The sequence below is a fragment of the Brevundimonas sp. AVps5 genome (assembly GCF_058681515.1).
Genome location: NZ_CM178740.1, coordinates 1,398,888 through 1,454,700 on the forward strand (window position 1 = coordinate 1,398,888; position 55,813 = coordinate 1,454,700).

A 55,813-nucleotide genomic window follows, 5' to 3' on the forward strand; every position below is an offset into this window, starting at 1 on the left:
TCCGCTGGAAGCAAAGGCCCTGGCCGAAGAACTGGATGCCCTCAACATCGCCCGCCGCGAGGTCGAGCGCGAAGTCACCGAAACCGCCACCCGCCGCGTCGAGGCGACCGGCCAACATGCGGATGGGTCCGCCGTCGTGGTCGTCTCCGGCGAGGACTGGCACCCCGGTGTTGTGGGCATCGTCGCCGGCCGGTTACGCGAGCGCTGGAGAAAGCCCGTCATCGTCATCGGCGTGGATGCCGTCGGCAAGGTCGGCAAGGGCTCGGGCCGATCACAGCCCGGCATGAACCTGGGCCGGGCGGTCCAGACAGCCTGGCGCGAAGGTCTGCTGCTGGCCGGGGGAGGGCACGCCATGGCGGCCGGCCTGACCGTGCGCCCCGACGGCATCGACGCCCTGAGGGATTTCCTCAACGCGGCCATGGCCGGTGAGCAGGGCGATGCGGAAGCCCTGGACCGGGTCGAGGTCGACGCCCTGATCGAGCCCGGCGCGGCGTCTCGCGCCCTGTTCGAGGATTTCGAACGGCTCGCCCCCTTCGGTCCGGCCAACCCTGAGCCCCTGTTCGCCCTTCATGGCGTCCAGGCCCGCGAGCCGGTCCAGATGAACGGCGGCCATGTGCGTTGCCGCCTCGTCGGCGCCGACGGAGCTTCGGTGAAGGCCATCGCCTGGCGATGCGCTGACCTGCCGACCGGCCGCGCTCTGTTGGCGGGGCAGGGCGGTCTCAGCGTCGTGGGTCGTCTGAAGGCGGACGACTGGAACGGCCGCAAGGGTGTGCAGTTCGAGATCGAGGACGTCGCCGATCCGCGGATGGCCGCCCGATAGATCGGGCTCGTCCCCGGGTCGGCGTCGCTTCGCTCCTGGCCCGAGGATGACGATGTCATAAGGTGCTTGCGCCCCCCGAGAGGGTTGGCTATATCGCCGCTTCCCCGCGCAGCGGTCCCTTCGTCTATCGGTTAGGACGTCAGGTTTTCAACCTGAAAAGAGGGGTTCGACTCCCCTAGGGACTGCCACGCGGGGCTTTCCACTCATCGTAATTCGCAGACCGCAGTCGCCCCTGCGATGCCCAGGATCGTGCGTTCGGGGGCTGTCCCCGGCGCGCGCCAGCGCGCGTTCGAAGCACCGTCCCCATCCGACGCGGTTGAAACCGGCGTTTTTCGATTTTCCCGTGTTCACAGAACCGTGTTAAATGCGCTCGTTCGCAGGGAGTGTGCGGACGGGGGGCTTGAAGTGTCTGACTACGAGGAGCTGGACGCGCCGGACACGGTCCGGATCGCCGGCCGGGTAAAATGGTTCGATGCGGGCAAGGGCTACGGCTTCATCGTGCCCGATGACCCCGGTCAGACTGAGGCCAGGGATGTCCTGCTGCACATCAGCAGCCTGCGCGACGGCGGATGGGACTCCGCCGGCGAGGGCGCGGCCATCGAATGCGACTGCGCCCGACGCCCCAAGGGTTGGCAGGTTGTTCAGGTTCATGAGCTCGGCGAAGGAGAACCCGAGGTCCCCGTTCGAGGGTCTGGCTATGAGGGGCTGAGGGCCGATGCGCGGTCGATCCGCGAGCCGATCATTGCCGAGGCCTCCGGCGTGCTCGAGCCCGCGACAGTGAAATGGTTCAATCGCACCAAGGGCTACGGTTTCGTGGTGCGCGCAACCGATCCCGGGGATATCTTCGTCCACATCGAGACTCTGCGTCGCTGCGGACTGGACGATCTGGTCCCCGGCGAAACGGTCGCGGTGCGGTTCGCCGAAGGTCCCAAGGGACTGGTGGTCGCGGAAATCAGACCGGGCGACTGACTGGTCGCCCCGAAAGGGCGGTCATGCTGTCGAGACGTCTTCTCATTGTCGGGACCCTGGCCCTCGGCCTGGCCCTGTCCGCCTGCGCCCGATCCTCCGCGCCGGTCGATGAAGCAGGCAATCCGCTCGAGGAACTGAAGATCGTCACGACCTCGGGCGAGCATATGTTCTGGGTCGAGATCGCCGACGACGAGCCGGAACGGGCACGTGGCCTGATGTTCCGTCCGCCGCTCGCCGACGACCGCGGTATGCTGTTCGAATTCCCCGATTCCGCCGAACGATCCTTCTGGATGCGCAATACGCCCAGTTCGCTGGACATTCTTTACATCGACCCGACGGGGTCGATCGTTTCCATCGCTCACCACACCACGCCCTATTCGGAATCCCCGATCCCCTCGAACGGTGTTGCCAACGGGGTGCTGGAACTCCGGGCCGGCCGGGCGGAAGAGATCGGCGCCAAGGCCGGCGACAAGGTCGTTCACCCCTTCTTCCGCCCCTGAGGTCATTCTTGCGTTGCACCACGGCGCGGTTGCTGGCAGACCCCTCCGCCGGAGTGTAGCGCAGCCTGGTAGCGCATCTGGTTTGGGACCAGAGGGTCGGAGGTTCGAATCCTCTCACTCCGACCATTGTCTTGAGTGGCTACCGCTCGATACGCGGCGTCTCGCTACTTGAGCCAGGGGTATTGTTGGCGGCTACCGCTCGCGGCGCGGGCGCTCGCTGCTGGAGCCGCGGGATCTCCCGCTAGCCTGAGTTTCTGCCATGCTGGCCCGCATCTATCGCCCCGCAAAGACCGCCATGCAGTCGGGCAAGGCCAAGTCGAAGGACTGGCGGCTGGACTTCGAACCGGCGTCGGCGCGCACCATCGATCCGCTGATGGGCTGGACCAGTTCTTCCGACATGAACGGCCAGGTGCGGCTGACCTTCGAGACGAAAGAAGACGCCGTCGCCTATGCCGAGCGTCACGGCATCCCGTTCCGCCTGCAAGAGCCGCAGGAGCCGCCGGTGATTCTGAAGGCCTATGCTGACAACTTCGCCACCGCCCGCAAACAGCCCTGGACGCATTGAGCGGGCGGCTACCGCTGGCACCACGGGCGCTCGCGGCCTGAGCCGCATTCTTTTTGGCTATCGTTCAGGACGCGGTCCTTCGCTACTTGAGCCGCATTCTTTTTGGCTATCGCTCGCGGCGCGGTCGCTTGCTACTTGAGCCAGACGCGGCGCCCATAGCTCAACCGGATAGAGCACCCGCCTTCTAAGCGGGATGTTGCAGGTTCGAGTCCTGCTGGGCGCGCCATCTCCATCAGCAAGGGACATCCGCATGGCCGAAATCCGCAATCAGGTTCTCGAAGGCCGTCAGCTTCTCGACGGAAACACCTTCATCGACTGCGAATTCAGGAACGCCCAACTGGTCTTCAAGGGCGTGGAACAGCCCGGGTTCGCCAACTGCAAATTCACGCAGAGCCGGTTCGTGTTCGAGGACCATGCGGCGGTGACGGTGAACCTGTTGCGCGGCATGCTGCGGCCCGAGACCGGCATGCGATCGTTCGTCACCGGGATGATTCCCGAAATCGGCGCCTAGCCCAGGGCGGCCCGCCAGGCGGCCAGCCCGACCTCGAGATCGGCGATCAGTTCGGCCGGATCCTCCAGGCCCACATGGAGCCGCAGTAAAGGCCCCTCCAGCGTCGGGGGCATCTCCCGGAACGCCATCTGCGGCGTCTCGTATGTGATCAGGCTCTCGAACCCGCCCCAGGAATAGCCGAGGCCGAACAGGCTCAGGGAGTCGAGGAAGGCGTGGGCGGCCTCGTCGTCGCCCCCCATCATCACAACCCCGAACAGCGATGCGCCGCCGCTGAAGTCACGCGTCCACAGGACATGGCCCGGATCGTCGGGCAGGGCGGGGTGCAGCACGCGCGACACCTCCGGTCTCTGCGCCAGCCAGTCGGCCACCTGCCTCATCGACCGCGCCTGTTCCCCATAGCGAAGGGGCAGCGTCCTTAACCCACGCAGGGCCAGCCACGCGTCGTCCGGCGACACGCAGAGGCCGATGTCTTCGTGCGCCTCGGCGATGACCTTGATGATCTGGGCGTCGCTCGCGCAGACCGCGCCCAGCATCAGGTCCGAATGGCCGCCGGCGTATTTGGTCAGTGCCTGCACGCTGACATCGACGCCGTGGGCCAGAGGCTTGAACGCCAGTCCGGCGGCCCATGTGTTGTCCATGACGGTCAGGACCCGGCGCGCCCGGGCGGCGGCCGCCAGGGCGGGCACGTCGATCATCTCGAACGTCAGCGACCCCGGCGATTCGATCAGCACCACCCGGGTCCGCTCCGAAATCATCGCGGTGACCTCGTCCGCGGAGGCTTCGGGAGGGTGGAACCGGGCCGTGACGCCGCGCGCGGCCATGTGGCGGGTCAGGAAACGTCGGACGGGGCCATAGACGGCGTCCGTGGTCAGGATCTCGTCGCCCGGCCGCGTCAGGGCCATCAGCGGCAAGGTCACCGCAGCGAGCCCCGACGACGCCAGCCAGCACGCCTCCGCGCCCTCCAGATCGGCCACGGCCCGCCGCAGCGCGTCCTGCGAGGCCGTTCCGTCGATCCCGTAGAGCGGGCCCAGATGATGGTTTCGCATGTCGCCCACGGCGTCCGACAACATCGTGGAGGCGCGCTCGATCGGCGGATTGACCGGACGGCGTCCGTCGCCGCGCCGGGTCGCCGCCGCGATCAGCCGGGTGCGGTCGGAAAGCAGATCCATGGCGGCCTCGACGGGTTGCGGACGAGGCTCCAAAGGCCTCTAAAGCAGCGGGGGCGCAAGGGGTCACGACGGGAGAGTCGTGACGACAGCGAACGCGGGACAGACCATGGGCGGACCAACCACGGCTTTCTGGATGCGGATGGCGGGCCTCGCAGCCCTGACCCTGGCGGCCGCGTGCGGCGAGCGTGATCGTGAGGCCGAAGCCCCGGTCACGGAGGCGAGGACGGGCGAGATCCAGACCGCGACCGCGCCGGTCGAAAGCGCGACCCTGACTGCGATCAAGCGGCGCGGACGGCTGAACTGCGGCGTCAACCAGGGTCTGGTCGGCTTCGCCTACACCGACAATCGGGGAGAGTGGCGCGGCTTCGACGTGGACTTCTGCCGCGGACTGGCAGCGGCCATTTTCGGTAACCCCGATGCGGTCCGCTTCGTGCCCCTGACGGCCGAGAACCGGTTCCAGGCTCTCGCGGACGGTCGGATCGACGTCCTTTGGCGCAACACCTCCTGGACCATGGACCGGGACACCGGCGGCCAGCTCGCCTTCGCCGGGGTCAACTATTACGACGGCCAGGGCTTCCTGGTCCGCCGCTCCCTGGACCTGAACAGCGCGTCGGAGCTGAACGGCGCCCGGGTCTGTGTGCAGGCGGGTTCGACCAGCGCCCTCAACGCCGAGGACTATTTCCGTAGCCGGGGGATCGACTATCGCGCCGTGGTCCTGCCGACCGAAGAGGCCGCGCGTCAGGCCTACAGCCGTGAGACCTGCGACGCCTTCAGCGCCGATGTCTCCGCCCTCGCTGCCGCCCGCACCACCCTGGCCGACCCGCAGCAGCACGTCGTCCTGTCTGACGTAATCTCCAAGGAGCCGCTTGGGCCCGTCACCAGGCGCGGCGACGAGCAATGGACCGCCGTGGTCCGCTGGACCCTCAACGCCATCATCCTCGCCGAGGAATTCGGCGTGACCCAGGCCAATGTCGAGGACCGCGCCGAGAACGCCCGCGAGCCCCAGGTCCGCCGACTGCTGGGCGTGGAAGGCGACTTCGGCCCCCGTCTGGGGCTGTCGAAGACCTGGGCGGCCGATGCGGTTGAAGGCGTCGGCAACTACGGCGAGATCTTCGAGCGGAATCTCGGTTCGCAATCACCTCTCGACCTGGCCCGCGGGTTGAATGCACAATGGAGCGCTCGACCGGGCGGCCTGATCTACGGCCTTCCGGTGCGCTAGATTTCAAGGCCGTGCCCGGACTCTCGGGGCGGCGACCTTCGGGGGAAGAATGGACACGACGAAAAAGGGCGGGATTCCGCTTCACTGGCTGATGCTGATCGGCTTCGTGATCGGACTGGGCGCGGGGCTATACGTCAATCAGTACATCGGCCCGGACGTCGCCTGGGTCCAGTGGCTGACGTCAAACGTCACAGGGCCGGCGGGCCAGATCTTCCTGCGCCTGCTGTTCATGCTGGTGATCCCGCTGCTGTTCTCTGCTCTGGTCGTTGGCGTGGCCGAGATGGGCGACCTGAAGTCGCTGGGCCGGGCCGGGATCAAGACCCTGCTGCTGACGATCGTGGTTTCGACCATCGCCGTTATCATCGGTCTGGGCATGGTCAACTATTTCCGGCCCGGCGACGGCGTCGATCCGGCTCTGGCTCAGGCCTTGCTGGCCCAAGGCGCGGAAGGCGCCGCCGCCATCGTGGACAAGGCACCCGAAAGCGTCCAGTTCGGGACCTTCTTCCTGGACCTGATCCCGTCGAACGTCTTCACGGCGGCGTCGGAAAACCAGATCCTCCCGATCATGATCTTCGCCCTGCTGTTCGGCATCGGCCTGGTCATGGCCAAAAGCCCGAACACCGACAAGCTCCAGAACGTGATCGAGGGCATCCTCGAAGTCACGATGAAGCTCATCAATCTGGTCATCAAGCTGGCCCCGATCGCGATCGCCTGTCTGATGTTCAACCTGGCGGCCCTGTTCGGCTGGGACCTGCTGGTAAGGCTCGCGGCCTTCGTCGGTGTGGCTGTGGGGGCGATGGCGATCCACATGTTCGTGGTCTATCCCCTGGTCGTGCTGATCGGCGGAGGCATGAACCCGCTGAAGTTCTTCAAGGGCGTGCAGCGTCCGATGATTGTGGCCTTCTCGACCGCCTCGTCGAACGCCACCCTGCCGGTGTCGCTCAAGGCGGCAGAGGAGGAACTGAAGCTTCCGCGCAAGATCGCACGGTTCGTCCTGACCGTCGGGGCCACCGCCAACCAGAACGGCACAGCCCTGTTCGAGGGGGTCACGGTCCTGTTCCTGGCCCAGTTCTTCCAGATCGAGCTGTCGATCACCCAGCAGGTCGTGGTCATGCTGGTCTGCATCCTCGGCGGCGTTGGAACGGCGGGTGTACCTGCGGGCTCCCTGCCGGTGATCGCCATGATCCTCGTGATGGTCGGCGTGCCGGCCGAAGGCATCGGTCTTATCCTCGGCGTCGATCGCTTCCTCGACATGTGCCGGACCGTGCTGAACGTCACCGGTGACCTGGTTCTCGCGACGGTCGTGTCGCGCGGCGAGAAGGACGATCCGGTTTCGCCCGTGCCGGACGCGCCGCCGACTGTGGCGGCCGTCGCCTGATCGTCAGGGGCCGGTGACGACCTCCGTGACCACGTCGGTATCTGGCCGGCCGCCCCATTCGGCCCACGACCCGTCGTAGAGCATCCCCTGGCGTCCCAGCAGCGCCAGGGCCAGTAGCGGCACGGCGGCGGTGACGCCGGAGCCGCAGCTGGCGATGGGCCTGTCCGCCGGGCCCAGACCCCGGGCGGCGAACGCCGCTTCCAGCGCCTCGGGTTCGCGCATCAGACCCTCTGCCGTCAGCAGTTGGCCGAACGGCAGGTTCACCGCGCCCGGCATATGACCCGCGCGCAGCCCGGGACGCGGCTCCGGTGCCGCCCCCGCGAAGCGAGCGGCGGCGCGGGCGTCGAGGACCGGCCGGCCCGCAGCGAGCGCCTCACGCACCCGGTCCACGTTGGCGATCATCTCCGGGCGAGGATCCGCCTTGAAGATCGCGGCCGCAGGCGTCGCGGCTCCGGTCTCCAGCGACCCGCCCATTCGGATCCAGGCCGGCAGGCCGCCGTCCAGCACCTGAACCCGGTCGCAGCCCATCGCCCTGAACATCCACCAGGCCCGCGCGGCCGTGAACAGGCCGAAGGTGTCATAGACGACGATGCGGTCCGTCTCCGACACGCCAAGCCGACCAGCCTGTTCGCCAAATTGATCAGGCGACGGCATCATGTGCGGCAGGGGGTTCTCCTGATCGGATATCGCCTCGAGGTCGAAGAAGACCGCGCCTGGCAGATGGCCCGCCTCGAAGATGGGCCGTGCCGGTGTGCCGTCCAGATGCCAGCTGGCGTCCAGGATACGCAGGTCGGGATCGCCGAGTGCTGCAAGGAGTTCGGATGCTGAGACGAGGGGAGCGATCATGCCGTCACCCTATCACTGCCGTCGCTGATGTCAGTCGTCGTCCTCCCGGCCCCGCCCTGTGACAGCCTTCAGCGCGGCCAGGGCCCTGTCACGTGCCGCTGCGTGATCGACGATCGGCCCCGGATAGTCGTGACCGAGCCGGACCCGGGCCTCGCGCAGGACCTCGGGCGGCGCGGTCCAGGGGGCGTGGATCCACTTGTCGGGCACCCGCGCCAGCTCGGGAATCCAGCGTCGGACGTATCCACCCCGGGTGTCGAACTTCTGACCCTGGGTGACGGGATTGAAGATCCGGAAATACGGCGAGGCATCCGCACCCGACCCCGCGACCCACTGCCAGTTCTGGGCGTTGGAGCCGAGGTCGGCATCGACCAGGGTGTCCCAGAACCAGGCCTCGCCGCGCCGCCAGTCGACCAGCAGATCCTTGATGAGGAAGGAGGCGACGATCATCCGCACCCGATTGTGCATCCAGCCGGTCGCCCACAGCTGCCTCATGCCGGCGTCGACGATGGGATAGCCGGTCAGGCCGCGCGTCCAGGCGATGAAGCCCTCGTCGTCATCGAGCCAGGGGAAGGCGTCGTACTCCGGCCGGAACGCCTTGTCCGGCAGGGTCGGGAAGTGATGAAGCAGATGGGCCGAGAACTCGCGCCAGCCGATCTCGGCGACGAATTTTGCGGCCTCCGCGGCCTTGACCCGGCCTTCGTCCGCGATCTTGCGAGCCGCCGCGATGGCCCGCCACGGACTGATTTCGCCCCAGTGCAGATGGGGCGACAGGCGGCTGGTCCCGGCTTTCGAGGGGATATCCCGACCCGCACCATAGTCGGACAGCCCGCCGGCGACGAACTCAACGAGCGCCGCCAACGCGCCCGCCTCGCCCGGGGTCCAGTCGAAGCCGCCGGACCAGTCCGGACGGCTCGGATGCAGGGTCCAGTCGTCCAGTCGATCGCTCTCCAGGTTGGAGGCACCGGTCAGTTCAAGCGGCCCGGTCGTGTGCGGCGGAGCCTCAGCCCTGTCGAGAAGGGCGCGCAGGAAGGGGGTGAAGACCTTGTAGGGCCCGCCCGATCCGTTCAGCACCGCACCCGGCCTGCACATCAGGGTGCCGTTGTAGCCCTTGCACTCTACTCCCTCGGCCTTCAGGGCGTGAGCAATGTCGGCATCCCGCGCCCAGGCGTCGGGCTCGAACAGGCGGTTCAGGAACACCGTACCGGCGCCGGTCTGGTCAATCAGACGCCGAAGTTCGGCTTCCGAATCGCCCCGGCGCAGGATCAGGGTCGCTCCACGTTCGGCAAGGCTCGCCGCCAGGGCTCGCAGTGACTTGTCGAGCCACCACAGGCTTGCCCCGCCCGAGGGGCGCACCTTCGAGCCCTCGTCGTGGATGTAGACAGGCACGATCGACCGCCCCGTCGCGTGCGCCTGATTCAGCGCGGGATTGTCGGCGAGCCGCAGATCGCGGCGGAACCACAGGATGACGGGGGCCTCGGTGGTCACGCCTCAAATCTCCGTGGTAGGTTGCAACTTCAGGCGCGCAGGGCCACCTGACCGCCCCATAGGCGTGGCACTGCCAACGCGCCATCCGTCAGAATGTCTCAAAGAGAAGGCCCGCCCGTGAGCGCTCCGAATTCCGTCATCACCCTTTCCGGAAACGGCATCACGACCCCGGTCGTCATCGGCGGCGGCACCCGCATCGCCTTCATCGCCGGCCCGTGCCAGCTGGAAAGCCGCCAGCACGCCCTTGAAATGGCCCACGCCCTGAAAGAGATCGGTCAGCGGCTGAACGTCGGCATCATTTACAAGACCAGTTTCGACAAGGCGAACCGCACCTCGGCCACCGCCGCGCGCGGTCTGGGCCTGAAGGAGTCCCTGCCCATCTTCGACGAGATCCGCCGGGTCACCGGCCTGCCGGTCCTGACCGACGTCCATTCCGAGGAGCAGGCCCGCGAGGCCGCCCAGGCCGTGGATGTGCTGCAGATCCCCGCCTTCCTCAGCCGCCAGACCGACCTGCTGCTGGCCGCCGCCGCCACCGGCAAGGCCATCAATATCAAGAAGGGGCAGTTCCTGGCCCCCTGGGACATGAAGAACGTCATCGCCAAGGTCGTCGGCGCGGGCAATCCCAACGTCATGGCCTGCGAGCGGGGCGCCAGCTTCGGCTACAACACGCTGGTTTCCGACATGCGGGCCCTGCCGATCCTGCGCGAGATCGGCTGCCCGGTGGTGTTCGATGCGACTCACTCTGTCCAGCAGCCGGGCGGGCAGGGCACATCCTCGGGCGGCCAGCGGGAGTTCGTGCCGGTCCTCGCCCGGGCCGCCGTCGCCGTCGGCGTCGACGCCGTCTTCATGGAAACCCACCAGGATCCCGACCACGCCCCGTCGGACGGCCCCAACATGGTGCCGCTGTCGGAGTTCGAGGGACTGGCCGCCGAACTGCTGGCCTATGACGACCTGTCGAAGGCGCGGATGGCGAAGGCGGCCTGAATCCGATAGGCCAAGGCTATGGTTGACCGCACCCTGGACCTCGGCGCCCTGCAAAGCCTGCTCGACCGCGCCCGCGGCCAGACGGTGGCCTGCGTCGGCGACCTGATGCTGGATCGCTACGTCTATGGCGAGGTCAGCCGCATCTCGCCCGAGGCTCCGATCCCTGTGCTTCGGTCGCGCCGCTCGGTCTCCATGCCCGGCGGCGTCGGCAATGTGGCGAGGAACGTCGCAGCGCTGGGCGGTCTGGCCCGGCTGGGCGGCGTCACGGGCGCCGACGCGGCCGGCGAGGAACTGGCCCGACTGGTCGCCGCCGAAGACCGGGTCGAGGATTTCATCGATCGGACCGAAGCCGCCTGCACCATCGTCAAGACGCGCTACGTCTCGGGCGGCCAGCAGTTGATGCGTCTGGACGAGGAGGAGGTCGCGGTTGGTGCCTTCGCTCGCGAGGACGTGTTTTCAGATGCTTCGGCCATTCTCCTGTCGGACTATGCCAAGGGCGTGGTCACCGAACGGCTGATCCGCTCGGCCCTGTGGCAGGCGCAACAGACCGGCGCCGTGGTCATCGTCGATCCCAAGGGGCGCGACTTCGCCCGTTATGGCGCGGTGGACCTGATCAAGCCCAACGCCTCGGAACTGGCCGGGGCCACCGGCCTGCCGGTCGAGACCGACGCCGAGATCGAGGCCGCGCTGGAGGCCCTGCTGGCCGCCACGACGGCCAAGGCCATCGTCGTCACCCGCGCCGGCAAGGGCATGAGCCTGATGCGGCGCGGCGAGCCGGCGCAACACTTCCCCGGCCGGGCGCGCGAGGTGTTCGACGTCTCCGGCGCGGGCGACACGGGCCTCGCGGCCCTGGGTCTGGCGCTCGGCGCGGGCGCGTCGCTGGAGCAGGCAGTCCAGTTGGCCATCCTCGCGTCCGGCGTCGTCGTCGGAAAGAGCGGCACAGCCGTCGTCAGCCCCGCCGAACTGATCGAGGCCGAGATGAGCCAGCACGCCGGCGCGGCCCTGGCCAAGGTCACGGCGCTCGATGACCTGGCCGCCGAGGTCGAGGCCTGGCGTCGCCAAGGGCTGAAGGTCGGCTTCACCAACGGCTGTTTCGATATCCTGCACCGCGGCCACGTCGCCTACCTGGCCCAGGCCCGATCCTGGTGCGACCGGCTGGTCGTGGCCCTGAACACCGACGCGTCGGTGCAGCGCCTGAAGGGCGACGGCCGCCCGGTGAACGACCTCGACAGCCGCGCCGTGGTCATCGGCGGGCTCGCCAGCGTGGACCGGGTGACCTCCTTCGACGACCCTACGCCTCTGGCCCTGATCGAACGCCTGCGTCCCGACGTCCTGATCAAGGGCGCCGACTATACGCGGGAAGGCGTGGTCGGCGGCGATCTGGTCGAAAGCTGGGGCGGCGAGGTTCGACTCGCGAAATTCGCGGACGGCTATTCCACCACCCGCACGATCGAAAAGATGGCCGAAAGCACATTGGGAGAGGCCGGCTGATGCGACGCATGATCGTGGTCACCGGCGGCGCCGGCTTCATCGGTTCCAACATCGTCTCGCGCCTGTGCGCCGAGGACCGCTGGGACGTGGTCGTTTGCGACCGGCTGGAGAACGCTGACCTCGGCAAGTGGCGCAACATCGCCAAGTCCGCCATTGCCGACTTCTGGCAGCCGGAGGAACTGTTCCTGCAGCTCGAACGCCACGCCGAACGGGTCAGCGCCGTCGTCCACATGGGGGCCATCTCCTCGACCACGGAGCAGGACGCCGACCTGATCCTGCGCACCAACTTCAGCCTGTCGCGCGATCTCTGGGACTGGTGCGCCCTAAACGACGCGCGGATGATCTACGCCTCCTCGGCGGCCACCTATGGCGACGGCGAAGCCGGGTTCGAAGACGCCGACGACCTTGAGTCGATTTCTCGCCTTCAGCCGCTAAACGCCTATGGCTATTCAAAGAAACTGTTCGATCAGTATGCCGTCCGTCAGGCGTCTCGCGGCCAGGCCCCGCGCCAGTGGGCCGGTCTGAAGTTCTTCAATGTCTATGGCCCGAACGAGGGTCACAAGGGCGGGATGAAGTCGGTCATCGCCCAGATCTGGCCAAAGGTCGCGGCCGGAGAGACGGTCAGCCTGTTCCGCTCTCACCATCCCGACTATGCCGACGGCGGACAGCTGCGGGACTTCGTCTTCGTCGACGACGTGGTCGACATCATCGACTGGCTTCTCCGAACACCCGCCGTCAGTGGGATATTCAACGCGGGGTCGGGACAGGCGAGGTCCTTCCTCGATCTCGCCGACGCCACCTTCGCCGCCGCCGGCAAGGACCCCGCGGTCGCCTATATCGACATGCCCGAGGTCATCCGCGACCGGTATCAGTATTTCACCGAAGCGCGCATGGACCGCGTCCGCGCCCTCGGCTTCGGCGGCCAGTCGACGCCGCTGGAAGAGGGCGTGCGCCGCTACGTCCAGTCCTTCCTGTCCCAGCCGGATCCCTACCGGTGAAACTGCCCCGCCTGACCTTCTGGCAAGGGGTGGGCTGGCTCGTGTTCGGGTTCGTGTTTCTGATCACCACCGCCGTAGCGGTCTGGCGTGGCGACATCCTGAAGGCCGGGCTCGATCCGCAAATTCCGTTCCAGACCTACGATCCGCCGCCGCCGCCTGACTACAGCTCGGCCTCTGCCTGGGCGATGCGGGAGGTCCGGGCCCCGACCTCGAGACCGGCCGCGATCTTCTTCCTCCACTCCACCACCTTCAACGGCGGCAACGACTGGATCGGGCGGATCGGCGACCCGGAGGCCGACGCCTATCTGGAGAGGGTGGTCATCCCGAACTACGCCGGTCCGTTCGCCCGCGCCGGTGCGATCAGCATGCCGCGCTATCGTCAGGCCTCACTCTACACCCGTCTGACCCTGAGGGACGACGCCCGCGACGCCCGCGCCTTCGCCTATGGCGACGCCCTTGCGGCTTTCGAGGCCTGGCTGACCGCCCACCCGACCGGGCCTCTGGTGCTGGCGGGGGTGGAACAGGGTGGCGAGCTGATCGACCGGCTGGTGCGCGAGAGGGTGGCGAACGATGTGGCCCTGCGGAACAGGGTCGCTGCCGTCTATCTGATGGATGTGATCGTTGCCGCCGACAATCTGTCGCCCGCCGTGCCGGCCTGCGCCACCGCGACCAGCATCGGCTGCATCGTCGGCTGGTCCCAGGTCGGAGATGACAACGACGGCGCCGTCTGGCGACGTCTGCGACGGGCCCTGGTCTGGGATGGGTCGGGGCGACTGGTCGATCTCGCGGGCCGCCCGGCCTTGTGCGTCAATCCTGTCAGCGGAGCCCGCAGCGACGCGGCTGTCCCCGCCCGCCTGCACCATGGCGCGGCCAACGCGACAGGCCTGGAATGGGGCGTCCGGCCCGCCTTCATCGACCGCGCCGTGGCGACCCAGTGCAAGGAAGGCATCCTGCGTCATACCGAACTCACGACGGAGTCCTTCCGCGAGGTCGGAAACTGGGCGGACCGCAGAAAAGCCCGTCCCTACAATCTATTCTATTCCGATATTGAGGCAGACGTTGAGCGTCGTCTCAATGTCTGGATCGCCTCCAATGGACTCTAGTCCAGCCCGGTCCGATCCGTCCTCCAGTCGAACAACGCCTCCAGCACCTTGATCGCTTCGCCCCTCGGACTGTTCAGGTCGGGATCTCGCCCCAGCACCAGCCTCGCATCGTCCGCCGCCGCCAGCAGCAGGGATCGATGCCGGATCGGATCGGCGAACCGATAGGCCGGGAAGCCGCTCTGCCTGAGCCCGAGGGGATCCCCGCCGCCGCGCAGACGGAAGTCCTCCTCCGCGATCTCGAACCCGTCCTCACTCCGCCTCAGGGTCTCCAGCCTCTCGCGCGCCGTGTCCCCCAAACCGCCGTCCTGACTCCCGTACAGCAGAATGCAGGCGCTCGATTTCGCCCCCCGACCGACCCGCCCGCGCAGCTGGTGCAACTGGGCCAGGCCGAACCGGTCGGCGTGCTCAATCACCATGATGGTGGCGTTGGGCACGTCGACGCCGACCTCGACCACGGTCGTCGCCACCAGCACCGACAGCCGCCCGTCGGCGAAGTCCGCCATGACCGCCTCACGCTCGGCACCCGGCATCTGCCCATGCGCCAGCCCGACCTCGATGCTCAGGATGCGCCGCAGGTCCCGCGCCCGCTCCTCCGCTGCAGCCAGATCGCTGACCTCGGATTCCGCCACCAGCGGACAGATCCAGTAGGCCTGCGCGCCGCCTTCGACCGCGGCCTTCAGCCGCTGGGCCACCTCGCCGATGCGGGCGAGGGGCAGGACGGCCGTGGAGATCGGCGTCCGTCCCGGCGGCTTCTCCATCAACCGGCTGACCTCCAGTTCGCCGTACTGGGTCAGCTCCAGGGTGCGGGGAATCGGTGTCGCCGACATGGTCAGCAGGTGGACCCCGCCGATACGCGGATCACCCTTGGCCTGTAGCCGGGCGCGCTCGTTGACGCCAAACCGGTGCTGTTCGTCGATGACCGCCAGGGCCAGCCGGTCGAAGCGCACCGCTTCCTGGAACAGGGCGTGGGTGCCGATGGCAACCTTCGCCTCGCCCGACGCCAGGGCTGCCAGCCGCTCGCGCCGCTCCGCCGGCGTATCGCGGCCGGTCAGCAGGACGGTCGGCGCGCCCGCCGCCTCAAGCATCGGCGCCAGCCGTTGATAGTGCTGGCGCGCGAGAATTTCTGTCGGCGCCATCAGGGCGGCCTGAAAGCCCGACCCCGCCGCATCGGCCAGGGCCAGGGCCGCGACCGCCGTCTTGCCCGAGCCGACATCCCCTTGAAGCAGTCGACCCATCTGTTCGCCCGAGGCGAGGTCCCGGCGGATTTCCGCCAAGGCCTGTGCCTGTGCGCCGGTCAGGGTGAAGGGCAGGGCGGTCAGTAGCGCCTGCGACACATCACCGGGCGAGAGGATTGGCGCTCGCGTGATCTGGCGCGCATGCTTGCGCCGGGCCAACGCCAGCTGATGCGCGAAAAGTTCATCATAGGCGAGCCTCTGGCGCGGCGCGGCGTCAGGCGACAGGTCCGCTTCTCCTGTCGGCGCATGCAGGGCTTCGATCGCCGCATGCCAGCCCGCCCAGCCTTGTCTGGCCAGCCAGGCGGCGTCCTGCCATTCGTCCAGCTCCGGCGCGACGGCCAGGGCTCCCAGCGCCAGTTTCCGCACCACCCGCGAGGTCAGGCCTGCGGTCGCCGGATAGACGGGCTCGACGGCGGGAATCTCTTCGGCCTTGTCGAGCGGCACGATCCAGTCTGGGTGGACGATCTGCACCTCGCCGTTGAACCGCTCGACCTTGCCGGAGACCAGCCTCCGCTCGCCCTGGGGCAGTTGCCGATCGATGTGCTGGGGACTGCCGCCGAACCAGATCAGATGCACGAAGCCGGTCTCGTCCGAGGCCCGGACCTTCAGCGGCACGCCCGGTCGGCCCGGCGCGATCATGCGGTCGACGATGACGTCGAAGACCCCGACCTCGCCCTCGACCGCGTCCGCCGCATTCGTTCTCCGTCGTGTGATCACCCCGGCCGGCGCCAGGAACAGCAGGTCGCGCACCAGCGGCCCGGCCAGCTTCTGGATCAGGGGCGCGACCTTGGTCCCCACCCCCTTCAGGCTGGTGACCTCCGCGAACAGGGGAAAGAGAATCTGGGGCCGCATCACTGATGACATTAGACGGTGCAAGCGCGCTGGCGAAACGCGGGATGGATCGCTATCTGAACGCATCTGTTGAATGACTGAACGGGCAAGGATTCTTGTGGCCGATAACGATGCGCGTGCCGAAGCCGGCTTTGACGACCTTGGGCGCCGGCAGCGTCTGGGCCGGATCACCTTCCGGGCTTGGCGGCGCGGATTCCGCGAAGCCGACCTCGTGCTTGGCCCGTTCATGGAGCGGGAGGGCGCGACCCTCGGCGACACCGACCTCGACGCGCTGGAGGCTCTGCTGGCCGAGGACAACGACCACGACATCTACGCCTGGATCATCGAGACCAGGCCCACGCCGGCCGAGCACGACACGCCATTGATGGCGAAGCTACGCGTCTTCATGCGCGCCCATGTCGCCGCGGCTGTGGCCGAGGGCGCGGGCTGATGGACGGCGCACGGATGGATCAACGCACCGATCACGAACTGGGCGGCGCGCCCGAGGGGCTGGACGCGCTCGTCGTCGCCGACCGGCTGCAGGCCACGGGCGGGGTCGGCGTCTTCGTAGCGCGCGACTTTTCGCGCTCCGGTGCCTTCGTCCAGGCGTTCCGGTTTTTCGCCAAAGACATCGAGGTCGTCGAGTTTCCGGCCTGGGACTGTCTTCCCTACGACCGTTTGAGCCCGACCTCAGGCGTCTCCGCCGAGCGGATGGCCGCCCTGACGACCCTGGCCCGCCGCAAGCCGGACAAGACCAGACCCCTGCTGGTCGTCACAACGGTCGCCGCCGCCATGCAGCGCACGCCGCCGCGGGAGATGACCCAGGCCGCCGGGTTCGAGGCCGTCGTCGGGCTGGAGCTCGATACAAGCGCGCTCGAAACCTATTTCACCACCAACGGCTATATGCGCGCCTCGACCGTCAACGAGCGCGGAGAGTACGCCGTGCGCGGCGGTGTCATCGACGTCTTCCCCCCGGGGTTCGATGAGCCTGTCCGGCTCGACATGTTCGGCTCCGAGCTGGAATCGATCCGCACCTTCGACCCGGCGACCCAGCGTTCGACCGGCCAGCGGCGCGAGGTGTTGCTGACGCCGGTGTCCGAGGCCCTGCTGGACGCCGGGACCATCAGCCGCTTCCGCACCGGCTATCTGAACCTGTTCGGCGCGCCGGGCGACGATCCCCTGTACGCGACCATCAGCGAAGGCGCGCGGCGCCAGGGCATGGAGCACTGGATTCCGCTGCTCTACGACCGGCTGGAGACCCTGTTCGACTATCTGCCGGACCGCGCCTCGATCTTCCTCGACAACCAGGTCGAGGCCGCCCGCGGCGAACGCTGGAACCTGACCCGCGACGCTTACGAAGCGCGTCAGGAGGCGTCGAAAGCCAAGGGCGGGGCCGCCAACCGCGCCTTGCCGCCGGATCGTCTCTACCTGCCCGACGCCGACTGGAACTCTGCGCTCGCAGGCCGCGCCGTGCGTCGCCTGTCGCCGTTCGACGCCGCAGCCGAGGATGCCGGCGGGCGTCTGGGCCGCACCTTCGGGGCCGAACGGGCGCAGGACAGCGTCAACCTTTTCGAGGCCGTCGCCGACCATGCCGCGAAGCTGAAGGCCGACGGCAAACGGGTTCTGTTTGCCTCCTGGAGCGAAGGCTCGTCCGATCGCCTCGGCGTCATGCTGGCCGACCACGGGCTGGAGCATGTCGTGGCCGTGCGCGACTGGGCCGACGTCCAGAAGGCGTCGAAGGACCTCTACCTTCGCGCCGTCCTGCCGGTGGAGCACGGCTTCACGACCGGCGACCTCGCCGTCATCTCCGAGACCGACATTCTCGGCGATCGGCTGGCGCGGCCAAAGCGCAAGCGCCGGGCGTCCAACTTCCTCGCCGAGGCCTCGGCCCTGACGACGGGCGACCTCGTCGTCCACCTCGATCACGGCATCGGCCGCTACGAAGGTCTGAGAACGCTCGACATCCAGGAGGCGCCGCACGACTGTCTCGAGCTGCTCTACGCCGGTGAGAGCAAACTCTATCTGCCTGTTGAAAATATTGATCTTCTGACGCGTTATGGGTCCGAATCCGACGGCGTCCAGCTCGACCGCCTCGGCGGAGCCGCCTGGCAGGGGCGCAAGGCCAGGGCCAGGGCCCGTCTGCGCGACATGGCCGAGGGGCTCATCGCGCTGGCGGCCAAACGCGCGCTCAGGGTCGGGGAGGCGATCACCCCGCCGGCCGGCCTGTTCGACGAATTCTGCGCCCGCTTCCCCTACGAGGAGACGGACGACCAGCTCAACGCCATCGGCGACGTGCTGGAGGATCTCGGCAAGGGCGTGCCGATGGATCGGCTGATCTGCGGCGACGTCGGTTTCGGCAAGACCGAGGTGGCCATCCGGGCCGCCTTCGTCGTGGCCATGAGCGGTCAGCAGGTCGCCATCGTCTGTCCGACGACCCTTCTGGCCCGCCAACACTTCAAGACCTTCTCCGAGCGGTTCGCGGGCTGGCCGATCAAGGTCCGCCACCTGTCGCGCATGGTCACCGCAAAAGACGCGGCCGAGACGCGTGCGGGCCTCAAGGACGGCCAGTTCGAGATCGTCGTCGGCACCCACGCGGTGTTGGCCGAACATGTCGGGTTCAAGGACCTCGGCCTCGTCATCGTCGACGAGGAGCAGCATTTCGGCGTCAAGCACAAGGAGAAGCTCAAGAGCCTGCGCGCCGACGTCCACCTGCTGACCCTGACCGCCACGCCGATCCCGCGCACCCTCCAGATGGCCCTGTCCGGCATTCGCGAAATGTCTATTATCGCGACCCCACCAGTCGATCGTCTGGCCGTACGGACCTATGTCGCCCCCTGGGACCCCGTCATGGTCCGCGAAGCCCTGCTGCGCGAAAAATATCGGGGTGGCCAGGCCTTCTACGTCTGTCCGCGCCTGTCTGACCTGCCCGACATCGAGGAATTCCTCCGCGTCCAGGTGCCGGAGATCAAATTCGTCGTCGGTCACGGCCAGATGAGCCCGACCCAGCTGGAAGACGTGATGAGCGCCTTCTACGACGGCAGCTACGACGTGCTGGTCTCAACCACGATCGTGGAGAGCGGCATCGACATTCCGACCGCCAACACCCTGATCGTGCATCGCGCCGACATGTTCGGCCTGGCCCAGTTGCACCAGATCCGGGGCCGTATCGGCCGGTCCAAGGCCCGCGCCTTCGCCTATCTCACGATCGATCCCAAGCGGCCGATGACCCTGTCGGCCGAGCGCCGGCTGCAGGTGCTGCAGTCGCTCGACAACCTCGGCGCCGGCTTCCAGCTCGCCTCGCACGACCTCGATCAGCGCGGCGGCGGCAACCTCCTGGGCGACGAACAGTCGGGCCATATACGCGAGGTCGGGGTCGAACTGTACCAGCAGATGCTCGAGGACGCGGTCGCCGAGCTGCGCCAGAACGGCGAGGGCGGGGTCGTCGATCGCGGCTGGTCTCCGGCGATCAATGTCGGCGCAGCGGTCCTGATTCCAGAGGATTACGTCTCGGACCTGAACGTCCGCCTCAGCCTCTATCGCCGTCTGTCGGACGCCGAGAACACCGAGACCCGCGAGGCCCTGGCCGCCGAACTGATCGACCGGTTCGGTCCCCTGCCGGACGAGGCGAAGCAACTTCTCCGCATCGTGGGCGTGAAGGCGAACTGCAAAAAGGCCTCCATCGAGCGCATCGATATCGGGCCCAAGGGCTGCGTCCTGACCCTGCGGGACAATACCTTCCCGAACCCGATGGGACTGGTCGGGCTGATCCAGAAGAACCACGCGTCGTGGAAGCTCCGCCCGGACCAGAAGATTGTCGTCAAGGGCGACTGGCCGACGCCTGAGGATCGCCTGAAGGTCGCCGAGCGGATCACAACCGACCTGGCGCGGGTCGCGGGGGCGTGAGCCAGGTCTCCGTCCGGCTCGCGACCGAAGCCGACTGGCCGGCCATCTGGCCGATCGTCGAGGCCGTCGTGCGGGCAGGGGAGACCTACACCTATCCGCGCGACCTGACGGAGGCTCAGGCGAAGGTGATCTGGATGCAGACACCGCCGGGCGCCACCCTCGTCGCCGTCGACGCCGATCAGGTGCTGGGCAGCGCGAAGGTCACGCCGAACCAGATGGGCGGCGGGGCGCATGTCGCCAACGCCAGCTTCATGGTCGGGCTCGCCGCACGCGGCCGCGGCGTCGGTCGGCTGCTCGGTGAGACGGCCCTCGACCGGGCCCGCAACGCCGGCTTCCGCGCCATGCAGTTCAACGCCGTGGTCGAGACGAACACCGCCGCGGTCGCCCTGTGGCGCTCGCTGGGTTTCGACATCATCGGCACCGTGCCAGAGGCGTTCGACCATCCGACCCGCGGCCTTGTCGGCCTGCACGTTATGCATCGCCGTCTCTGAAGGTCAGGCGGGCTGGGCCTGCATGTCGGATGAAGCGCGTTCGAGAACGGCGGCGGCCCCTTCACCCGGCGTCAGTTCGGCGACGCCGACGCTGAACTCGACCACGAACGGGGTCCGGTCAGGACCGGCGTCGAAGGCGGTGCAGCCGATCACGGCCGCGATCCTTTCGACCGCCAGGCGCGCCGCCGGGCCGGGCGTGGCGGGCAGGGCCAGGGCGAAGACTTCCGGGGCCAGTCGGGCGGCGGTGTCCTCGACCCGGACCAGACGCGACACCATGGCACCGATCTGGGGCATGGCGCGATCCAGCCATCCGCCGTGACGCGCGCGGGTCAGTTTGTCGCTGTCCGCCACGCGCAGAACGCAGACCGATAGCGGACGACGACGCGCCGACGCGCCCTCTGCGACGCGTCCCAGATGGCTGGCGAACAGGTGGCGGGTGAACAGGCCGGTCGACGGATCCATGATCCCGGCACCGCGCGCGCCTTCCAGTGCCTTGCGAATAGCCAGATGACGACGATGGGTCCTCGCCAGGTCCAGCACGCGGGCCGCAGCCTCCGGCTCCGGCGTATCGGCGGCCGCCACTTCCGAGAAGCCCCGGTTGTAGAGCTCGCTCAGATTGATCTCGCCCTCGGATCGCAGATAGAGGGCCAGCGGGATGTGATAGAGTCGCGTGTTCCGCTTCATGCCCGAGGCGATGGACAGGGCCGGCGCATGGTCGGGCGCGCCCCACAGCACCGCCGCGTCGAAGGCGCTCTCGTGCAGATAGTCGAAGGCGGTGTAGGGCGTCGGCGCCGCCACGACCTCGGCTCCGCCGGCTGTCAGGGTGTTTGACAGGGCGATGAACCGGTGATCCGGGGCGCCGGCGATCAGGATACGAACCGGGCTGGGATCGGGCACGCCCGGGTCCAGGGTCGCGCCGTGCAGGGCGAAGGTCGCCTGACGCAGGCGGAACTCCTCCTCGGCAATGGCCGCACGGACCAGTTGCTCGATGCGGAGGGCGGCCTGGGCCGGATGCGGCGGCTCGGCCATCGTCAGGTCGAACGTCCCGGCGGGCAGGCTCGGAGGGTTCGGTCCGAGGGCGATGACCGGAAGCCGTCGCGCGCCTGCCGCCAGCCGTAAGGCTTCGGGCAGGGCGACGATCTCGGGATTGTCAGCGTCGAGGATCGCCACTTCCAGATTGAAGTCTGTCAGGGCGGCCACGGCGGCGGCACCGGACCGCGCCGTCATCGTGCGCCAGCCCAGCGAATCCAGCCCCCGGCACAGGTCGCCGATCCGCTCATCCGTCTCGGCGACGACCAGAACCCGTGGATCCAAACCCAAAATCGATGACTCCCCCTGCGCAACCGAAAGGCCGCGGCTCCAGCAAGGAGCGGGCGGACCATACCGACGCGGCCCCCTGCGGCGCAACGGGCCAGATGCTCGCGACAAGCGAAAACGACGAAGGGCCGCCGTTTCCCAAGCGGGCATTTTCCGCTAGGATCGTTGGTTGGGCTATGGCGGGAACCGGCTTGAGCGGACAGACTAGCGAAATGACGTCGCCCGGATTCTGGGTGCGGCTCTCGGGGCGGGCGTTCGCGCGCAGCTGGGGCCGGGACGTCATGCTCTACACGGGCGGGGTATCGTTCTTCGCCCTGCTGGCCGTGTTCCCGGCCATCGCCATCCTGATCGGCTTCTACAAGGCCGTGCTGTCGATCGGTCAGGTCGGCGAGCAGGCGGCGGCCCTGGCCGATGTCATGCCCCATGCCGCGCGTGCCATCTTCCGCGCCGAGGTCGAACGGCTCTCGAACGCCTCGGCCCGCGCGATCTCGACCCAGAGCGCCTTCGCCCTGGTCGTCGGCGCCTATGCGGCTCATCGGGGATTCAAAGCCTTGCTGGCCGGACTGAACCTCATTCATGACGAGACGGAACCGCACGGCTTCTTCAAGTTCAACTTCCTCGCCTTCATCGTTGCCGTGGTGGCGTTCGGTCTGTTCACCATCGTCTCGGGCGCCGTGGTCACCGCCCGCCTGCTCGAGCATGCCGAGCCGGTGACGGGGCAGGGGGGCCTGCAGCTCAACGGCCTGATGCCGGCCGCAGGTCTCTGCTTCGGCCTGACCCTGCTCTATCGCTACGCCATGTCCCACCGGGACCCGGTGGCATGGTTTCCGTCGATCACCGGCGGGGCGGTTGCGACCGTGCTCTCCATGATCTCGTCCTGGCTCTGCGCCATCTATGTCGAGCAGATCGCCCAGCTCGGCGCGACCTACGGCTCGGTGGGTGCCGTCGTGGTGCTGCTGATCTGGCTGTCGTGGAACGTTAACGCCATCTTCTACGGCGGTGCCTTCGCCACCGAGATGGAGATCGCCTCGCGCTCCAGAGGCGCACCGGACATCGCGCCGGAGGACAGCCCCTCGGTCGTCAATCTGTCGGAGCGTCGCGCGTCTCGACGGTAATCGTCAGGACCCCGTCCGCCTCCTCGACCGACACGATCCGCCCGCCCGTTTCCGTCATCAGAAACGGCACGTCGATCCGCGCCATGGGATCGGTGGCCCAGCAGAACGAAGCGCGCCCCCGCAGGTCCGCCCTCGATCGCCTTCTTGAGGCGCAGGCTCGGCACGGGACAGCGATGGCCCCGGGCATCGACGACGATGGGCGCGTTTTCGCTCACCCCGCCTCGCAGGCCGTCAGCAGCAGGCCGAGCGCAACCCGAACGCTTTCCAGCCGGATCTCGTCCCGGCCGATAGCTCCGAACAGCCGCTTTTCATGGACGATCCCGCCGGGACCCGCCAAACCGAAATGCACCAGCCCGACCGGCTTCTCCGCCGATCCGCCACCCGGTCCGGCGATGCCCGTGATCGAGACGGTGAGTGAGGTCCTCGCGGCGTCCCGCGCCCCGGTCGCCATCGCCCGCGCCACCGGCTCCGACACCGCGCCGTGCCCGGCGATCAGCCCTGCCGGCACGGCCAGCATCGCCGACTTGGCTTGATTGCTGTAGGTCACGAAGCCCCGGTCGACGACCGACGACGATCCGGCCACGGCCGTCAGAGCCCCGGCGACCAGTCCGCCGGTGCAGCTCTCGGCCGTCGCCACCGTCCAGCCTCTCGCCGAGGCGGCGGCGATCATGGCGGCCGCCAGCCGCTGGATATCGTCCGGGAACATGGGTCTTTCCGATCGGTGCGCGAGTCAGTCTAGGCTGGCCCCGGCGCGTCCGTCTGTCGATAGCCCGCGCCTGAAACCGGGGACCCGATGACTGACGCAACCCTGCCTGAAGGCGCGGCCCCCTCGACGGAGGGCGGTGACCGCGTGGCGCCGATCCTGTTTGCCGTGGCCATCTTCACCTCGGCCGCCCTGGTCTTCATCGTCCAGCCCATGGTGACCAAGCTGGTCCTGCCGATGCTGGGCGGATCGCCGTCGGTCTGGAACACCGCGATGGTCTTCTTCCAGACCGCGCTCCTGGCCGGCTATGGCTACGCCCATCTGCTGCAGCGTCTGACCTCGATGCGCGCGCAGATGGCGACCCATCTGGTCCTGTTGCTGTTGGCCGCCCTGTTCCTGCCCCTGAAGATCAGCGGGGCACTGGGGGACCCCGATCCGAACGCCCCGGTCGGCTGGCTGCTGGCCACACTGGCCCTGTCCGTCGGTGCCCCTTTCGCTGTCCTGTCGGCGACCGCGCCCCTGCTGCAGGCCTGGTACGCCCGCGTCCGCGCTGGCCATGCCGACGGCCAGAACCCCTATGTCCTCTACGCCGCCTCCAACCTCGGCAGCTTCCTGGCCCTGCTCGCCTACCCCCTGCTGCTTGAACCGCTGATGACCCTGTCGGGCCAGCGCGCGAGCTGGAGCGGGGGCTACGCCGCCTTCATGCTGATGGTCGTGGCGCTGGCCGCCGTCGCCTGGCGACGCGGTCAGATCGGCGGGGAACCGGTCGCGAGCCTGGAGGCCAGCCCCCCGATTCCATGGCGCGAGAAGATCATCCTGGTCCTCCTGGCCGCCGCCCCGTCCAGCCTGATGCTGGGGGTCACGGCCCACCTGGCGACTGACGTGGCCTCCGCGCCCTTCCTGTGGGTCATCCCGCTGGCGCTGTATCTGTTGACCTTCGTCATCGCCTTCCAGGACCGGCCGTGGATTCCGCTGCCGATCACCCTGGTCATCGCCGCGGCGGTCAGCCTGGCCTGTATCAGCTTCACCGCCTTCCGCACCGGCGACTGGATCCTGATGTTCGGTCTGCATCTGGGGGCCTTCTTCCTGCTGGCCCTGATGTGCCACCAGAGGCTGGCCACCCGCCGTCCGCCGCCGGACCGGCTCACGGAGTTCTATCTCCTGATGTCGCTGGGCGGCGTGGTCGGCGGTGCCTTCACGGCCCTGCTGGCACCCGTAATGTTCAACGGCGTCTGGGAGTATCCGCTGGTCCTCGTCCTGGTCGGTCTGGCCCGGCCCCTGAACAAGGCCCCGATCAGGAACTGGGAAGTCTATCTGTTCGTCGGCGCGGTCCTGGCCACCGGCTTGCCGCCGGTTCTGTTTGCGGCGGCCCAGGCGGACTGGAGCTTCGGCTGGTGGCTCAACAACAATGTCTCGGACAGTATGGCGGGCCTGACCCAGTTCATCATGCTGGCCCCCATCCTGGCCGGCTTCATCCTGCGGGATCGCACCCCGGCCTTCGTCATCATCGCCGGCCTGATCGCGCTTTCGACGGCCTATATCGCGCGCGGCTATGACGCTGCCCTCACCGACCGCAGCTTCTTCGGCGTGATGAAGATCGGCGTCACCCAGGACCCGCGTCTGGGCGGTCAGGTGAACATCCTGATGCACGGCACGACCCTTCATGGTGCCCAGCCGCGCAACCCGGCCTTCGCCTGTATGCCGACCCTCTACTACGCGCCTGCCAGTCCGATCGGTCAGACGACCCAGACGCTGCAGCTGCGCCGCCCCGGCCTCAAGATCGGCGTGGTAGGGCAGGGGTCCGGCGCCATGGCGGGCTACAAACGCGCCACTGACGAGATGAAGTTCTTCGAGATCGATCCGATGGTCGACCGGCTGTCGCGCGATCCCCAATGGTTCACCTTCATCTCGGATTGCGCCGACGGTCCGATCGAGACGGTGCTCGGTGACGCCCGCCTGACCATGGCGCGGGAGACGGCCGGGACCTACGACCTCTTGTTGATCGACGCCTTCTCATCCGACTCGGTGCCCACCCATCTGCTGACGGTCGAGGCCATCGAGGGCTATCTGAAGCTGCTCAAGCCGGACGGCGTGGTCATCCTGCACCTGTCGAACCGCAACCTCGACATCACCCTTCCAGCGGCGGCGGCGGCCCAGCAGCTGGGGGCCGCCAACCTGCACCAACTCTATGAGGAAGCGGCGACGGCACCGGACATGGCCGAGGCCTCGACCGAGGCCCTGATCCTGTCGCCGACCGAGGCGGGTCTGGCGGAGTTCCGGGGTGAACCCAACTGGGGAGAGCTGGCCGACACCGAGGTCCGGCCATGGACGGACGACTATGTGAACCTGTTCGGATCCCTGTGGCGTCACTTCAGACGGTGACGCCAACACTCTGATCAGGTAGGCAAATCGATCGTCGCGATGGCGGAGGCGGCCAGCCCCTCCTCGCGCCCGGTAAAGCCCATCTTCTCCATCGTCGTCGCCTTCACGCTGACGGCGTCGAGCGGCAGATTCAGGATTACGGCGAGCCGTTCACGCATGGCCTGACGATGCGGCTTCACCTTTGGCCGCTCACAGATCAAGGTCACGTCGACGTTGACCAGCCGCCCGCCCCGCGCCGTCAGCCGCTCGACCGCATGGATCAGGAACTGGTCCGAGGCCGCACCCTTCCACTTCGGATCGGTCGGCGGAAAATGGTCGCCGATGTCGCCGTCGCCCATGGCGCCCAGCACCGCATCGGTCAGGGCGTGCAGGCCGGCGTCGGCGTCCGAATGGCCGATCAGGGTCTGGTCGTGCGCGATTTCGACCCCGCACAGCCACACGCTGTCGCCCGGCCCCCAGCGGTGCGCATCGAACCCCTGACCCACGCGGGTCTGTCTGGCGATCAGGGCCTCGGCCATGGCGAAATCCTCGGGATAGGTCAGTTTCATCAGTCGCGGATCGCCCTCGATCAGGCGCACGAGGCCGCCGTCACGCTCGACCACGGCCGCATCGTCGGTGGCCGCCGCGCCGGCAGGCCGGACAGCATAGGCGGCCCGCAGCCGGTCGGCGCGAAACGCCTGGGGCGTCTGGGCCCGCCACAGACCGCTGCGATCGACGGTCCCTTCGATGTGGTCTGTCCCGCGCTTCAGGGTGTCGGAGACGGGCAGGGCGGCGATGGCTCCATCCGCGCCGGGCAGGGCGTCGAGCAGCCGCCGGATCACGTCCGGGGACAGCAGCGGCCGCGCCGCATCGTGAACGAGAACAGGCCGGTCCGATGCCCCGGTCAGGGCCTCCAGCCCGGCGCGGACCGAATCCGCGCGCTCGACGCCGCCCGCTACCGGTCGCCAGTTTTCCAGTCCGGCCAGTGCCTCGGCCGCGCGCTGGAATCCGTCCTCCGCGACCACGACGATGACCTCCTCGGCCCCGGCCTTGAGCAAGGCTTCGACCGACCAGCGCACCACGGGCTTGCCGCCCAGCGGTCGCCACTGCTTGTTGCCCCCGGCCCTGGAGCCCGAGCCGGCCGCCACCACGATCGCTGCAAACGTCATGATCGCCTTCTAGGGCGCGATCCCGAAAAGTGTGAGCGGTTTTCGGTCGAGATCGCGCCCCACTTTTGTGGTGAGCCATGATGGTGGTTGACGAGGGGCCAGGCTTCGCGTGTTGACGGACGAATGAGCACAGGGATTCAGATCGGCGACGTCGCCATTCCCGGCCGGGTTCTGATGGCGCCCATGACGGGCATCACGGACCTGCCGTTCCGGCTGCTCGCCAGTCGTCTGGGGGCCGCCTATGTGGCGACCGAGATGGTGGCCGCCGCCGAACTGGCCCGCGCCCGTCCGGACGTGGTGCGCCGCGCTGCGGTCGGCGACGGCCTGCCGCTGACCGTCATCCAGCTGGTCGGCCGCGATCCCTCCGCGATGGCCCAGGGCGCGCGCATGGCCGAGGCCGCCGGCGCCGACATCATCGATCTCAATTTCGGCTGCCCGGCCAAGGAGGTCACCGGTTCGGCCTCGGGTTCGGCCCTCATGCGTACGCCCGACCTCGCCGGCCGGATCATGGCTGCGGCTGTGGCGGCGACCTCGCGTCCCGTCACGGTCAAGATGCGGCTCGGCTGGGACGACGGGACGAAGAACGCGCCGGAACTGGCGAAACGCGCCGAGGATCTCGGGATCAAGGCCGTCACCGTCCATGGCCGCACGCGCCAGCAATTCTACACCGGCCAGGCCGACTGGGACGCGGTCGGTGCAGTCAAGGCAGCGGTCTCCATCCCCGTCATCGTCAACGGCGACATCATCACTGCCGAACAGGCGAGGGAGGCGCTGGATCAGTCCGGCGCCGACGCCCTGATGCTGGGCCGGGGCGTCTATGGCCGCCCCTGGCTCGCCGCCCACCTCGACCGCGCCCTGAGAGACGGGACCGTTCTGGTCGAGCCGGACCGCCGGGAGCGGTTCGACATCGTGGTCGAGCATATGCGGGCCTCCTGCGACTTCTACGGGGCCCGACTGGGCCTGCGAATGTTCCGCAAACACCTCGGCTGGTACATCGAACAGGCACCATGGCCCGCCGATCCCGACGCGCGCCGCGTCGCCAAGAGCCGCCTCTGCCGCCTGGACGAGCCCGCAACGGTGGCCCAGGCCCTGGCGGAATTGTGGGATCTGCCGCAATCTTCGCTGTATTTCGGCAACTCCGCTGTTGAAGTTTCGCCACAGGTGGTCGAAGCTTCCGGGTGATGACGGACACGCCCGCCCCGCTTCCGGCCACAGAAGGCGACCCCTCCTTCTGGGGACGCCTCACGGGCGGCCGGGCACGAGCCGCCTTCGGCGCCGCCTATCTCATCGCCTTCCTGGTCACCGGCGCGGCCATCTGGCTTGTCGCCGTGGCCCCCGGGGCCAGCGCCGGCGATGACGCCAAGGCCACCGCGAGCCGGGCCGTTCTGTTCATCCTGCTGGCCAATCTGGTCCTGATCGTCGGACTTGCGACCATCATCGGGGGCCGGGTCATGCGCCTGTCCCGGAGGCGGCGAGAAGACCCGGGCGCGCGTCTGCACCTGCGGTTCGTGGCGCTGTTCTCTTTCGTTGCCGTCGTACCGGCCGTCCTGATCGCCCTCGTCTTCGGTGTTCTGGTCAATCGCGGCGTCGATCAGTGGTTCAGCGACAACGTCAGCTCGGCCGTCGAGAACGGTGCCATTATCGGCAAGGCCTATGTGGCTGATGTCGGCGGCGGCCTTGACCGCGACCTGGGCACCATGGCCAACGAGCTCGGCGGCGTTCGGGATGTCTTTGACAACCGCATCCAGTTTTCCGGCGCCCTGACCCAGATCGCCGACTTCTTCGGCTACCCCGCAGTCTACATCCTCAACGGCGAGGGCGAGGTCCTGGCCCAGAGCGACCTTCCAGGCGCGCCCGCCTATGTCGCCCCGCCCCGCGCGGAGTTCGAGAAGGCCGCCGAGGGCAAGGAGGTGCCGTTCACGGTGACCGAGCACCCCGACACGATCCGCGCCCTCTATCCACTGCCGGACTATGGCGAGGCCTATCTGTATGTCGTGCGCCCGCTGGCCCCCGGTCTGATCGCGCGGATGCGCAATAGCCTTGACTCCATCGAGTCCTATCGCGTCGCGGAGGAGAGCCGCGCCCGCATCCAGGCCGCCTTCGCCCTCAGCTATCTGGAGACGGCCCTGCTGGTGCTGGTCGGCGCAGTTTGGCTTGGCATGTCGGCGGCCAGCGCCATCTCGGCCCCCATCGGTCGTCTGGTGAAAGCCGCGGATCAGGTCGCGGCCGGCGACCTGAGCGCCCGGGTCGAGCCGGACGGCGCGCCCGGCGAGATCGCCACCCTGTCGGAAGCCTTCAACCGGATGACCGGCGACCTCCAGGCCCAGCAGGCGGCGCTGAAGACGGCTAGCGAAGAGGCCCAGGACCGCAGTCGCTTCATCGAGACCGTCCTGTCCGGCGTTAGCGCCGGCGTCATCGGTCTGGACAAGCGCGGGAGAATTTCCGCGATCAATGACAGTGCCTTGCAGCTGCTTTCGATCTCTGAAGTCGAGGTACGCGGAAAGGCCTTGGGGACCATCGCGCCTGAGCTGGGCGACCTCGTCCGCCGCGTCGAAGCCCATATCGAGGAAGACATCGACGTCGCCCGCGAGGGCGAGACCCGACGCCTGCGTGTCCGCATCGAGGGCGGGGTCGGCGGCGAGATGGTGCTGACCTTCGACGACATCACCCGTCTGGTCACGGCCCAGCGCAACGCCGCCTGGCGCGACGTCGCCCGCCGTATCGCCCACGAGATCAAGAACCCCCTGACGCCGATCCAGCTTTCGGCCGAACGGCTGAAGCGCAAATTCCGCCCCGGCATCACCGAGGACATCGAGATCTTCGATCGCTGCACCGACACCATCATCCGTCAGGTCGGCGACATAGGGCGGATGGTCGACGAGTTCTCGTCCTTTGCCCGTATGCCGACGCCCCGGTTCACCAACGAGAACCCGGCTGAACTGTTGCGCGAGGCCGTCTTCGCCCAGCGCGTCGCCGCGCCCGAACTGAACGTCGAACTGGTCGAGCCCCTGCCCAGGGCGAAGATGAAGGCGGACGGCCGCATGGTCGGACAGGCCCTGGCCAACATCCTCAAGAACGCCGGCGAAGCGGTCGCCGCGCGTCGCCTCGCCTCGCCCGCCGATGAGGAGCAGGTCGCCATCATCGCCCGGCTTCAGATCGAGGACGGGATCGCCACCTTCATTGTCGAGGACGACGGCAAGGGCCTGCCCGTCCGCGACCGCGACCGCCTGACCGAGCCCTATGTGACCACGCGCGAGAAGGGCACCGGCCTTGGCCTGGCCATCGTCAAGCGCATCTGTGAGGACCACGGCGGCGAGCTGAAGCTGTCAGATGCCGACAGCCTGAACGGTGCCAAAATCTGCCTCATCTTCCCCCTCAACCCCACCGGCAAGGCCGGGCGTGAAACGGAGCCTCGCGGCGCCGACGCCCCGGCGGCCGAATAGTAGCGAGGCGTCATGCGATCCACCGGAGCCGACATCCTGGTCGTCGACGACGAGGCCGACATCCGCGACCTGGTCTCGGGGCTGCTCGAGGACGAGGGCCATTCGGTTCGTGTCGCCTCCAGCTCCGAGGAGGCCCTGGCCGGCATTCGGGCCCGCAAGCCCAGCCTGATCGTCCTCGATATCTGGATGCAGGGCGGCGGCATGGACGGGCTGGAGCTGCTCGACCTGGTCAAGACGCTCGACGCCGACCTGCCCGTCGTCATGATCTCGGGCCACGGCAATATCGAAACGGCCGTCAGCGCCCTGAAGCGCGGCGCCTATGACTTCATCGAGAAGCCGTTCAAGTCCGACCGCCTCGTCGTCGTCATCGATCGCGCCCTCGAGTCGGCGTCGCTGAAACGCGAGAACCGTCGCCTGCGTACGGTCGCCATGACCCCGACCGGCCTGATCGGTCGCTCGGCCGCCGCCCAGGTCCTGCGCACCACCATCGTCAAGGTCGCCCCGGCCAACAGTCGTGTCCTGATCTCGGGCCCTCCGGGGTCCGGCAAAGAGCTGGTCGCGCGTCAGATTCACGAGGCCAGCTCCCGCGCGCGCGGCGAGTTCGTCGCCATCTCGGCCGCGGGCATGACCCCGGAGCGCCTGGATCTGGAACTGTTCGGGGAGGAGGGCCACGACGGCCGTCCGCGCAAGATCGGTGTCTTCGAACGCGCCCACAACGGCACCCTCTATCTGGACGACGTCGGCGACATGCCGCGCGAGAGCCAGAGCCGCATCCTGCGCGTCCTGGTGGAACAGCGCTTCCGTCGCGTCGGCGGCGAACAGGACGTCCAGGTCGACGTCCGCGTGGTCACCTCGACCTCGCGCGACCTCAAGGTCGAGATCGCCGAGGGCCGGTTCCGCGAGGACCTGTTCCACCGCCTCAACGTCGTGCCGATCCGCGTTCCGCCCCTGTCGGAACGGCGCGAGGACATCGGCGAACTGGTCGAGTATTTCATCGAGACCCTCAGCGTGTCGCAAGGGTTGCCACGCCGCCGCCTCGGCGACGACGCCATCGCCGTGCTCCAGGTCCACCCCTGGCCCGGCAACGTCCGCCAGCTACGCAACAACGTCGAGCGGCTGCTGATCCTGGCGACCGGCGACCTGAACGACCCGATCTCGGCCGACATGCTGCCCCAGGAAGTGGCCTCGACCAACTCGGGCGGCATGGGTGCCGAACGCACCATCGCCCTGCCGCTGCGTGAGGCCCGCGAGGTGTTCGAGCGCGAATATCTGGCGGCCCAGATCATGCGGTTCGGCGGAAACATCTCGCGCACTGCCGCCTTCATCGGCATGGAGAGATCGGCCCTGCACAGGAAACTGAAGTCGCTGGGCGTGTCGCCGTCACGGGGCGGCGAGGAAGACGAAGGAAGTCTCGACTGATGTCACGGGTCGCCTATGTGAACGGGGTCTATCAGCGCCACTCGGAGGCGACGATCCATGTCGAGGATCGCGGCTTCCAGTTCGCCGACGGCGTCTATGAGGTCTGGTCGGTGTTCGACGGCCGGATGGCCGATTTCGACGGCCACATGACCCGGCTGCACCGCAGCCTGAACGAGCTGCGCATCGACATTCCCATGTCGATCGACTCCCTGACCCGCGTCCTCAAGGAAACCATCCGCCGCAACCGGGTCCGCGACGGCATCGTCTATCTGCAGGTCACGCGCGGCACGGCCCGCCGCGATCACCCGTTCCCCGCGCCCGGCACCCCGCCCAGCGTCGTGGTGACGTCCAGATCCGTGAGCTCGCGAAAGTCCGACGCCCAGGCGGCTAAAGGCGTCGCCGTCGTCACCCACCCCGACATCCGCTGGGGCCGCTGCGACATCAAGACCGTGGGCCTGCTGCCCAACGTCCTCGCCAAACAGGCCGCCCGCGACAAGGGCGCCTACGAGGCCTGGATGGTCGACGAGATGGGTCTGGTCACCGAGGGTTCCTCGACCAATGCCTGGATCGTCGACAAGTCCGGCAAGCTGCGCACCCGCGACACCCAGGCCAATATCCTCAAGGGCATCACCCGCACCGCCATCATGACGATGATCGAGGAGGAGGGGCTCGAACTCGACGAACGCCCCTTCACCGTCGACGAGGCCAAGGAGGCGAAGGAAGCCTTCTTCACCGCCGCCGGTGCCTTCGTCATGCCGGCCGTCTCGATCGACGGGGTGAAAATCGGCGACGGCAAGCCCGGCCCGATCGCCACCCGTCTCCGCGCCCGCTACCTGGAAGAGGCGAAGCGGGACTCGGTCTAGGTCCGGCGCTTACTGGCTCCGGTTGTCGGCACCGGAAATCCATCGGGCGATGAAATCGGTTACCGGGCCGGTTGCGACGCGCGAGCACAGGGCGCTAAGGTGGTCAGGCCGGGCGTTCGATCCGGAGCCGTGATCTCCCCGACGCGGTGAAAACCAAGAAAGAACAGGACCAACCTGCCATGTCGCAAGACAAGCGTCAGAACCTTCAGGACACCTTCCTCAACTCCGTCCGCAAGACCAAGACCCCGCTGACCATCTTCCTCGTCAACGGCGTCAAGCTGCAGGGCATCGTCACCTGGTTCGATAATTTCTGCGTGCTGCTGCGTCGCGACGGCCAGTCCCAGCTCGTCTACAAACACGCCATCTCGACAATCATGCCGTCAGCCCCCGTGCAGTTGTACGAGCCGGACGCCGACGAGGACTGACCGGAGCGCGGTGGGTTGCGGGACCTCGATTTGTGAACAGTGCAAGTGCTGGTGAACCAGCATCCGCATGTGTGTTGCGCACCAGCCCACGAGCGTCTTGCTCACCAGCACTAGCACCCTTCACTCTTTCCAGCGTCGATGCCGGGGTTCTCCATCACGGCTTCCGGAACCCGCTTGTGTGAAAAGTGCTAGTGCTGGTGAACCAGTATCCGCACCGTGGTGCCGTCAGCACCACTGACCTTCTTGCGCACCAGCACCAGCAGTTTTCACCTCTCAGATCACAGAGCCCCCCCTGACCACCAAACTCATCGACCATTCCGTCCCCCTGATCCGCGCGGTCGTCATCCACCCCGATCTCGGCGAGCGCGCCTCACGCCCGGCCGGGGAGCGTCTGGAGGAGGCCGCCGGCCTCGCCCGCGCCCTGGACCTAGACGTCCGCGCCGAGGAGATCGTGCGTCTGCGCAAGACCACGCCCGCGACCCTGTTCGGGGCCGGAAAGGTCGAAGAGCTCGCGGCCCTGATCCGCGCCGCCGAGGCCGAGGCCGCCGTCATCGACTTCGACCTGACCCCGGTCCAGCAGCGCAATCTGGAGAAGGAATGGGACTGCAAGGTCATCGACCGCACCGGCCTGATCCTCGAGATCTTCGGCCGTCGCGCCCGCACCAAGGAGGGCAAGCTCCAGGTCGAGCTCGCCCGGCTCGACTATGAGAAGTCCCGCCTCGTCCGCACCTGGACCCACCTGGAGCGCCAGCGCGGCGGCACCGGCTCGACCGGCGGCCCCGGCGAGACCCAGATTGAGCTCGACCGCCGCCTGATCGCCGACCGCATCGTCAAGCTGAAGGGCGAGCTGGAGGAGGTCCGCCGCACCCGCGGCCTGCACCGCAAACAGCGCAAGAAGGCCCCGTTCCCGGCCGTCGCCCTGGTCGGTTACACCAACGCCGGCAAGTCAACGATCTTCAACCGGCTGACCGGCTCCGAGGTCCTGGCCAAGGACCTGCTGTTCGCCACCCTCGACACGACCCAGCGCACCATCCGCCTGCCCCAGGGCCGCCCGGCCATCATCGCCGACACCGTCGGCTTCATCTCCGACCTGCCGCACGAACTGGTCGAGAGCTTCCGCGCGACCCTGGAAGAGGTGGGCGAGGCCGACCTGATCCTGCACGTCCGCGACATCGCCTCGGCCGACTCAGCCGCCCAGGCGAAGGACGTCGAGGAGGTGCTGAAACAGATCGAACAGCCGGAAGGCAAACCGCGCCGCATCCTCGAGGTCTGGAACAAGACCGACCTCCTCGACCCTGAGGCCCGCGAAGAGGTCGAGGGCCAGGCCGCCCGCTCGGGCAATGCCTCGGTCGCCGTCTCCGCCTGGACCGGGGAGGGGATCGAGACCCTGCGCCAGGCCATCACCGACCTGATCGACGACGACCCCGAGACCGAATTGATCCTCCAGCCCTCACAGGGCGAGGCACTGGCCTGGCTCTACGAGCACGGCCGGGTGACCGCGCGCGACACGGACGCCGAGGGGCGGATGCTGCTGACGGTGCGGCTGGACCCCCAGGCGATGGGGCGGTTCGAGCGGCAGTTCGGGTGATCCCAAATGACCCTCACCCAGCGGGAGAGGGGATCGCAGTCTCAGGCCCCCACCGCGCCCTGGCGGTTTTCATCTGGCCAAGAAGTCGCAGGAGCCGCCCCATTCCTGATCGCTAGAGATCATCAAAGATCGGTTTGGGTCGACGCGAAGGGGGAGGGCCACTCCGTTAACTACAACCTGCGGTTCCGTGAGGTCAAACTTTGACACGAACCTGGATTCTTGCCAACGACCGTACCCATCCAGGTTTTTGCGAAACTGACTTACGTCCGCTTGCATGGTTGTCTGGAAAACAGCTCTTTGTGCGAGCGCGTCCTGCCCCCGTTCGAAAACCAAAGATTCCCCTGAGTTCGTCGTGAGGCCCGCAATCGCGACCGAGCGCAAGGTACGCTGGCGGGGTGCCGGAGGGCTGACAAGTGCCAGTGGGGGGACTCTCCCCTTGAAAGAGAGCCTAGTAGCGATAACGATCGCCTCACCCGGCGCTAGACCACCGCCGGATATCGGGTCTTCGATGACCTTCCGGACACGCTCGACATCGCCGCCCTCCGCGAAGATGCGGTCGCTGTTGGTGACGGTGTAACCGAACTGATCGATCCGCACGGGTTGATCGCTGACGTTCTCCAGGATGAGGAAGCGCACTTCTGGATGGGGGATCGAGACGACCAGATTTAGAGCCCAGCTCTGCTCCGGCACATCGCAGACTTCGCTTTCCGCTCCCAGTTGGTCGAGAAAGCCATAGATCATCCCTTTTGGCGGGTTTCGCGAAGCGAAGAACTGAATGTACTTGGGGGCTAGTATGTCGCCGAAATAGAGGCTGCCAGCTGTCGTTGCATTTGAATACTGAATACGGCGCAGATCCTCTCCATCCATCGCATGGAACAACACGGGGGCTACATATCGGTTGTTTTCGTAGCGGCGTTCACTAGTGTACGTATAATCCTCGAAGACTTCCTCTAACGTGCCGCTCGTCAAACTATTGAGGACGAGAGTGTTGGCCGGCAAATTACCTTGGCTGTTCACGTTCAGGACGTTCCTGAAAGTATTGATGTCCGCAGGGATATTTACACGTATCGTGGCCATACGCGGTTCCCGAAATTCGCTCAAGGGAGACTGAATGCTAGCTCCTTGAATATGGTTACCGTCCAGTGAGGTTGCTCGCCAAGTAGAATCGGCACCCTCGCGGCTCCAACCAGAAAGCATGTCTGCGACTTCCAGCAGCACTTCATTGTTTAGCACGCCGACGATCTTGGGAAAACGCTGTGCGATCTCCGCAGGGACGAGCCCGCGGCTGAGCGCATCGATCGCTTGGCCGGTTGCGGTGAAGTAGGAAGCGCGAAAGACCATGCTTCCGCTCCATATTTGCACCGTCTCGTCGGTGAACGCCTCGCTTCCCATCCGAGAGATATCGATCGTCTTTTGTCTGTTTCCGACGGCGACCGAAATCCTACCTTTGCGGGGGCCCCAGAATCTGGCGTATCGCACCTCGGCGCGGGCGTCATCGCCTAGCTCTAGGATTTCACCGTCCTGACCGTCCCATTTGAGCTCAACTACGGCCGTCGGAAAGGGGAGTTGTTGTTCGTCCGAAACAGCGATCGTGAACTCGTCATATGCTTTTGCCGACATTGTCGGCCAGAAATTCACACCGATCGCTGCGATCACTGTGACGACAATGCTTACGTGGGTTAGCCAGGTCACTGCGACAAGGCGCTTGGCGAGGCTTGGCGCTCCGGACCGCCCCGTCGAGAGGGCGACATTTAATAAGGCATAAGACGCCCCCACACCAATGAGGATTGCGTTCGCCCATAGGTCTCCGAATACCACAGCAATAGAGACGAAAAGGATCCCGACCGAGGCCACTAACGCCGCTAGGGTCGCAACGTTAAAGGGACTTGCGCGGCTTGGGGTCAGGCCGACAGGCTCTGTATCAAATGGAGGCCCCAGTGTACTTGGCGGGTCGGTCTTCACCTCAGCGTTGTCATCCGGACTCTTCGTATCGTCAGCCATGCTATCCCCCGACAAGCTGCCGACGATAACACATGCCCATGATTGGTGAAGGCGGCACGAAACTCGTAACTTGGCTGGGATAGACCGGGTGCAGTTCGACCACCCTCTTCGCTCATTTCTTTTGTCGGCCCACGACCGCGTCTGACGCACCCGCATGGCAGCCTCCCGCCATGACCTCCAGCACTCAACTCAACCCCGCCACCCTAGACGGTCTCGGCGGCGACTATTGGGACCATGCCCGGCGGGAGTATCTCGCGGGCGTGAAGGCGACGACCGTCTGCCAGCGGTACGGCATGTCGCTGAGTTCCTTCCGCCAGCACGCGCGGGTCGGGGGCTGGCGGCGCATGGACCAGCCCGGATGCGAGGCGCCGCCCGAGTTCGGCGAATACCATCCCGACGACAATGTCAGCTTCGCCGATCTGGCCGCCGAGGCCTTCCTGAACATCCGCCGGGCCCTGGGCATGGGGCGGGCGTCCGAGGCCTCGACCTGGATGCGCGTCTACGACAGCCTCGCCGACCGCGCCCGCTCCGAGGTCATGGCCGACCTGCCGGACATCGCGCCGCCCCTGCTGGAGTCCAGACGCGAGCCGCTGCGGCTGGTCGCGGCCGACCTTGAGAATATCAACGAATTGAATGCATTGTCCCAGAATCCAGACGTCGAACCGCAACCGTTGGACTCTCTGCACCCTGTGGTTTCGGAGTGCATTCCCGTCTCCTCCCCGTCGCGAAGCGATGGGGAGGTGGCACGCAGCGTAGCGGAGTGACGGAGGGGTTCTTGCCGCACGAAGAGCCCCTCCGTCAGCTCGCAAGAAGCTCGCTGCCACCTCCCCATTCGCCAGCGGCGAACGGGGAGGAGACATCAGGCCCGCTCAGCCGCCTTGGCCGCGTCCCACAGCCCGTCCATCTCGGCCAGATCCGACTGATCCGGCGTCCGCCCGTCCTTCGCCAGCTCCGCCTCGATGAAGCCGAACCGGCGAACGAACTTGGCATTGGCCCCGCGCAGGGCGTCCTCCGGCTCGACCCCCAGTTTGCGCGCCAGGTTGGCGACGACGAACAGGATGTCGCCCATCTCCTCGCGGGCCTTGTCGAGGTCCCCGGCGGCGATCTCGACCTTCAGCTCGGCGACCTCCTCGTCCAGCTTGGCGAACACCTCGTCGGTCGAGGGCCAGTCGAACCCGACCCGCGCGGCCCGCTTGGTCAGCTTGGCCGCCCGATGCAGGGCGGGCAGGCCGACCGGCACGTCGTCCAGCACCCCGTGCTGGGCCTTACCGGCCCGCTCGGCGGCCTTGATGTCCTCCCAGCGCAGTTTCTGGGCCGGGCCCGAGATCTGGAGGTCCTCCTCGCCGAACACATGGGGATGGCGCCGGACCAGCTTGTCGGACATGGCCTCGGCGACGTCGTCGAAGGCGAACAGCCCCTGTTCCTCGGCCATCCGGGCGTGGAAGATCACCTGGAACAGCAGGTCGCCGAGCTCAGTCTTGAGCTCGCCCATGTCGCCCCGCTCAATGGCGTCGGCGACCTCATAGGCCTCCTCGATCGTATAGGGGGCGATGGTCGCAAAGGTCTGTTCGACGTCCCACGGACAGCCGCCGTCCGGGTCCCGCAGCCGGACCATGATCGCCCTCAGCCGATCGGTCGGGGTCATGCGGATTCGCCGTCCCGGGCTTCCAGTCCGCGCCGGATCTCGTCATGCCGGGCCGGCGTCAGGGGGTAGTTCTTGAGCAGCAGGGCCGCGCTGGCCAGCAGCAGGCCGGGCAGGGCGATGAACAGGACCTGGAGGATCAGCAGCGCGCTGTCGGTGTTCCCCTCCGGCGGCGGCACGGCCTGGAAGCCGACCCACTGCAGGATCAGATAGGGGATCAGGGCCACGACATGCCCGACCTTGGTCGTCGCCGACAGGATGGAGAACATCAGTCCCGTCCGGTCCACCCCGGTCTCCAGCCTGACCTCGTCACCGACGTCGGCCATCATGGCCCGCAGCAGGAACAGGCCCGCCGCATAGGGAAGACCGGCGATGAACATGGCGACAGCCGTCAGGGCGAAGTTGCCGCCGGGGACCAGGGTCGCGCCGACATAGAAGACGGCGAACACCAGGCTGGCCGCGGCCAGGGCCCTGTCCTTGCCGATCCGCGTCGCCAGCCAGGCCCAGAAGGGCGCGCCGATCAGGCCGGCCACGAAATACAGCAGCATGAACAGGGACGCCTCGGTATGGCCGTAGCCCTTGATCTGGCCGAAGAAGAAGAACAGCAGCGACCCTGTGATCCCCGGCGCGACGCCCAGAACCACGTCCGCCAGCAGCAGCTTCCTGACCGCCTTCCGCTTGAACAGCTCCAGATAGGCCCGCGGCCCCCCATGGGGCGCGGCGCCGGCGTTGACCGGCTCCGGCACCACGAACAGGGCCAGGGCGATGGTGACCGGCAGGGCGATCAGGATCGCCCAGCCCATGATCCGGACCCCGGCGGCATAGTCCCCGATGCCGGTCTGGATCACCACCGTCGGCAGGATCAGGATCAGGATGACCCCGATGATGTTGAACACCTGCCACCAGCCATAGACGCGGCTGCGCTGGTCGTACTCGGGGGCCAGCACCGAGGCCCAGCCGAGCTGGCCCAGGGTGCCGATGGAGAATCCGAGGTAGAGGACCAGCAGCCAGGCGAACAGATAGACCGGGCCCGCGCCGGGCTGGACCACCACGAACATCATGAAGGCGGCGAGCATCAGGATCGGCATCGAGGCGACCATCCACGGGCGGTAGCGGCCGAACCGGGTCCTGGTCCGGTCCATGGCCCAGCCGATGAACGGGTCGAAGGTGATGTCGATCAGGCGGACCGCCATGAACACCGCCGCCACAACACCCAGCTCCAGCCCCACATGGGTGGCGTAGAACTCGGGCAGGGTGACCGGCAGGGCCACGCCGAACGCCGCCAGCGGCAGGCAGACGGCCGAAAAGGCGGCGAGGACGGCGTTGCTGCGCCGGGGCGACCTGGGAGCGTCGGACATGCGGAGATCCAGCGGCGTCGCCCTGAGTCGGCGGACGGGCGCACCATGCCAGTTTTGACGGCGGCGGGAGAGGGGCCTTGCTTGCGCCGCAACGGTGAGGCTTCCTCTCTCCATGCGCGTGGGGATGGCGGGATTGATCGTGGCGGCGGCCCTGGCCTGGGGCCTGCCGAACGCCGCCTCGGCCCAGGGGCGGTGCGAGACCCAGCGACAGGTCTGGGCCGATCAGGCAGTGGCCAACGCAATCTCCCTGTATTCGCTGGAGTGGACGCCGTTCGGGGCCACCGAAGTGGGTTGGGGCACCTATATGCCCCTGCTGCAGAAGGAGATCGGCACCGACTGCGAGCCGGGCACGTCGGACTTTGCCGCAGCCCTGGCGGCCTTTCAGGCGCGGTATGCGCTCCCTGCGACGGGCAGTTTCGATCCGGCGACCTTCAATGTGTTGAAGGGCCTGCTGCAGGAGCGGCGACCGTTCGTCATGGCCCGCGTGCGCGACGAATGCCCCGATCCGCCGCCCCTGCGCGAGCTCGGCTATCTCGAGGCTCCGGAAGAACACGCCGACCGCCTGACCCGGCTGTTGAGGCGCGACGTGCTGGCCTCCTATCGTCTGATGGTCGCAGCCGCACGAGCGGAGGTTCCGGAGGTCCGCTATGACCCGGAGCTGCTGCAGATCTTCTCCGGCTTCCGCGATCCGGAGGCCGATGCGGCGCGGTGCGCGGCGGAGCGGAACTGCGACGGGCTGCGGCGGGCGGTCTGTTCCCCGCACCGGACGGGAACCGCCGTCGATCTCTATGTCGGGCAGTTGCTGGGGATGGGCGTCGATTCGACCCATCCGGAGAGCCGCCAGCATATGACCCAGGGCGCGACCTATCGCTGGCTGGTGAAGAACGCCGGCCGGTTCGGCTTCGTGCCCTATATCTACGAGCCCTGGCACTGGGAGTGGACCGGAGCCGGCACAGGCTTCGGCACGCCTTGAGAGGGCTGACCCAGGGCGAGAAGCGGCTGGCCCGGACCGAGTTCGGCGAGGCGCTGGACTTCGAGACCATCCGGCTGGCGCCGACGCCCTGGCCGTTCGATCGGGCCTTCGTGCCGGGGCGCTGGTTCGGGCGGGACTGGATCCTGTGGCCCGGCCGGAACCTTCCCAAGGACCTCGGCGTCGCCCCGGTCGGGCTCCAGGCCGTGCTGATCCACGAACTGGTTCACGTCTGGCAGGCCCGTCAGGGGGTGAATCTGCTGGCCGGCAAGATCAGGGCAGGGGACGGCCCCTCCGCCTATGGCTACCCCGGGGCACCGTGCGGCTGGGACGAACTGAACATCGAGCAGCAGGCCATGGCGGTGGAACATCGCTTCAGGGCGGCGCGAGGCCTGCGGGTCCCGGATGAGGCGGCCCTGTACGGAGGGCTCTGTCCCATCGGATCGAAGTCCGGCCGAGGGCTTTGAACCCGGCAAGGGGACAGCCACGCCTGTCACTGCGGGCGTTGCAGCACGAAGACCGGAACGACCCCTGACCCGGGTGCGGGTTCTCCAGCACTCGACCTACGGCCAGATCGAGCAGATGGCGGACGCAGGTGCCGGTCGTCAGGTGGATCAGGCCGCCTCGGCCAGATCCACCAGGGTCTGGATCGCGACATAGTCGGTCTTGCCGGTCCCCAGCACGGGAAGTTCGCGCACCCTGACGATCTTCTTGGGCACGGCCAGCTCCGGGGCACCGTGTTCCCGGGCCCATTCGGCGATCTTGCCGACGTCAGCGTCGCTGCGCTCGGTCACCAGGACCAGCTTCTCGCCCTTGCGGCTGTCGGCGATCGAGATGACGGCGTGACGTTGCTCGGGCCAGACGGCCTGGACCAGACCCTCGACGGCGCTCAGCGAGACCATCTCGCCGCCGATCTTGGCGAACCGCTTCACCCGTCCGAGAATGGCGATATAGCCCTCGGGATCGATGTCGACGATGTCGCCGGTATCGTGCCAGCCGCCGTCCAGCGGATCGATCCGCGTCGGGTCTTCCGGCGACATATAGCCGGCCATGACGTTCGGGCCGCGCAGGAACAGGCGTTTGCCCTCGGTGATGCCTTCAACCGCCTCAAGCCGCGCCTCCATGCCCGGTAGCAGCTGGCCCACGGTCCCGGGGCGGTTGCGGTCGGGGTGGTTCACCGCGACCACGGGGGCGGCTTCGGTCGCGCCGTAGCCTTCCAGCAGCTTCACCCCGCCGAACTTGGTATTGAACAGGTGGTGGGTCTCGTCGCGGACCCGCTCGGCCCCGGCAACCACGAACTGCAGGGTGCGGAAGTCGTCCGGCGAGGCGACCCGCGCCCACTGGTTCAGGAAGGTATCGGTCGCGAACAGGATGGAGGCCTTCACGTCCGCCAGCAGGGCGACGATCTGTTTGCCGTGCAGGGGGGACGGGTACTGGAAGGTCTTCAACCCGTTCAGCAGCGGCAGGATGACGCCGCCGGTCAGGCCGAAACAGTGGAAGGTCGGCAGGGGGTTGAACATCACCCAGTTCGGATCGAGCGGGATGTGGGCGTTCACCTGACGCGCGTTGGCGACCAGGTTCTTCTGGCTCAGCAGCACGCCCTTGGGTGCTCCGAAGCTGCCGGAGGTGAACAGGACCACGCCCGGATCATCGGGTCTGGTCTGTACGCGGAAACGCCTGGGCGCGATGCCGGCCATCAGGCCGAACAGCTTGTCCTGCAAGCCGATGGTGGCGCGGACATCGTCGAGCCAGACGATTTCGGCGACCGTCTCCAGCCGGGCGATCAGGTCGTCGAGCTTGGCCTGTTCGACGAAGCGACGGGCGCACAGGATCTTCCTGACCCCGGCCGCATCGATCGCCGCCTTCAGATTCCGCTCGCCCGAGGTGAAGTTCAGCATCACCGGCACCCGGCCGAAGGCGTGCAGGCCGAAGAAGGTCACGACCACCCCCATCGACGACGGCAACAGGATACCGACCCGCTCGGCCGGCCGGGTCATGGCCGCGATCTTGCGGCCCAGGACGAAGGCCGCGCGGATCAGGCCGGTGTAGGTCAGGGGCTTGCGGTCCTGGTCCTCCAGGATTTCCTTGTCGCCATAGCGGGCGCGCGCCGCGATCAGGGCGTCGAACAGGGATTCTTCGCCTGCCGATGGGTCGAGGCCGGGCCTAAGCAAAACGCGTCTCCTCTGGGGGGCGTTCACGCCGCCCCCTCACTGTCAGGCGCGCAAACTAGTTAAGCGCCGCCACGATGAAAAGATGCGTTACGCCGCGTGAGGCTTTGGGGCCGCGCCACCTCCCCATCGCTGCGCGACAGGGAGGAGAACGAAATGCTGCGTGACTTGCCTTCCGCAGGCGGAACGACGACATACCCGGTTCACGTTCCTGGAGCCCGACCCGCCTCGATGGTCACCCTCATCGACACCCTGACGCGCAAACCGTCAGACCTGCGTCACCCGGAAAAGCAGAACCGGCCCGAGACGGCCGTGCTGAAGAAGCCCGCCTGGCTGCGGGTCAAGGCGCCGGGATCGGGCCAGTACAACGCCACGAAGGAGATCGTCCGCTCCAAGGGGCTGGTGACCGTCTGCGAGGAGGCGGCCTGTCCGAACATCGGCGAGTGCTGGAGCCAGAAGCACGCCACCCTGATGATCATGGGCGACACCTGCACCCGGGCCTGCGCCTTCTGCAACGTCAAGACGGGCCTGCCCCAGCCGCTGGATCCGGAAGAACCGGGCAAGGTCGGGCTGGCCGTGTCGCAACTGGGCCTGAACCATGTGGTGATCACGTCGGTGGACCGGGACGACGTGTCGGACGGCGGCGCGGCCCACTTCGCCGAGGTGGTGCGTCAGATCCGCCTGCAGGCACCCGACACGACGATCGAGATCCTGACGCCCGACTTCCTGCGCAAGGACGGCGCGGCCGAGGTGGTGATCGATTCGACGCCCGACGTGTTCAACCACAACCTCGAGACCGTGCCGCGGCTGTATCTGAAGATCCGGCCCGGTGCCCGCTATTTCCACTCCCTGCGCCTGCTGCAGATGGTCAAGGAGCGCGATCCCAACCAGTTCACCAAGTCCGGCATCATGGTCGGTCTGGGCGAGACCAAGGAGGAGGTCATGCAGGTGATGGACGACATGCGCTCCGCCGGCGTCGACTTCATCACCATCGGCCAGTACCTGCAGCCGACGCGTAAACACGCCGCCATCGACCGGTTCGTCACGCCCGAAGAGTTCAAGGCCTATGAGGCGATCGCCCGGGCCAAGGGCTTCCTGATGGTGTCGTCGTCACCGCTGACGCGGTCGTCGCACCATGCGGGCGACGACTTCGCCCGGCTGAAGGCGGCGCGTGAAGGACAGAACCGGCGTTGAGTTTTCCGGCCTCGTCATCCACGGGCTTGTCCCGAGGATCCATTTGTCAGCAGACTTTTTTCGCTGAGTGCCGCGATGATGCCGGAGCACCGCGCGATCCTTTGCCGCCTGGACTAACCCAGCCATGGGTCCTCGGGACAAGCCCGAGGATGACGGTAGGGGGGTAGATGGCCGTCCACCGCGTCACCCGCATCCTGCCCTGGACGCCCGCCCAGCTCGCCGATCTGGTGGCCGACGTGGAGGCCTATCCGCGCTTCGTGAAATGGGTCACCGCCATGCGGGTCTGGAACCGGCGCGAGGAGTCGCCGGGCGTTGGCCTTCTGGATGCCGAGGCCGCAGTGGGGTTCTCGTTCCTGAGGGAGCGGTTCTCGACCTGGGTGCGGTATGACCGGACTGTGCCGTCGGTCGAGGTGGGGCTGTTGCGCGGCCCGTTCCGGCACCTGAAGAACCGGTGGACTTTCCATGCGATCCCAGAGGGGACGCGGCTGGAGTTCATAATCGACTTCGCCTTCAAATCCTCTCTGCTCAACGCCGCGCTCGAGGACAATTTCGACCGGGCTGTATCTTCGCTGATCGGCAGTTTCGAGGACGAGGCGGCGCGGCGGTACGGGACGCCGAAATGACGGAATTCGACTTCGATGCCGTCGTGGTGGGGGCCGGGGCCGTGGGCCTCGCCTGCGGGCAGGCGTTGTCGAAGCGGGGCTTGACCGTGCTGGTTCTGGAAAAGGCACCCCACATCGGCCAGGGCGTGTCGTCGCGGAACTCCGAGGTTATCCACGGCGGGCTCTACTATCCGACGGGGTCGCTGAAGGCCCGGTTCTGCGTCGAGGGGCGGCGGGCGCTCTACGCCTGGCTGGAGACGCACAAGATCGACTACCGGAAGTGCGGGAAACTGGTCGTGGCCACGCACGAGGACGAGGTCGCCCATATCGAGGCGATTTTCGAACAGGCGAGAACGAACGGCGTCGAGGGGCTGGAGCATCTCAGCGGGGACCAGGCGCGGGCGCTCGAGCCCGAACTGAACGCCCGCGCGGCCATCCTGTCGCCCGAGAGCGGCATCTTCGCCAGCCATGACTATATGCTGTCGCTGGAGGGCGAGATCGAGGACGCGGGCGGATCGGTCGTGGTCTCGACGCCATTCGAACGGGCCGAGACCCTGCCGGGCGGCGGGTTCCGCGTCACCGCCGGCGGGCCGGAGTCGGGGGCGGGCGGGGCGACCCTGACCTGTCGCCTGCTGGTCACTGCGCCGGGCCTGTCGGCACAGGACGTCGCGGGGCGAATCGAGGGCTTCCCGGCCGATCACATCCCGAAAGGGCATTTCGGCAAGGGCGTCTATTTCCGGCTGACCGGCAAGGCGCCGTTCGACCGGCTGATCTATCCGCCGCCGATCGCGGGGGCGCTGGGCACCCACTACCGCAAGGACCTGGGCGGCCAGGCGGTGTTCGGACCGGACCTCGAATATGTCGAGACCGAGGACTATTCCGTCGATCCGGCCCGGGCCGAGGCGTTCGCGACCTATATCCGGCGCTTCTGGCCGGGGCTGCCCGACGGGGCTCTGACGCCCGACTATGCCGGGATCCGGCCCAAGCTGCATGGACCGGGCGAGGCCCAGCCCGACTTCCAGCTGCGCGGTGCCGCCGACCACGGCATCGACGGCCTGGTCGCCCTGTTCGGCATCGAGAGCCCGGGCCTGACCAGTTCGCTGGCCATCGGAGACGCGGTCGCGGATATGTTGGGTCATGACTGACACGATCATCAGAGACGCCGGCCCCGGCGACATCCCCGCCCTGCATGCCCTGATCGAGAGCGCCTATCGCGGAGAGAGCTCGCGGGCCGGCTGGACCACCGAGGCCAATCTCCTGACCGGGCAACGCACCGATCCGGACGAACTCGCAGAGATCATCGCCGATCCGGAACAGGCTCTGCTGACGGCCTGGCAGGGCGATGATCTGCTGGCCTGTATCCGTATCCAGCGCCAGGCTGACGGAGCGGGATATTTCGGAATGCTGTCGGTCGACCCGACCCGGCAGGCTTCGGGGCTGGGTCGACGGATGGTCACGACGGCCGAGGAGGCCATGGCGCAGCGATTCGGCGCGCGGCTGATCCGGATCTCGGTCTTTCCCCAGCGCGACACCCTGATCGCCTGGTACGAGCGACTGGGTTACGCCGACACCGGCCGAACCCTCGCCTTCGACTACGGGAACCTGCGGCTGGGCACAGCCCTGCGCGACGACCTGTATTTCATCGTCATGGAGAAGGCGCTGGCCTGATGGATCGTGGAATGGAGATCAACACCCCCCGGCTGACGCTTCGTCCCGCCCGGCCGGAGGATCTGGACGCCATCCATGCCGTCCTGTCGCACCGGGAGGCGATGCGCTGGTGGTCCACCCCGCCGCATGACGACATCGAGCAGTCGCGCGCCTGGCTTGAGAACATGATCGCCAATACGGCGGCGGGCGCTGCGGATTTCGTCGTCGAACACGAGGGGCGCGTCATCGGCAAGGCCGGCTGCTGGAAGGCCCCTGATGTGGGCTACATCCTGCATCCCGACGTCTGGGGACGGGGACTCGCGAGCGAGGCCCTGGCCGCCGTGATCGACCATGTGTTTGCGACAAGGGATCTCGATGCCCTTAACGCCGACGTGGATCCGGACAATGCGGCGTCGATCCGGCTACTGGAGCGGCTGGGCTTCGTGCGGACCGGCGAGGCGAAAGCCACCTGGCACATCGGCGGCCAGTGGATGGACAGCCTGTATTTCGGCCTTGCCCGCAGCACCTGGGTCCGGGGCGTCAGTAGCGGGTCGTAAGCTCGGTCAGCCAACCGGGCGAGACTCCGACCAGCCAGACCTCGACGGACTTGTCCACGCCAAGCAGGATCAGCGCGCCGAATACGACCATCAGTCCGCCGAGGGCATATTTCCCGATTGATCCGGCAGCAAGCATCCGGCCGCGAAGTCTGGCCAAGGCTTGTCGTGACAAAAGCCCGATCAGAACGAGCGGCGTGGCGGCCCCGATCCCGAAGATCAGCATGGTCAGGGAAACCCTGCCCAGATCCTGGCCCTGGGCTGCCAGCAGGGATGCGGCACCCAGGGTCGGACCGACGCACGGAGCCCAGACCAGACCCATGAGCACCCCGAGCCCCAACTGACCGAGGGGGCCCCTGCCATCAAGTTTGCGCATCCCGCTATCCGCCCAGGTCGACAAGGGGCCCCCGAGGGCGGCGAGACGGCTCTGGGCCGCGGGCACGAGCAGAACCGCGCCCACTGCGATCAGCAGCGCGCCCCCGACGCGTCGGAAGAGGTCGCCGTCGAGTCCGATCGAGAACCCGATCGTGGCCACAAAGAGCCCCACAACCGTGAAACTGGTGGCCAATCCGAGCCCAAGCGCCACCGGGCCCCAGCGCCCCTCGGACTGAGCGCCGCCGAGCACGATGGGCACCAGTGGCAGGACGCAGGGGCTCAGAATGGTCAGGATCCCCGCCACGAAGGCGACACCCAACGTACCGACAGCCGCGATCACGACCTACTGCCGCGTTGTGGCGACGAGCCGGGCAATACTCGCGGCATTGGTGTCACCGGCGGACCGCCCCGTCTCGCGAGAGCCCCGGAAGGCGATCAGCGTACTCTGGGTCGTTGCCCTGAAGCTGCGAACCACGTCCTTCTGATTGTCGAAGTCGACACGAAACACCACCAGATCAGCATTCGCAGGTTGGGCCTGGAGCGAGTGAATGATGGGCTCCTGCGCCCGGCACGTCGGACACCAGGGCGCATGGACGTCGACGAGGATCGGGTGCCCGGCGGCCTGGGCGGCTTCGAAGGCCGGTCGACTGAACGGGACGGGTTCGGCCATGGCAGGGCTTGCCAGCGCGGCGACCGCAGCGAATGCAAAGGCGATGATGTGTCGACGGATCATGGTGATCTCCGGGCGGGGGTTGATACGTTGGCTCGTTCGCTCTCCGGCGACGATCGGTTACAGTTACGACGCCCCTTGAACTTCCACGCGAGGTCCGGCATAAGCCCGCCCTCGCGTGGCGGCTCTGTTTCCGGGGCCGCCGCTGTTGTTTTCGCGCTCCTGCAGCGCCCGACCCTAAAGATTGAGACGGACATGGCTGTTCCGAAGCGCAAAGTATCGCCCTCGCGTCGCAACATGCGCCGCGCCCACGACGCCCTGGGGACCAACCCCTATACGGAAGACAAGGACACGGGCGAACTGCGTCGCTCGCACCACATCGACCTGAAGACCGGCACCTATCGCGGCCGCCAGGTGCTGACGCCCAAGGAAGACTAGTTCCTGCGCCCTTTTGGGGTCTGAGACGTTTGCGGCGTACGGTTTCCCCGTGCGCCGTTTTCGTGCGCTTATGGAGCATCGGTGCTTCAAGGATTGCCCTGCGATGATCCGATCCCTGACCGCCGTCGCCGCCTCGGCCCTGTTTCTCGCCGGCTGCGGCGCGCAAGGGCCCGCCTCCGCCCCCGCACCTCAGGTCCATGTCACGACCGCCCCCGCGACTCCGGCCGCGCCGGCGGCCGACGTCCTGACCGCCCAGGGCTTCGGTCCCTTGCGAATCGGGATGACGAAAGCCGAGGTCGAGGCGGCGCTTGGTCCCGACAGTGATCCTGAATGGGGGCCCGCCGAGCCCGAGTACTGCGACCAATGGCGACCGGAACGTGCACCGGAGGGCCTGCTGGTTATGCTGGAACAGGGTGTCCTCACCCGGATCTCGGTGTCTTCACCCTCGACGCTCAGGACGGATCGCGGATTCGGCGTTGGCGACACTGCCGCCGCGATCAAGGCCGCCTATGGCCCGCTGGTCGTCTCCGAGTTGCACAAATACGTCGATCCCCCGGCCGAGAACCTGTTCGTCTGGCAGGCCGGCGCGCCGACAACGGCGGGCGAGGCCGCGCGCGGCATCCGCTACGAGATCGACGACAACGGCAGGGTCGGCAACGTCCACGTCGGCGGACCGGCCATCGAGCAGGTCGAGGGCTGTTCCTGATCCAGGAGGGCGGCGGTTGGCGATTCGCGGGGGCCGGGCTAAACCCCGGCCATCCTCCCTGCACCCGCGAAGGCCTTAGCCAATGACCGACATCGCCGACATCGTCGCCCGCCAGATTCTCGACAGCCGGGGCAACCCCACGGTCGAGGTGGATGTGGTTCTGGATGACGGTAGTTTCGGCCGCGCGGCGGTGCCTTCCGGCGCCTCGACCGGCGCGCACGAGGCGGTCGAGCTGCGGGACGGCGACAAGGATCGCTGGGGCGGCAAGGGCGTGCAGAACGCCGTGGACGCCGTCAACGGCGAGATCTTCGACGCCCTGTCCGGCATGGACGCCGAGGACCAGCGTCGCATCGACGAGGCCCTGATCACCCTCGACGGCACAGAGAACAAGGCCCGCCTGGGCGCCAACGCCATCCTCGGCGTGTCGCTGGCGGTGGCCAAGGCCAGCGCCATCTCCGTCGGTCTGCCGCTGTTCCGCTATGTCGGCGGCATCTCGGCCCGGGTCCTGCCGACCCCGATGATGAACATCATCAACGGCGGTGCCCATGCCGACAATCCGATCGACATCCAGGAGTTCATGATCCTGCCGACGGGTGCCGAGAGCTTCTCCGAAGGCCTGCGCATGGGCTCGGAAATTTTCCACGCGCTGAAGAAGCAGCTGAAGGACGCCGGTCACAATACCAATGTCGGCGACGAGGGCGGCTTCGCCCCGAACCTGGCCTCGGCCGAGGAAGCCCTGAGCTTCATCACCAGGGCGGGCCAGGCGGCCGGCTATCTGGCGGGCGAGGACTTCCACCTGGCGCTCGACGTCGCGGCGACCGAGTTCTTCAAGGACGGCGCCTACAACATGGCCGGAGAGGGCAAGATTCTGGACGGGGAGGGGATGGTGGCCTACCTCGCCGACCTCTGTGAACGCTTCCCCATCGTCTCGATCGAGGACGGCTGCTCCGAGGACGATTTCGAGGGCTGGAAGCTGCTGACCGACGCCCTGGGCGAGCGCGTCCAGATCGTCGGCGACGACCTGTTCGTCACCAACCCGGCCCGTCTGGCCGCCGGCATCGGTGAGGGCCTGGGCAATTCGATCCTGATCAAGGTCAACCAGATCGGCACCCTGTCCGAGACCCTGGACGCCGTCGATATGGCTCACCGCGCCGGCTACACGGCCGTCATGAGCCACCGCTCGGGCGAGACCGAGGATTCGACCATCGCCGACCTGGCCGTCGCTACCAACTGCGGACAGATCAAGACCGGGTCGCTCGCCCGTTCGGATCGCACGGCCAAATACAATCAGCTGCTGCGCATCGAGGAACTGCTGGGCGATCAGGCCAGCTACTACGGGGATGGAATGCTGCTGAAGTAGGTGCCGGGAGGGGCGGCGGCGTTAACCTCCGCCCCTTTCAAAACCTGCGTATTTTTACGGCCAAGCTAGGGTTTGTTAGGCATTTTCGGTCACGAAGGATCAACTGTGACCACGCTCAGAAGGAGCGTTCGTATTGCCCGAACGGATGAAGCCCTACTCGCTGTCTGCTTTCCTGTTTCTGCTCGTTGTCTACCTGGGAGTTCAGGCGCTGACGGGGGAGAGGGGTCTGCTCAGCGGAGCCGCCCGTGATGCGCGGCTGGCCCAGCGCGAGGCGCAACTCACCACCCTGACCGAGCAGCGGGCCGACCTTGAGGTTCGCGTCCGCTACCTGCGTACCGGCAGCCTTTCGCGCGACCTGCTGGAAGAGCGGGCCCGCGCCGTGCTCGGTTTCAGCGATCCGCGCGACTATGTCGTGCGCACCGTCGCCGCTGCGCCATCCGCCGAAGCGAGTGCAACCGTCTCCTGAACTCTTGTTACAGCCCGGGCGGCGTGCTTTGCCTTTGGGGAACGAAGGCTGCTACAGCCCCTTTCCGTAACGACAAGAGGCCCGCACGGCGCGTTTCGCCATGGGCTCCACCGGGAGATGCCGGATGGCGAGAGCCGCCCAGAAGACCACGGATTCCAAGGGGTCCGCCAAGATTCCAAACACGCCGGCGGCGTCCAAGGAGGACCTGCTCAGGTACTATCGCGAGATGGTCCTGATCCGCCGCTTCGAGGAGCGGGCGGGACAGCTGTACGGCATGGGTCTGATCGGTGGATTCTGCCACCTGTATATCGGCCAGGAGGCCGTGGCCGTCGGCGTTCAGGAGAGCGTCAGACAGGGCCATGACAAGATCATCACCGGCTATCGCGACCACGGCCACATGCTGGCCGCCGGCATGGACCCGAATGCGGTCATGGCCGAGCTGACCGGTCGTTCGGGCGGGTCGTCCAAGGGTAAGGGCGGATCGATGCATATGTTCGACGTGCCGACCGGCTTCTATGGCGGCCACGGCATCGTCGGCGCCCAGGTGGCGCTGGGCACCGGTCTGGCCTTCGCCGGCAAATACCGCGGCGATGATTCGGTCGCCTTCATCTATTTCGGCGACGGTGCCTCGAACCAGGGTCAGGTCTACGAGAGCTTCAACATGGCCCAGCTGTGGAAGCTGCCGGCCATCTACATCATCGAGAACAACCAGTACGCCATGGGCACGAGCATCGAGCGCTCGTCCTCGACGACCGAGCTCTACATGCGCGGCGCCAGCTTCGGCATTCCGGGCGAACAGGTCGACGGCATGGATGTGCTGGCGGTCAAGGACGCGGTCGAGCGCGCCGTGAAGCGGGCCCGCGAAGGCGGCGGCCCCTTCATCCTCGAGGTGAAGACCTATCGCTATCGCGGTCACTCGATGTCGGATCCGGCCAAATACCGGTCCAAGGACGAGGTCGACGAGGTCAAGAAGACCCGCGACCCGATCGACCACGTCAAGATGCTGCTGGAACAGGCCAGGGCCACCGAGGATGAGCTGAAGGCCATCGACGCGGAGATCAAACAGATCGTCGCCGAGGCGGTCCAGTTCGCCCAGGAGAGCCCTGAACCCGATCCGTCGGAGCTCTATACCGACGTCTATGTGGAGACCCCCGTCTTGGAGAACGCCCGGTGACCGACATCCTGATGCCGGCGCTGTCGCCCACGATGGAAGAGGGCAATCTGACGAAGTGGCACGTGAAAGCGGGCGACACGGTCAAGGCAGGCGATGTGATCGCCGAGATCGAAACCGACAAGGCGACCATGGAGGTCGAGGCCGTCGATGAGGGCGAGATCGCCGAGATCCTGGTGGCCGAGGGCACCGAGGGCGTGAAGGTCAACACGCCGATCGCCCGCATGGCCGGTGAAGCCGGCGCAGCCGCTCCCGCGCCGAAGGCTGAGGCGCCTGCCGCCGAAGCCTCGGGCGAACCCGGGAAGAAGGTCGCCGCGCCGTCGGCGACGCCGAAGGTCGAGCTGCGCGATCCGGAAATCCCGGCCGACGCCAAAATGATCAAGACGACCGTGCGTGACGCGCTGCGTGACGCCATGGCCGAAGAGATGCGCCGCGACGAAAACGTCTTCCTGATCGGCGAGGAAGTCGCCCAGTACCAGGGGGCCTACAAGGTCAGCCGCGAACTGCTGCAGGAGTTCGGCGACCGCCGCGTGGTCGACACCCCGATCACCGAGCACGGTTTCGCGGGCCTTGGCGTCGGCGCCGCGATGGCGGGTCTGAAGCCGATCGTGGAGTTCATGACCTTCAACTTCGCCATGCAGGCCATCGATCACATCATCAACTCGGCGGCCAAGACCCTCTACATGTCGGGCGGTCAGATCCGGGCCCCCATCGTGTTCCGGGGTCCGAACGGCGCCGCCAGCCGCGTCGGTGCCCAGCACAGCCAGGACTATTCGGCCTGGTACGCCCAGGTGCCCGGCCTGAAGGTCGTCGCTCCGTATGATGCCGCTGACGCCAAGGGCCTGCTGAAATCGGCCATCCGCGACCCGAACCCCGTCGTCTTCCTCGAGCACGAGATGATGTACGGCATCGAGTTCGATGTGCCCGATGTCGAGGACTATCTGGTCCCGATCGGCAAGGCCAAGGTCCGCCGCGAAGGCACGGACGTGACCATCACGGCCCACGCCCGCATGGTCGGTTTCGCCCTGCAAGCCGCCGAACAGCTGGAAGCCGAGGGCATCTCCTGCGAGGTCGTCGATCTGCGGACCCTGCGTCCGCTGGATCACGAGACCATCGTGGCCAGCGTCAGGAAGACCAGCCGCCTGGTCTCGGCCGAGGAAGGCTGGGGTCCGATGGGCGTCGGCGCCGAGGTCGTGGCCCGGGTCATCGAACACGCCTTCGACTATCTGGATGCCCCGCCGATGCGGGTTCACCAGGAAGACGTGCCGCTGCCCTACGCCGCCAACCTGGAAGTCCTGTCGCTTCCGGGCGTCGACAAGATCGTCGCTGCCGTCAAGGCGGTGATGGCGTGACCAACAGTCCGGGCTTTGAACTGACGACGCCGGAAAGCGTGGCGGCCGACGCCGACGCCATTGAACTGACCCGCATCTGGTGGTCCAGGGGCGAGCCGGTGATGTCCATCATGCCCGCCTTTGACGACCCCGGAAAATACGGCGAGCTTCTGGCCATCGCAGCGCGACACATGGCCCATGGCTATGCCGTGCGGCACGGCCATGATGAGGTCCAGGCCTATCATCGCATCCTGAAGGGGATGAGCGACGTCATTGCCGCCGACAATGTCCAGACCGTCGCCGAGCCCTTGAGCCAGACCGGGGGAAATGCCTGATGACCGATATCCTGATGCCCGCCCTGTCGCCCACCATGGAAGAGGGCGTTCTGGCCAAATGGCACGTCAAGGCCGGCGATGTCGTCAAGGCCGGCGACGTGATCGCAGAGATCGAGACCGACAAGGCGACCATGGAGGTCGAGGCCGTCGACGAAGGCACCATCACGGACATCCTCGTGGCCGAAGGGACTGAGGGCGTGAAGGTCAACACCCCGATCGCGCGTCTGGCGGAAGAGGGCGGCGCAGCCGCTCCTGGTCCCAAATCTCCCCCCCCTGGGGGAAGACCGGCGGCGCAGCCGCCAGAGGGGGGCAAGTCCGAGCCTGTCGCGCCCCCCGCGGCTGCTGCGCAGCCTCTCCTCCCAAGGGGGGGGCAGAAGGCCGAGCGCGTCTTCGCCTCGCCCCTGGCCCGTCGTCTGGCGAAGGACGCGGGCCTCGATCTGTCGACCCTGAAGGGCTCCGGCCCGCACGGCCGCATCGTCAGGTCCGACGTGGAGGCCGCCGGTAAGGGCGGCACTCGCCCGGCCGCTGCGCCCGCCACCGCCACCCCGAGCATCGAGGCCCGCAAGGTCCAGTCGCTCGCCGACATGGGCATCCCGGACGGCAGCTACGACCTGGTTCCGCTGGACGGCATGCGCAAGGCGATCGCCCGCCGCATGGTCGGCTCGATCCAGAACGTGCCGCACTTCCCCCTGACCATCGACGTCGAGATCGACGCCCTCCTGGCCGCGCGGGCCAAGGTCAACGCCCTGCTCGAAAAATCAGGCGTCAAGGTCTCGGTCAACGACTTCGTCATCAAGGCCGCGGCCATGGCCCTGAAGGCCGTACCGGAGGCCAATGCCAGCTATTCGCCGGAAGGCATCGCCCTGCACCACAACGCCGATGTGGCGATGGCGGTGGCGATCGACGGCGGCCTGATCACCCCGATCATCTTCAAGGCCGAGACCAAGACCCTGTCGCAAATCGCTGTAGAATCAAAGGATCTGGCCAAACGGGCGCGCGAGAAGAAGCTCAAGCCAGAAGAGTTCCAGGGCGGTACCTTCTCGGTCTCCAACCTCGGCATGTTCGGCATCAAGGCCTTCTCCTCGATCATCAACGAACCCCAGGGCGCGATCATGAGCGTGGGCGCGGGCGAGCAGCGGCCGGTGGTCAGGAACGGCCAGCTGACCGTGGCGACCGTGATGACGGTCACCGTGACCTGCGATCACCGCGTCGTCGACGGCGCGACCGGTGCCCGTTTCCTGCAGGCGTTCAAACCGCTGATCGAAGATCCCGTCACCATGCTGGCCTAGGGCGATGACGGCGTCGGTCTATGACTTCACCGCCAACGGCATCGACGGGACCGAAGTCTCGCTGGAGCGGTTTCGCGGCAAGGCGCTGCTGATCGTCAACACCGCGTCCAAATGCGGCTTCACCGGACAGTACGCCGGGCTCGAGGCCCTGCACCGCCAGTACGCAGACCAGAAGTTCGAGGTGCTGGGCTTCCCCTGCAACCAGTTCGGCAATCAGGAGCCGGGCAGGGCGGCCGAGATCGCGTCGTTCTGCAGTGCGACCTACGACGTCGGCTTTCCGATGTTCGACAAGGTCGAGGTCAACGGGCCGAACCGGCATCCGCTCTACGACTGGCTTACGCGGGAAAAGCGCGGTTTCCTCGGCAGCCGCGACGCGAAGTGGAACTTCACAAAATTCCTGACCGACCGCGAGGGCAGGGTGGTCGCCCGCTTCGCGCCCCAGGTCGAACCCGAGGCCATCAAGGCCGATATCGATAAGGTGCTCTGATCATGGCCGTTGAATTCGATCTCATCGTCATTGGTTCTGGCCCCGGGGGCTATGTGGCCGCGATCCGCGCCAGCCAGCTGGGCCAGAAGGTCGCCATCGTCGAGCGCGAGAGCCTGGGCGGCATCTGCCTGAACTGGGGCTGTATCCC

53 protein-coding genes and 3 tRNA genes (2 of these 56 only partly in view) are annotated in these 55,813 nt (G+C 67.2%); 43 read left to right on the forward strand and 13 right to left on the reverse strand.

From position 1 onward, the window contains the following. The 8 genes from recJ to ACW18A_RS07270 form a co-directional block, all read left to right on the forward strand. Positions 1-820: the end of a single-stranded-DNA-specific exonuclease RecJ gene (gene recJ / locus ACW18A_RS07235; protein ID WP_492024105.1), read on the forward strand. It extends 1,016 nt beyond the left edge of the window; the window shows 820 of its 1,836 coding nt (coding positions 1,017-1,836); the start codon falls outside the window, past its left edge; the stop codon is at positions 818-820. Between the two features lie 113 nt (positions 821-933). Beyond that, positions 934-1,008, forward strand: a tRNA-Glu gene (locus ACW18A_RS07240). A gap of 217 nt (positions 1,009-1,225) precedes the next feature. Further along, positions 1,226-1,789: a cold-shock protein gene (locus ACW18A_RS07245; RefSeq protein ID WP_492024106.1), complete on the forward strand. Its 564-nt coding sequence runs from the start codon at positions 1,226-1,228 to the stop codon at positions 1,787-1,789. Between the two features lie 23 nt (positions 1,790-1,812). Then, entirely contained in the window at positions 1,813-2,289 is a 477-nt protein-coding gene (locus ACW18A_RS07250) for a DUF192 domain-containing protein (protein WP_492024107.1), read from the forward strand. 49 nt (positions 2,290-2,338) lie between these two features. Further along, a tRNA-Pro gene (locus tag ACW18A_RS07255) sits at positions 2,339-2,415 on the forward strand. Positions 2,416-2,548: 133 nt separating this feature from the next. Next, complete coding sequence (locus ACW18A_RS07260; RefSeq protein ID WP_492024108.1) at positions 2,549-2,854, forward strand: ETC complex I subunit; 306 nt, start codon at positions 2,549-2,551, stop codon at positions 2,852-2,854. 149 nt (positions 2,855-3,003) lie between these two features. Beyond that, positions 3,004-3,080: transfer RNA gene (locus ACW18A_RS07265), tRNA-Arg, on the forward strand. A 24-nt stretch (positions 3,081-3,104) separates the two neighbouring features. Continuing rightward, positions 3,105-3,365, forward strand: a complete 261-nt coding sequence (locus ACW18A_RS07270; protein ID WP_492024109.1) for a hypothetical protein — start codon at positions 3,105-3,107, stop codon at positions 3,363-3,365. Here the strand turns inward: ACW18A_RS07270 and metC are convergent. After that, positions 3,362-4,534 (reverse strand): cystathionine beta-lyase, encoded by a 1,173-nt coding sequence (gene metC, locus ACW18A_RS07275; protein ID WP_492024110.1) that lies wholly within the window; start codon positions 4,532-4,534, stop codon positions 3,362-3,364. The two genes, ACW18A_RS07270 and metC, sit on opposite strands and share 4 nt — an antisense overlap. Positions 4,535-4,613: 79 nt before the next feature. On the opposite strand from metC, the gene ACW18A_RS07280 reads away from it, so the two are divergent. Together ACW18A_RS07280 and ACW18A_RS07285 are read left to right on the forward strand one after the other, a co-directional pair. Further along, positions 4,614-5,753 carry an amino acid ABC transporter substrate-binding protein gene (locus ACW18A_RS07280; protein ID WP_492024111.1) on the forward strand — a complete coding sequence of 380 codons (1,140 nt, stop codon included), beginning with the start codon at positions 4,614-4,616 and terminating at the stop codon, positions 5,751-5,753. A 49-nt stretch (positions 5,754-5,802) separates the two neighbouring features. Then, positions 5,803-7,131 (forward strand): dicarboxylate/amino acid:cation symporter, encoded by a 1,329-nt coding sequence (locus ACW18A_RS07285; protein WP_492024112.1) that lies wholly within the window; start codon positions 5,803-5,805, stop codon positions 7,129-7,131. 3 nt (positions 7,132-7,134) lie between these two features. Here the strand turns inward: ACW18A_RS07285 and sseA are convergent, their stop codons facing one another. After that, complete coding sequence (gene sseA / locus ACW18A_RS07290; RefSeq protein ID WP_492024113.1) at positions 7,135-7,977, reverse strand: 3-mercaptopyruvate sulfurtransferase; 843 nt, start codon at positions 7,975-7,977, stop codon at positions 7,135-7,137. Positions 7,978-8,007: 30 nt separating this feature from the next. Further along, positions 8,008-9,462, reverse strand: a complete 1,455-nt coding sequence (locus ACW18A_RS07295) for a cryptochrome/photolyase family protein (protein WP_492024114.1) — start codon at positions 9,460-9,462, stop codon at positions 8,008-8,010. Between the two features lie 93 nt (positions 9,463-9,555). Between ACW18A_RS07295 and kdsA the strand changes: the two genes are divergently transcribed. The 4 genes from kdsA to ACW18A_RS07315 are packed head-to-tail and all read left to right on the forward strand — an operon-like array spanning position 9,556 to position 14,038. Beyond that, positions 9,556-10,446 carry a 3-deoxy-8-phosphooctulonate synthase gene (gene kdsA, locus ACW18A_RS07300; protein WP_492024115.1) on the forward strand — a complete coding sequence of 297 codons (891 nt, stop codon included), beginning with the start codon at positions 9,556-9,558 and terminating at the stop codon, positions 10,444-10,446. Between the two features lie 18 nt (positions 10,447-10,464). Beyond that, positions 10,465-11,937 (forward strand): D-glycero-beta-D-manno-heptose 1-phosphate adenylyltransferase, encoded by a 1,473-nt coding sequence (rfaE2, locus tag ACW18A_RS07305; RefSeq protein ID WP_492024116.1) that lies wholly within the window; start codon positions 10,465-10,467, stop codon positions 11,935-11,937. Positions 11,938-11,945: 8 nt separating this feature from the next. Next, positions 11,946-12,935: an ADP-glyceromanno-heptose 6-epimerase gene (gene rfaD / locus ACW18A_RS07310; protein ID WP_492024361.1), complete on the forward strand. Its 990-nt coding sequence runs from the start codon at positions 11,946-11,948 to the stop codon at positions 12,933-12,935. Further along, on the forward strand, positions 12,932-14,038 hold the full coding sequence (locus ACW18A_RS07315; RefSeq protein WP_492024117.1) for a DUF3089 domain-containing protein: 1,107 nt from the start codon (positions 12,932-12,934) through the stop codon (positions 14,036-14,038). The genes rfaD and ACW18A_RS07315 overlap by 4 nt, the downstream gene beginning before the upstream one ends. Here the strand turns inward: ACW18A_RS07315 and recG are convergent. Next, positions 14,035-16,125, reverse strand: coding sequence for an ATP-dependent DNA helicase RecG (recG, locus tag ACW18A_RS07320; protein WP_492024118.1), 2,091 nt, complete (start codon positions 16,123-16,125; stop codon positions 14,035-14,037). The two genes, ACW18A_RS07315 and recG, sit on opposite strands and share 4 nt — an antisense overlap. Before the next feature lie 97 nt (positions 16,126-16,222). On the opposite strand from recG, the gene ACW18A_RS07325 reads away from it, so the two are divergent. Genes ACW18A_RS07325 through ACW18A_RS07335 form a run of 3 tightly spaced genes read left to right on the forward strand, consistent with a single transcriptional unit; the run spans position 16,223 to position 20,498 of the window. Continuing rightward, a complete protein-coding gene (locus tag ACW18A_RS07325; protein ID WP_492024119.1) occupies positions 16,223-16,555 on the forward strand; it encodes a succinate dehydrogenase assembly factor 2 in 333 nt (110 codons plus the stop codon). A gap of 14 nt (positions 16,556-16,569) precedes the next feature. Then, the gene (gene mfd, locus ACW18A_RS07330) at positions 16,570-20,007 is read left to right on the forward strand and encodes a transcription-repair coupling factor (RefSeq protein WP_492024120.1); all 3,438 of its coding nucleotides are present in this window, start codon (positions 16,570-16,572) and stop codon (positions 20,005-20,007) included. After that, positions 20,004-20,498: a GNAT family N-acetyltransferase gene (locus ACW18A_RS07335; RefSeq protein WP_492024121.1), complete on the forward strand. Its 495-nt coding sequence runs from the start codon at positions 20,004-20,006 to the stop codon at positions 20,496-20,498. Before mfd ends, ACW18A_RS07335 begins: the two co-directional genes overlap by 4 nt. Before the next feature lie 3 nt (positions 20,499-20,501). Here ACW18A_RS07335 and ACW18A_RS07340 read toward each other — a convergent pair whose 3' ends face one another. Continuing rightward, entirely contained in the window at positions 20,502-21,818 is a 1,317-nt protein-coding gene (locus tag ACW18A_RS07340; protein ID WP_492024122.1) for a diguanylate cyclase domain-containing protein, read from the reverse strand. A gap of 209 nt (positions 21,819-22,027) precedes the next feature. On the opposite strand from ACW18A_RS07340, the gene ACW18A_RS07345 reads away from it, so the two are divergent. Further along, positions 22,028-22,930 carry a YihY/virulence factor BrkB family protein gene (locus ACW18A_RS07345; protein ID WP_492024123.1) on the forward strand — a complete coding sequence of 301 codons (903 nt, stop codon included), beginning with the start codon at positions 22,028-22,030 and terminating at the stop codon, positions 22,928-22,930. A gap of 211 nt (positions 22,931-23,141) precedes the next feature. On the opposite strand, the gene ACW18A_RS07350 is transcribed toward ACW18A_RS07345, so the two are convergent. After that, positions 23,142-23,636, reverse strand: coding sequence for a CinA family protein (locus ACW18A_RS07350; protein ID WP_492024124.1), 495 nt, complete (start codon positions 23,634-23,636; stop codon positions 23,142-23,144). Positions 23,637-23,723: 87 nt separating this feature from the next. Here ACW18A_RS07350 and ACW18A_RS07355 point away from each other — a divergent pair, with 87 nt between their 5' ends. Continuing rightward, complete coding sequence (locus tag ACW18A_RS07355; protein WP_492024125.1) at positions 23,724-26,015, forward strand: spermidine synthase; 2,292 nt, start codon at positions 23,724-23,726, stop codon at positions 26,013-26,015. A 14-nt stretch (positions 26,016-26,029) separates the two neighbouring features. Here the strand turns inward: ACW18A_RS07355 and ACW18A_RS07360 are convergent, their stop codons facing one another. Next, positions 26,030-27,163, reverse strand: a complete 1,134-nt coding sequence (locus ACW18A_RS07360) for a bifunctional 2-C-methyl-D-erythritol 4-phosphate cytidylyltransferase/2-C-methyl-D-erythritol 2,4-cyclodiphosphate synthase (RefSeq protein WP_492024126.1) — start codon at positions 27,161-27,163, stop codon at positions 26,030-26,032. A gap of 123 nt (positions 27,164-27,286) precedes the next feature. Between ACW18A_RS07360 and dusB the strand changes: the two genes are divergently transcribed. From dusB to hflX, 6 genes are all read left to right on the forward strand, one after another. Continuing rightward, positions 27,287-28,345, forward strand: coding sequence for a tRNA dihydrouridine synthase DusB (gene dusB / locus ACW18A_RS07365; protein WP_492024127.1), 1,059 nt, complete (start codon positions 27,287-27,289; stop codon positions 28,343-28,345). Beyond that, positions 28,345-30,606: a sensor histidine kinase NtrY-like gene (locus ACW18A_RS07370; RefSeq protein ID WP_492024128.1), complete on the forward strand. Its 2,262-nt coding sequence runs from the start codon at positions 28,345-28,347 to the stop codon at positions 30,604-30,606. Before dusB ends, ACW18A_RS07370 begins: the two co-directional genes overlap by 1 nt. Before the next feature lie 12 nt (positions 30,607-30,618). Beyond that, the gene (ntrX, locus tag ACW18A_RS07375) at positions 30,619-32,025 is read left to right on the forward strand and encodes a nitrogen assimilation response regulator NtrX (protein WP_492024129.1); all 1,407 of its coding nucleotides are present in this window, start codon (positions 30,619-30,621) and stop codon (positions 32,023-32,025) included. Then, on the forward strand, positions 32,025-32,888 hold the full coding sequence (locus ACW18A_RS07380; protein WP_492024130.1) for a D-amino-acid transaminase: 864 nt from the start codon (positions 32,025-32,027) through the stop codon (positions 32,886-32,888). The genes ntrX and ACW18A_RS07380 overlap by 1 nt, the downstream gene beginning before the upstream one ends. A gap of 179 nt (positions 32,889-33,067) precedes the next feature. Next, entirely contained in the window at positions 33,068-33,313 is a 246-nt protein-coding gene (hfq, locus tag ACW18A_RS07385; RefSeq protein WP_131249128.1) for an RNA chaperone Hfq, read from the forward strand. Positions 33,314-33,605: 292 nt separating this feature from the next. Continuing rightward, the gene (hflX, locus tag ACW18A_RS07390; RefSeq protein WP_492024362.1) at positions 33,606-34,901 is read left to right on the forward strand and encodes a GTPase HflX; all 1,296 of its coding nucleotides are present in this window, start codon (positions 33,606-33,608) and stop codon (positions 34,899-34,901) included. A gap of 69 nt (positions 34,902-34,970) precedes the next feature. On the opposite strand, the gene ACW18A_RS07395 is transcribed toward hflX, so the two are convergent. Then, a complete protein-coding gene (locus ACW18A_RS07395; protein ID WP_492024131.1) occupies positions 34,971-36,902 on the reverse strand; it encodes a hypothetical protein in 1,932 nt (643 codons plus the stop codon). A 170-nt stretch (positions 36,903-37,072) separates the two neighbouring features. On the opposite strand from ACW18A_RS07395, the gene ACW18A_RS07400 reads away from it, so the two are divergent. Then, a complete protein-coding gene (locus tag ACW18A_RS07400) occupies positions 37,073-37,666 on the forward strand; it encodes a hypothetical protein (RefSeq protein ID WP_492024132.1) in 594 nt (197 codons plus the stop codon). Positions 37,667-37,761: 95 nt separating this feature from the next. Here the strand turns inward: ACW18A_RS07400 and mazG are convergent, their stop codons facing one another. Next, positions 37,762-38,547 carry a nucleoside triphosphate pyrophosphohydrolase gene (gene mazG, locus ACW18A_RS07405; RefSeq protein WP_492024133.1) on the reverse strand — a complete coding sequence of 262 codons (786 nt, stop codon included), beginning with the start codon at positions 38,545-38,547 and terminating at the stop codon, positions 37,762-37,764. Then, positions 38,544-39,902, reverse strand: a complete 1,359-nt coding sequence (locus ACW18A_RS07410) for an MFS transporter (RefSeq protein ID WP_492024134.1) — start codon at positions 39,900-39,902, stop codon at positions 38,544-38,546. The genes mazG and ACW18A_RS07410 overlap by 4 nt, the downstream gene beginning before the upstream one ends. Positions 39,903-40,026: 124 nt before the next feature. Between ACW18A_RS07410 and ACW18A_RS07415 the strand changes: the two genes are divergently transcribed. Together ACW18A_RS07415 and ACW18A_RS07420 are read left to right on the forward strand one after the other, a co-directional pair. Then, positions 40,027-40,875, forward strand: a complete 849-nt coding sequence (locus ACW18A_RS07415) for a D-alanyl-D-alanine carboxypeptidase family protein (protein ID WP_492024135.1) — start codon at positions 40,027-40,029, stop codon at positions 40,873-40,875. Then, positions 40,872-41,339 (forward strand): hypothetical protein, encoded by a 468-nt coding sequence (locus ACW18A_RS07420; RefSeq protein WP_492024136.1) that lies wholly within the window; start codon positions 40,872-40,874, stop codon positions 41,337-41,339. The genes ACW18A_RS07415 and ACW18A_RS07420 overlap by 4 nt, the downstream gene beginning before the upstream one ends. 147 nt (positions 41,340-41,486) lie before the next feature. On the opposite strand, the gene ACW18A_RS07425 is transcribed toward ACW18A_RS07420, so the two are convergent. Then, the gene (locus tag ACW18A_RS07425) at positions 41,487-43,043 is read right to left on the reverse strand and encodes an AMP-binding protein (RefSeq protein ID WP_492024137.1); all 1,557 of its coding nucleotides are present in this window, start codon (positions 43,041-43,043) and stop codon (positions 41,487-41,489) included. Positions 43,044-43,271: 228 nt separating this feature from the next. Between ACW18A_RS07425 and lipA the strand changes: the two genes are divergently transcribed. From lipA to ACW18A_RS07450, 5 genes are all read left to right on the forward strand, one after another. Beyond that, on the forward strand, positions 43,272-44,234 hold the full coding sequence (gene lipA / locus ACW18A_RS07430; protein ID WP_492024138.1) for a lipoyl synthase: 963 nt from the start codon (positions 43,272-43,274) through the stop codon (positions 44,232-44,234). A 167-nt stretch (positions 44,235-44,401) separates the two neighbouring features. Continuing rightward, positions 44,402-44,857 carry a type II toxin-antitoxin system RatA family toxin gene (locus tag ACW18A_RS07435; RefSeq protein ID WP_492024139.1) on the forward strand — a complete coding sequence of 152 codons (456 nt, stop codon included), beginning with the start codon at positions 44,402-44,404 and terminating at the stop codon, positions 44,855-44,857. Then, positions 44,854-45,981: an NAD(P)/FAD-dependent oxidoreductase gene (locus ACW18A_RS07440; protein WP_492024140.1), complete on the forward strand. Its 1,128-nt coding sequence runs from the start codon at positions 44,854-44,856 to the stop codon at positions 45,979-45,981. The genes ACW18A_RS07435 and ACW18A_RS07440 overlap by 4 nt, the downstream gene beginning before the upstream one ends. After that, entirely contained in the window at positions 45,974-46,504 is a 531-nt protein-coding gene (locus ACW18A_RS07445; RefSeq protein WP_492024141.1) for a GNAT family N-acetyltransferase, read from the forward strand. Before ACW18A_RS07440 ends, ACW18A_RS07445 begins: the two co-directional genes overlap by 8 nt. Next, on the forward strand, positions 46,504-47,040 hold the full coding sequence (locus ACW18A_RS07450) for a GNAT family N-acetyltransferase (protein WP_492024142.1): 537 nt from the start codon (positions 46,504-46,506) through the stop codon (positions 47,038-47,040). The genes ACW18A_RS07445 and ACW18A_RS07450 overlap by 1 nt, the downstream gene beginning before the upstream one ends. Here the strand turns inward: ACW18A_RS07450 and ACW18A_RS07455 are convergent. After that, a complete protein-coding gene (locus ACW18A_RS07455; RefSeq protein ID WP_492024143.1) occupies positions 47,024-47,752 on the reverse strand; it encodes a cytochrome c biogenesis CcdA family protein in 729 nt (242 codons plus the stop codon). The genes ACW18A_RS07450 and ACW18A_RS07455 overlap by 17 nt on opposite strands. A gap of 3 nt (positions 47,753-47,755) precedes the next feature. Beyond that, entirely contained in the window at positions 47,756-48,145 is a 390-nt protein-coding gene (locus tag ACW18A_RS07460) for a thioredoxin family protein (protein WP_492024144.1), read from the reverse strand. 192 nt (positions 48,146-48,337) lie between these two features. Between ACW18A_RS07460 and rpmF the strand changes: the two genes are divergently transcribed. The 10 genes from rpmF to lpdA all read left to right on the forward strand — a co-directional run. Then, positions 48,338-48,520: a 50S ribosomal protein L32 gene (gene rpmF / locus ACW18A_RS07465; RefSeq protein WP_029416334.1), complete on the forward strand. Its 183-nt coding sequence runs from the start codon at positions 48,338-48,340 to the stop codon at positions 48,518-48,520. 103 nt (positions 48,521-48,623) lie between these two features. Further along, positions 48,624-49,226 carry a hypothetical protein gene (locus ACW18A_RS07470; RefSeq protein WP_492024145.1) on the forward strand — a complete coding sequence of 201 codons (603 nt, stop codon included), beginning with the start codon at positions 48,624-48,626 and terminating at the stop codon, positions 49,224-49,226. An 82-nt stretch (positions 49,227-49,308) separates the two neighbouring features. After that, positions 49,309-50,586, forward strand: a complete 1,278-nt coding sequence (eno, locus tag ACW18A_RS07475; protein WP_492024146.1) for a phosphopyruvate hydratase — start codon at positions 49,309-49,311, stop codon at positions 50,584-50,586. Between the two features lie 145 nt (positions 50,587-50,731). Then, the gene (locus ACW18A_RS07480; protein WP_492024363.1) at positions 50,732-51,052 is read left to right on the forward strand and encodes an FtsB family cell division protein; all 321 of its coding nucleotides are present in this window, start codon (positions 50,732-50,734) and stop codon (positions 51,050-51,052) included. A gap of 124 nt (positions 51,053-51,176) precedes the next feature. After that, on the forward strand, positions 51,177-52,226 hold the full coding sequence (gene pdhA, locus ACW18A_RS07485; RefSeq protein ID WP_492024147.1) for a pyruvate dehydrogenase (acetyl-transferring) E1 component subunit alpha: 1,050 nt from the start codon (positions 51,177-51,179) through the stop codon (positions 52,224-52,226). Continuing rightward, complete coding sequence (locus tag ACW18A_RS07490; protein ID WP_492024148.1) at positions 52,223-53,575, forward strand: pyruvate dehydrogenase complex E1 component subunit beta; 1,353 nt, start codon at positions 52,223-52,225, stop codon at positions 53,573-53,575. Before pdhA ends, ACW18A_RS07490 begins: the two co-directional genes overlap by 4 nt. Continuing rightward, positions 53,572-53,889, forward strand: coding sequence for a DUF5076 domain-containing protein (locus ACW18A_RS07495; protein WP_492024149.1), 318 nt, complete (start codon positions 53,572-53,574; stop codon positions 53,887-53,889). Before ACW18A_RS07490 ends, ACW18A_RS07495 begins: the two co-directional genes overlap by 4 nt. Continuing rightward, a complete protein-coding gene (locus ACW18A_RS07500; RefSeq protein ID WP_492024150.1) occupies positions 53,889-55,178 on the forward strand; it encodes a pyruvate dehydrogenase complex dihydrolipoamide acetyltransferase in 1,290 nt (429 codons plus the stop codon). Before ACW18A_RS07495 ends, ACW18A_RS07500 begins: the two co-directional genes overlap by 1 nt. Positions 55,179-55,182: 4 nt before the next feature. Continuing rightward, positions 55,183-55,665 (forward strand): glutathione peroxidase, encoded by a 483-nt coding sequence (locus ACW18A_RS07505; protein WP_492024151.1) that lies wholly within the window; start codon positions 55,183-55,185, stop codon positions 55,663-55,665. 2 nt (positions 55,666-55,667) lie between these two features. After that, positions 55,668-55,813 carry the beginning of a dihydrolipoyl dehydrogenase gene (gene lpdA, locus ACW18A_RS07510; protein WP_492024152.1) on the forward strand. 1,261 nt of this gene lie beyond the right edge of the window, so only the first 146 of its 1,407 coding nucleotides appear in the window; it begins with the start codon at positions 55,668-55,670; the stop codon falls past the right edge of the window.

Excerpts from the sequence above, each read along its gene's own strand:
- ntrX (WP_492024129.1), top strand. The coding sequence starts at position 30,619 with ATGCGATCCACCGGAGCCGACATCCTGGTCGTCGACGACGAGGCCGAC.
- sseA (WP_492024113.1), bottom strand. The coding sequence starts at position 7,977 with ATGATCGCTCCCCTCGTCTCAGCATCCGAACTCCTTGCAGCACTCGGC.
- pdhA (WP_492024147.1), top strand. The coding sequence starts at position 51,177 with ATGGCGAGAGCCGCCCAGAAGACCACGGATTCCAAGGGGTCCGCCAAG.
- ACW18A_RS07440 (WP_492024140.1), top strand. The coding sequence starts at position 44,854 with ATGACGGAATTCGACTTCGATGCCGTCGTGGTGGGGGCCGGGGCCGTG.
- ACW18A_RS07395 (WP_492024131.1), bottom strand. The coding sequence starts at position 36,902 with ATGGCTGACGATACGAAGAGTCCGGATGACAACGCTGAGGTGAAGACC.
- metC (WP_492024110.1), bottom strand. The coding sequence starts at position 4,534 with ATGGATCTGCTTTCCGACCGCACCCGGCTGATCGCGGCGGCGACCCGG.
- rfaE2 (WP_492024116.1), top strand. The coding sequence starts at position 10,465 with ATGGTTGACCGCACCCTGGACCTCGGCGCCCTGCAAAGCCTGCTCGAC.
- ACW18A_RS07410 (WP_492024134.1), bottom strand. The coding sequence starts at position 39,902 with ATGTCCGACGCTCCCAGGTCGCCCCGGCGCAGCAACGCCGTCCTCGCC.
- hfq (WP_131249128.1), top strand. The coding sequence starts at position 33,068 with ATGTCGCAAGACAAGCGTCAGAACCTTCAGGACACCTTCCTCAACTCC.
- ACW18A_RS07350 (WP_492024124.1), bottom strand. The coding sequence starts at position 23,636 with ATGTTCCCGGACGATATCCAGCGGCTGGCGGCCGCCATGATCGCCGCC.
- ACW18A_RS07435 (WP_492024139.1), top strand. The coding sequence starts at position 44,402 with ATGGCCGTCCACCGCGTCACCCGCATCCTGCCCTGGACGCCCGCCCAG.
- ACW18A_RS07400 (WP_492024132.1), top strand. The coding sequence starts at position 37,073 with ATGACCTCCAGCACTCAACTCAACCCCGCCACCCTAGACGGTCTCGGC.
- rfaD (WP_492024361.1), top strand. The coding sequence starts at position 11,946 with ATGATCGTGGTCACCGGCGGCGCCGGCTTCATCGGTTCCAACATCGTC.
- lipA (WP_492024138.1), top strand. The coding sequence starts at position 43,272 with ATGGTCACCCTCATCGACACCCTGACGCGCAAACCGTCAGACCTGCGT.
- mazG (WP_492024133.1), bottom strand. The coding sequence starts at position 38,547 with ATGACCCCGACCGATCGGCTGAGGGCGATCATGGTCCGGCTGCGGGAC.
- ACW18A_RS07250 (WP_492024107.1), top strand. The coding sequence starts at position 1,813 with ATGCTGTCGAGACGTCTTCTCATTGTCGGGACCCTGGCCCTCGGCCTG.
- ACW18A_RS07415 (WP_492024135.1), top strand. The coding sequence starts at position 40,027 with ATGGCGGGATTGATCGTGGCGGCGGCCCTGGCCTGGGGCCTGCCGAAC.
- recG (WP_492024118.1), bottom strand. The coding sequence starts at position 16,125 with ATGCGGCCCCAGATTCTCTTTCCCCTGTTCGCGGAGGTCACCAGCCTG.
- ACW18A_RS07370 (WP_492024128.1), top strand. The coding sequence starts at position 28,345 with ATGACGGACACGCCCGCCCCGCTTCCGGCCACAGAAGGCGACCCCTCC.
- ACW18A_RS07505 (WP_492024151.1), top strand. The coding sequence starts at position 55,183 with ATGACGGCGTCGGTCTATGACTTCACCGCCAACGGCATCGACGGGACC.
- ACW18A_RS07500 (WP_492024150.1), top strand. The coding sequence starts at position 53,889 with ATGACCGATATCCTGATGCCCGCCCTGTCGCCCACCATGGAAGAGGGC.
- ACW18A_RS07445 (WP_492024141.1), top strand. The coding sequence starts at position 45,974 with ATGACTGACACGATCATCAGAGACGCCGGCCCCGGCGACATCCCCGCC.
- rpmF (WP_029416334.1), top strand. The coding sequence starts at position 48,338 with ATGGCTGTTCCGAAGCGCAAAGTATCGCCCTCGCGTCGCAACATGCGC.
- ACW18A_RS07270 (WP_492024109.1), top strand. The coding sequence starts at position 3,105 with ATGGCCGAAATCCGCAATCAGGTTCTCGAAGGCCGTCAGCTTCTCGAC.
- eno (WP_492024146.1), top strand. The coding sequence starts at position 49,309 with ATGACCGACATCGCCGACATCGTCGCCCGCCAGATTCTCGACAGCCGG.
- ACW18A_RS07260 (WP_492024108.1), top strand. The coding sequence starts at position 2,549 with ATGCTGGCCCGCATCTATCGCCCCGCAAAGACCGCCATGCAGTCGGGC.
- ACW18A_RS07380 (WP_492024130.1), top strand. The coding sequence starts at position 32,025 with ATGTCACGGGTCGCCTATGTGAACGGGGTCTATCAGCGCCACTCGGAG.
- ACW18A_RS07345 (WP_492024123.1), top strand. The coding sequence starts at position 22,028 with ATGACGTCGCCCGGATTCTGGGTGCGGCTCTCGGGGCGGGCGTTCGCG.
- ACW18A_RS07360 (WP_492024126.1), bottom strand. The coding sequence starts at position 27,163 with ATGACGTTTGCAGCGATCGTGGTGGCGGCCGGCTCGGGCTCCAGGGCC.
- kdsA (WP_492024115.1), top strand. The coding sequence starts at position 9,556 with ATGTCTCAAAGAGAAGGCCCGCCCGTGAGCGCTCCGAATTCCGTCATC.
- ACW18A_RS07470 (WP_492024145.1), top strand. The coding sequence starts at position 48,624 with ATGATCCGATCCCTGACCGCCGTCGCCGCCTCGGCCCTGTTTCTCGCC.
- dusB (WP_492024127.1), top strand. The coding sequence starts at position 27,287 with ATGAGCACAGGGATTCAGATCGGCGACGTCGCCATTCCCGGCCGGGTT.
- ACW18A_RS07460 (WP_492024144.1), bottom strand. The coding sequence starts at position 48,145 with ATGATCCGTCGACACATCATCGCCTTTGCATTCGCTGCGGTCGCCGCG.
- ACW18A_RS07480 (WP_492024363.1), top strand. The coding sequence starts at position 50,732 with ATGAAGCCCTACTCGCTGTCTGCTTTCCTGTTTCTGCTCGTTGTCTAC.
- ACW18A_RS07450 (WP_492024142.1), top strand. The coding sequence starts at position 46,504 with ATGGATCGTGGAATGGAGATCAACACCCCCCGGCTGACGCTTCGTCCC.
- mfd (WP_492024120.1), top strand. The coding sequence starts at position 16,570 with ATGGATCAACGCACCGATCACGAACTGGGCGGCGCGCCCGAGGGGCTG.
- ACW18A_RS07355 (WP_492024125.1), top strand. The coding sequence starts at position 23,724 with ATGACTGACGCAACCCTGCCTGAAGGCGCGGCCCCCTCGACGGAGGGC.
- ACW18A_RS07285 (WP_492024112.1), top strand. The coding sequence starts at position 5,803 with ATGGACACGACGAAAAAGGGCGGGATTCCGCTTCACTGGCTGATGCTG.